Origin of the sequence: Thorsellia kenyensis, assembly GCF_042432445.1 — a bacterium.
GTDB lineage: Bacteria > Pseudomonadota > Gammaproteobacteria > Enterobacterales > Thorselliaceae > Thorsellia > Thorsellia kenyensis.
In genome coordinates this window covers 1-57,671 of sequence record NZ_JBHLXE010000111.1, presented here as the reverse complement: position 1 = coordinate 57,671, position 57,671 = coordinate 1, and the positions used below count along the sequence as shown (strand labels likewise).

The 57,671-nt window shown below is 35.0% G+C and carries 43 protein-coding genes (1 of these 43 running past the window's edge); 24 read left to right on the top strand and 19 right to left on the bottom strand.

From position 1 onward, the window contains the following. A protein-coding gene (locus tag ACFFIT_RS12975) for a catalase (RefSeq protein ID WP_385878313.1) crosses the window boundary here: on the bottom strand, nucleotides 1–1,366 show its 5' portion. The gene continues 95 nt to the left of window position 1, outside the view; the window shows 1,366 of its 1,461 coding nt (coding positions 1–1,366); the start codon lies at nucleotides 1,364–1,366; its stop codon lies beyond the left edge, outside the window. A 581-nt stretch (nucleotides 1,367–1,947) separates the two neighbouring features. Between ACFFIT_RS12975 and mobH the strand changes: the two genes are divergently transcribed. The 3 genes from mobH to ACFFIT_RS12960 all read left to right on the top strand — a co-directional run bounded on the left by mobH (nucleotide 1,948) and on the right by ACFFIT_RS12960 (nucleotide 6,243). Next, nucleotides 1,948–3,678, top strand: a complete 1,731-nt coding sequence (gene mobH / locus ACFFIT_RS12970) for a MobH family relaxase (protein ID WP_385878311.1) — start codon at nucleotides 1,948–1,950, stop codon at nucleotides 3,676–3,678. A gap of 4 nt (nucleotides 3,679–3,682) precedes the next feature. Beyond that, nucleotides 3,683–5,515 carry a conjugative transfer system coupling protein TraD gene (gene traD / locus ACFFIT_RS12965; RefSeq protein ID WP_446697458.1) on the top strand — a complete coding sequence of 611 codons (1,833 nt, stop codon included), beginning with the start codon at nucleotides 3,683–3,685 and terminating at the stop codon, nucleotides 5,513–5,515. Nucleotides 5,516–5,610: 95 nt separating this feature from the next. After that, entirely contained in the window at nucleotides 5,611–6,243 is a 633-nt protein-coding gene (locus ACFFIT_RS12960; protein ID WP_385878308.1) for an IncC plasmid conjugative DNA transfer DtrJ family protein, read from the top strand. A gap of 128 nt (nucleotides 6,244–6,371) precedes the next feature. Here the strand turns inward: ACFFIT_RS12960 and ACFFIT_RS12955 are convergent, their stop codons facing one another. The 11 genes from ACFFIT_RS12955 to ACFFIT_RS12905 all read right to left on the bottom strand — a co-directional run bounded on the left by ACFFIT_RS12955 (nucleotide 6,372) and on the right by ACFFIT_RS12905 (nucleotide 21,789). Then, nucleotides 6,372–7,499, bottom strand: a complete 1,128-nt coding sequence (locus ACFFIT_RS12955) for an ABC transporter ATP-binding protein (RefSeq protein ID WP_385878306.1) — start codon at nucleotides 7,497–7,499, stop codon at nucleotides 6,372–6,374. A gap of 3 nt (nucleotides 7,500–7,502) precedes the next feature. After that, on the bottom strand, nucleotides 7,503–9,803 hold the full coding sequence (locus ACFFIT_RS12950) for a glycoside hydrolase family 2 protein (RefSeq protein WP_385878304.1): 2,301 nt from the start codon (nucleotides 9,801–9,803) through the stop codon (nucleotides 7,503–7,505). Between the two features lie 70 nt (nucleotides 9,804–9,873). Continuing rightward, nucleotides 9,874–10,701, bottom strand: a complete 828-nt coding sequence (locus ACFFIT_RS12945) for a carbohydrate ABC transporter permease (protein ID WP_385878302.1) — start codon at nucleotides 10,699–10,701, stop codon at nucleotides 9,874–9,876. Between the two features lie 2 nt (nucleotides 10,702–10,703). Beyond that, a complete protein-coding gene (locus tag ACFFIT_RS12940; RefSeq protein ID WP_385878300.1) occupies nucleotides 10,704–11,591 on the bottom strand; it encodes a carbohydrate ABC transporter permease in 888 nt (295 codons plus the stop codon). A gap of 110 nt (nucleotides 11,592–11,701) precedes the next feature. Further along, nucleotides 11,702–12,976, bottom strand: coding sequence for an ABC transporter substrate-binding protein (locus ACFFIT_RS12935; protein ID WP_385878298.1), 1,275 nt, complete (start codon nucleotides 12,974–12,976; stop codon nucleotides 11,702–11,704). A gap of 58 nt (nucleotides 12,977–13,034) precedes the next feature. After that, complete coding sequence (locus tag ACFFIT_RS12930; protein WP_385878296.1) at nucleotides 13,035–15,335, bottom strand: alpha-galactosidase; 2,301 nt, start codon at nucleotides 15,333–15,335, stop codon at nucleotides 13,035–13,037. Nucleotides 15,336–15,542: 207 nt separating this feature from the next. Further along, a complete protein-coding gene (locus tag ACFFIT_RS12925) occupies nucleotides 15,543–16,577 on the bottom strand; it encodes a galactose-1-epimerase (RefSeq protein WP_385878294.1) in 1,035 nt (344 codons plus the stop codon). Nucleotides 16,578–16,892: 315 nt separating this feature from the next. Beyond that, nucleotides 16,893–18,107 carry a galactokinase gene (galK, locus tag ACFFIT_RS12920; RefSeq protein WP_385878292.1) on the bottom strand — a complete coding sequence of 405 codons (1,215 nt, stop codon included), beginning with the start codon at nucleotides 18,105–18,107 and terminating at the stop codon, nucleotides 16,893–16,895. 84 nt (nucleotides 18,108–18,191) lie between these two features. Further along, the gene (locus ACFFIT_RS12915; RefSeq protein ID WP_385878290.1) at nucleotides 18,192–19,253 is read right to left on the bottom strand and encodes a UDP-glucose--hexose-1-phosphate uridylyltransferase; all 1,062 of its coding nucleotides are present in this window, start codon (nucleotides 19,251–19,253) and stop codon (nucleotides 18,192–18,194) included. Nucleotides 19,254–19,394: 141 nt separating this feature from the next. Then, complete coding sequence (gene galE / locus ACFFIT_RS12910) at nucleotides 19,395–20,411, bottom strand: UDP-glucose 4-epimerase GalE (protein ID WP_385878288.1); 1,017 nt, start codon at nucleotides 20,409–20,411, stop codon at nucleotides 19,395–19,397. 214 nt (nucleotides 20,412–20,625) lie between these two features. Continuing rightward, a complete protein-coding gene (locus ACFFIT_RS12905) occupies nucleotides 20,626–21,789 on the bottom strand; it encodes a LacI family DNA-binding transcriptional regulator (RefSeq protein WP_385878286.1) in 1,164 nt (387 codons plus the stop codon). A gap of 917 nt (nucleotides 21,790–22,706) precedes the next feature. Between ACFFIT_RS12905 and ACFFIT_RS12900 the strand changes: the two genes are divergently transcribed. After that, nucleotides 22,707–24,686: a BCCT family transporter gene (locus ACFFIT_RS12900; protein ID WP_385878284.1), complete on the top strand. Its 1,980-nt coding sequence runs from the start codon at nucleotides 22,707–22,709 to the stop codon at nucleotides 24,684–24,686. 300 nt (nucleotides 24,687–24,986) lie between these two features. Here the strand turns inward: ACFFIT_RS12900 and ACFFIT_RS12895 are convergent, their stop codons facing one another. Further along, nucleotides 24,987–26,249 carry a NupC/NupG family nucleoside CNT transporter gene (locus ACFFIT_RS12895; RefSeq protein WP_385878282.1) on the bottom strand — a complete coding sequence of 421 codons (1,263 nt, stop codon included), beginning with the start codon at nucleotides 26,247–26,249 and terminating at the stop codon, nucleotides 24,987–24,989. A 1,011-nt stretch (nucleotides 26,250–27,260) separates the two neighbouring features. After that, nucleotides 27,261–27,833, bottom strand: coding sequence for a hypothetical protein (locus tag ACFFIT_RS12890; RefSeq protein ID WP_385878280.1), 573 nt, complete (start codon nucleotides 27,831–27,833; stop codon nucleotides 27,261–27,263). A gap of 122 nt (nucleotides 27,834–27,955) precedes the next feature. On the opposite strand from ACFFIT_RS12890, the gene traL reads away from it, so the two are divergent. From traL to traN, 11 genes are all read left to right on the top strand, one after another. Continuing rightward, entirely contained in the window at nucleotides 27,956–28,243 is a 288-nt protein-coding gene (gene traL, locus ACFFIT_RS12885; protein ID WP_385878279.1) for a type IV conjugative transfer system protein TraL, read from the top strand. Continuing rightward, a complete protein-coding gene (locus tag ACFFIT_RS12880; protein ID WP_385878277.1) occupies nucleotides 28,240–28,803 on the top strand; it encodes a TraE/TraK family type IV conjugative transfer system protein in 564 nt (187 codons plus the stop codon). The genes traL and ACFFIT_RS12880 overlap by 4 nt, the downstream gene beginning before the upstream one ends. Nucleotides 28,804–28,811: 8 nt before the next feature. Next, nucleotides 28,812–30,173 (top strand): hypothetical protein, encoded by a 1,362-nt coding sequence (locus ACFFIT_RS12875; protein ID WP_385878275.1) that lies wholly within the window; start codon nucleotides 28,812–28,814, stop codon nucleotides 30,171–30,173. Nucleotides 30,174–30,245: 72 nt separating this feature from the next. Next, nucleotides 30,246–31,637 carry a TraB/VirB10 family protein gene (locus tag ACFFIT_RS12870; RefSeq protein ID WP_385878273.1) on the top strand — a complete coding sequence of 464 codons (1,392 nt, stop codon included), beginning with the start codon at nucleotides 30,246–30,248 and terminating at the stop codon, nucleotides 31,635–31,637. 105 nt (nucleotides 31,638–31,742) lie between these two features. Then, nucleotides 31,743–32,075, top strand: a complete 333-nt coding sequence (locus ACFFIT_RS12865) for a hypothetical protein (protein ID WP_385878271.1) — start codon at nucleotides 31,743–31,745, stop codon at nucleotides 32,073–32,075. 48 nt (nucleotides 32,076–32,123) lie between these two features. Next, nucleotides 32,124–32,585, top strand: coding sequence for a TraA family conjugative transfer protein (traA, locus tag ACFFIT_RS12860; RefSeq protein ID WP_446697457.1), 462 nt, complete (start codon nucleotides 32,124–32,126; stop codon nucleotides 32,583–32,585). 153 nt (nucleotides 32,586–32,738) lie between these two features. Continuing rightward, a complete protein-coding gene (traC, locus tag ACFFIT_RS12855; protein ID WP_385878269.1) occupies nucleotides 32,739–35,117 on the top strand; it encodes a type IV secretion system protein TraC in 2,379 nt (792 codons plus the stop codon). A 30-nt stretch (nucleotides 35,118–35,147) separates the two neighbouring features. Then, nucleotides 35,148–35,651, top strand: coding sequence for a signal peptidase I (gene lepB, locus ACFFIT_RS12850; RefSeq protein WP_385878267.1), 504 nt, complete (start codon nucleotides 35,148–35,150; stop codon nucleotides 35,649–35,651). Nucleotides 35,652–35,656: 5 nt separating this feature from the next. Beyond that, nucleotides 35,657–36,778, top strand: coding sequence for a TrbC family F-type conjugative pilus assembly protein (locus tag ACFFIT_RS12845; protein ID WP_385878265.1), 1,122 nt, complete (start codon nucleotides 35,657–35,659; stop codon nucleotides 36,776–36,778). Nucleotides 36,779–36,848: 70 nt separating this feature from the next. Next, nucleotides 36,849–37,901: a TraU family protein gene (locus ACFFIT_RS12840; protein WP_446697456.1), complete on the top strand. Its 1,053-nt coding sequence runs from the start codon at nucleotides 36,849–36,851 to the stop codon at nucleotides 37,899–37,901. After that, nucleotides 37,901–40,765, top strand: coding sequence for a conjugal transfer protein TraN (gene traN / locus ACFFIT_RS12835; protein WP_385878263.1), 2,865 nt, complete (start codon nucleotides 37,901–37,903; stop codon nucleotides 40,763–40,765). The genes ACFFIT_RS12840 and traN overlap by 1 nt, the downstream gene beginning before the upstream one ends. Nucleotides 40,766–40,917: 152 nt before the next feature. Here traN and ACFFIT_RS12830 read toward each other — a convergent pair whose 3' ends face one another. After that, entirely contained in the window at nucleotides 40,918–41,562 is a 645-nt protein-coding gene (locus ACFFIT_RS12830; RefSeq protein WP_385878261.1) for a LysE family translocator, read from the bottom strand. A gap of 121 nt (nucleotides 41,563–41,683) precedes the next feature. Then, entirely contained in the window at nucleotides 41,684–42,775 is a 1,092-nt protein-coding gene (locus tag ACFFIT_RS12825; protein WP_385878260.1) for a hypothetical protein, read from the bottom strand. A gap of 612 nt (nucleotides 42,776–43,387) precedes the next feature. Between ACFFIT_RS12825 and ACFFIT_RS12820 the strand changes: the two genes are divergently transcribed. From ACFFIT_RS12820 to ACFFIT_RS12800, 5 genes are all read left to right on the top strand, one after another. Next, on the top strand, nucleotides 43,388–44,491 hold the full coding sequence (locus ACFFIT_RS12820) for a toprim domain-containing protein (protein ID WP_385878258.1): 1,104 nt from the start codon (nucleotides 43,388–43,390) through the stop codon (nucleotides 44,489–44,491). Nucleotides 44,492–44,690: 199 nt separating this feature from the next. Next, nucleotides 44,691–45,629: a conjugal transfer protein TraF gene (gene traF / locus ACFFIT_RS12815; RefSeq protein ID WP_385878256.1), complete on the top strand. Its 939-nt coding sequence runs from the start codon at nucleotides 44,691–44,693 to the stop codon at nucleotides 45,627–45,629. A gap of 180 nt (nucleotides 45,630–45,809) precedes the next feature. Next, nucleotides 45,810–47,156 (top strand): conjugal transfer protein TraH, encoded by a 1,347-nt coding sequence (locus ACFFIT_RS12810; RefSeq protein WP_385878346.1) that lies wholly within the window; start codon nucleotides 45,810–45,812, stop codon nucleotides 47,154–47,156. 11 nt (nucleotides 47,157–47,167) lie between these two features. Then, nucleotides 47,168–50,599 (top strand): conjugal transfer protein TraG N-terminal domain-containing protein, encoded by a 3,432-nt coding sequence (locus tag ACFFIT_RS12805; RefSeq protein WP_385878254.1) that lies wholly within the window; start codon nucleotides 47,168–47,170, stop codon nucleotides 50,597–50,599. Nucleotides 50,600–50,907: 308 nt separating this feature from the next. After that, nucleotides 50,908–51,132: a DUF2798 domain-containing protein gene (locus ACFFIT_RS12800; RefSeq protein WP_385878252.1), complete on the top strand. Its 225-nt coding sequence runs from the start codon at nucleotides 50,908–50,910 to the stop codon at nucleotides 51,130–51,132. Nucleotides 51,133–51,186: 54 nt separating this feature from the next. Here ACFFIT_RS12800 and ACFFIT_RS12795 read toward each other — a convergent pair whose 3' ends face one another. From ACFFIT_RS12795 to ACFFIT_RS12785, 3 genes are all read right to left on the bottom strand, one after another. Then, complete coding sequence (locus ACFFIT_RS12795; RefSeq protein WP_385878250.1) at nucleotides 51,187–51,741, bottom strand: FlhC family transcriptional regulator; 555 nt, start codon at nucleotides 51,739–51,741, stop codon at nucleotides 51,187–51,189. A 19-nt stretch (nucleotides 51,742–51,760) separates the two neighbouring features. Next, nucleotides 51,761–52,033, bottom strand: coding sequence for a hypothetical protein (locus ACFFIT_RS12790; protein ID WP_385878248.1), 273 nt, complete (start codon nucleotides 52,031–52,033; stop codon nucleotides 51,761–51,763). A gap of 71 nt (nucleotides 52,034–52,104) precedes the next feature. Next, nucleotides 52,105–52,383, bottom strand: coding sequence for a hypothetical protein (locus tag ACFFIT_RS12785; RefSeq protein WP_385878247.1), 279 nt, complete (start codon nucleotides 52,381–52,383; stop codon nucleotides 52,105–52,107). Nucleotides 52,384–53,067: 684 nt separating this feature from the next. On the opposite strand from ACFFIT_RS12785, the gene ACFFIT_RS12780 reads away from it, so the two are divergent. The 4 genes from ACFFIT_RS12780 to mobI (ACFFIT_RS12765) all read left to right on the top strand — a co-directional run bounded on the left by ACFFIT_RS12780 (nucleotide 53,068) and on the right by mobI (ACFFIT_RS12765) (nucleotide 57,585). After that, a complete protein-coding gene (locus tag ACFFIT_RS12780) occupies nucleotides 53,068–54,735 on the top strand; it encodes a MotA/TolQ/ExbB proton channel family protein (RefSeq protein WP_385878245.1) in 1,668 nt (555 codons plus the stop codon). Nucleotides 54,736–54,746: 11 nt separating this feature from the next. Next, nucleotides 54,747–55,457, top strand: a complete 711-nt coding sequence (locus ACFFIT_RS12775; protein ID WP_385878243.1) for an OmpA family protein — start codon at nucleotides 54,747–54,749, stop codon at nucleotides 55,455–55,457. A gap of 1,085 nt (nucleotides 55,458–56,542) precedes the next feature. Next, on the top strand, nucleotides 56,543–57,052 hold the full coding sequence (gene mobI / locus ACFFIT_RS12770; protein ID WP_385878242.1) for a conjugative transfer protein MobI(A/C): 510 nt from the start codon (nucleotides 56,543–56,545) through the stop codon (nucleotides 57,050–57,052). A 29-nt stretch (nucleotides 57,053–57,081) separates the two neighbouring features. Then, nucleotides 57,082–57,585 carry a conjugative transfer protein MobI(A/C) gene (gene mobI / locus ACFFIT_RS12765; RefSeq protein WP_385878240.1) on the top strand — a complete coding sequence of 168 codons (504 nt, stop codon included), beginning with the start codon at nucleotides 57,082–57,084 and terminating at the stop codon, nucleotides 57,583–57,585. The last annotated feature ends 86 nt before the right edge of the window (nucleotides 57,586–57,671 follow it).

Genomic DNA, 57,671 nt, shown 5'->3' with positions numbered 1-57,671 from the left:
GCATCGCTGCAGCTATATTTTGGAACAAACGAGATTTTTCTTCTTGAGAAAAGAGTTCAAATAAAGCTCTTGGCTGAGTAAAATCATCATTCCCTTCTCTGTGATTATATCTATCGGCATCACCAGAAATTTTTAGAGGGGGTTCTTTAAACTGAGCTGACTCAGTGGCACCACCGAAAGAATTAGGCTCATAATAAGCATTTTCATTACCAGTTAATTCCGCCGCTTTATGGCCAAAGAAATTCATTGAACCATCAGCATGGTAGTGATGAACGGGACATTTAGGCGCATTAACAGGAAGCGCTTCATAATGTGTACCTAAACGATAACGATGTGCATCCGCATAACTGAAAATCCTAGCTTGGAGCATTTTATCTGGTGAGAAACCGATACCTGGTACAACATTACTTGGCGAAAATGCTGCCTGTTCAATTTGAGCAAAATAATTTTGAGGGTTTTTATTCAATTCCACCACACCAACTTTGATAAGTGGATATTCACTGTGTGGCCAAACTTTGGTTAAATCAAATGGATTATAAGAGAGTTTCTCAACATCCATTTCTGGCATTACTTGAACAAACATGTTCCATTTTGGATAGTTACCCTCAGCTATGGCACCAAAGAGATCTTCTTGATAACTTTCGCGAGTTTTACCAATTACTGCTTCAGCTTCAGTATTAGTTAATGTTTTATGGCCTTGTTGAGTTTTAAAATGGAATTTCACCCAGAATCTTTCACCTTTTGCATTCCAGAAACTGTAAGTATGCGAGCCGTAACCATTCATAAAACGAGGACTAACAGGAATCCCTCTATCACTCATAAGAATTGTAATTTGATGCAATGACTCAGGGGATAAACTCCAAAAATCCCATGCTGCTGTTGCACTTCTTAAATGAGTTACTGGGTGGCGTTTTTGTGTATGTATAAAATCAGGAAATTTTAGCGGATCACGAATGAAAAACACGGGTGTATTGTTCCCAACAACATCCCAGTTACCTTCTTCTGTATAAAATTTAAGAGCGAAACCTCTGACGTCTCTTTCTGCATCCGCTGCACCTAATTCACCAGCAACCGTAGAAAACCTAGCAAGCATATCTACTTGTTGCCCCACTTTAGAGAAAACCTTTGCACAGCTGTATTGGCTGATATCTTCAGTGATTGTCAGTGTTCCAAATGCCCCCCAGCCTTTGGCATGAACAACTCGCTCAGGAATACGTTCACGATTTTGATGCGCTAGTTTTTCAATTAATTGCCAATCTTGCATTAGAACTGGACCATTAGCACCTGCAGTTAAACTATTTTGATTATCTGCAATAGGGGCACCTGCAGTTGTAGTCATTACTGGGCATTGAAGTTCTTTTTTCATAAATTCTCCTTGAGTATATTAAGTGTTAATTAGGAATTCCATTTAGTATGAGTAATTAAAACAACCCATGATTTAGTTGTTGTAAAAAACTGTACATAAAGTAACAGAAACTTAAATAACAAGCCAATCAATAATAGTAATGCATGTGATAGATCAAACCTTTTATTTTGAAGATAACCTCCCAAGACTATAATCTTTGGATGTATTCTAAAAAGAGGCAGTAAAACTAATTCTACACCAGAAAATCGCTAGAAAAGTGAATTTTTCTGAGAGCATTTACTCTCTTTTTTATTGCAAAATAATGAACAATGACACTTAAAAAATAGTCTCAGTCAAACACTAATTAAATATAACGATTTCATTGAATATATAACTAACTGCGTTTTAAATTGTTCCGCAAGATAAAAATTTTCAATTTAAAGTAAAAGTAAAAAGTAAAAGTAAAAGTAAAAGTAAAAGTAAAAGTAAAAATAAAAATAAAAGTAAAAATAAAATTTCAAATCAAGGAAGTAAAAAGCTAACAGCTATTTGAATTTTACTATTAGCTGAATTCAGTCAGATAACAAGGATGGTACAATAAAATGGACATAAAAAGAGATAGCAAATCATTAATTACTAAAGAGTTGATATTTTTTAATTCAAACGAATATATTGTAAATAAACTCCCCCAAAATATATCTCAAGAGGTAAGTATTCTAATTTCCAGGATAAAAACATTACTCTGCCTCAGTGAACATGAATATATCGAATTAATCATACCCACACTGAATAGATTCTATGCATATAGTTACTTTGTTCCTGCTTCACAAATGCATCATCATGCCTACCAAGGGGGGCTGTTAACACATAGTCTTGAAGTCGGATTATTTTTACTAATTTTGACCGAAGATGAAATACTGGTATCGGATGGTGCTCCAGAGAGAAGAAAAAAGTTAGAAAAAAAATGGAGAGTTGCGCTTTTTGTAGCAGGACTAAGTCATGATTTTGGTAAACTTTTTACCGATATGACAATTAAAATAGCTAATACCTCAGAAGTTTGGGAGCCGTTTAAAGAAAGTTTTCAGGAGTGGTCCACGCCATTTGTTACAGCTGATATTCAAATTGAATGGGCCAAAGGTAGATTTAAAGTGCATGAATCGCTGGCAGCCTTTTCATGTTCATTCTTATTAACCCAACCTCTGCTTATGTGGCTTTGTGAGTATGGAACTGAGATTCTTATTGAATTGTATGACGGCATTTCCTTGCAAAATAAGCAGCATAAGTTAACCGATTGGATCCTTCGTGCGGATCAAAAAAGTGTTGAAACGCATTTTAAAACATCAGCAAATAAATCCCAACTCTACACCACTAAACCATGTAAAAACACATTAATACAATGTGTCGAACAAATAATTAGTTCATTAATTGTAGATGAAATATGGACTGTCAACCAAAGGGGGGCAAGATTTTGGTATCAAATAGAGAGTAACAGTGAATGTTTGTATCTTGTTTGGGGGCATGCGTGCCAAGAGCTTTTAGAAAAGTTGCAGATCAATTACATCGTTGAGGGATATTCGCAAGAGTCTCTTTTTGATGTATTGAATCAATCTGGTTTTTTTGAAAAACAACAGGACAGCTCGGTATTCATAAAATTGTCACCGAGTTGTTTAAGCCAAGGGAACAAAAAAATTTTTTTAAATATGGTTCAAATAAAAAATCCGACTAAGTTCATTAGTGAGTTAAAAAGAGGCGAACCTATTAATACCATTGAATTTGAAAGGGGAGGTACAGGAAAAGTACTTGATAGCATCTGCAGTGATAAACAAAATTTAGTAACTCATGCTGCTACATCTTGTGAAGAACAGCAGCAAAATCTGCTTCATAAAAATAAATTAAACACTGCAGTTAATACAGGGTATGTCAATATATCAAATTTTCCTGATCTTAATAATACGCTTTTTGAACCAACGACATCACCATATGTCAGCAATACTAAACTATGCCATTCACAACACAAAGCACCTTCTTTACTCAACGAAATAAAAAAGCAGGAGCAGGGAAAAATAAAAGTGACATCAAAAAGTTTTTTTCAACAGACAATTCATCTGCTTTTAAATGAATTTTCAAACTTTCTTGAAATAAATGAATTAGGAGTATCCTTTAATCTATATGAGCTTCGAGAAGCATTCAGTGTTAAAGGATATGATGAGAATTTACTCATTAAATCTTTTATCCATCATCGAAAATGTGAATTAAGCTCAGAAGGAAATGCATTTATTTCACTCTCGCATAAAGATCGTATAGCTATCAGTAAGATGTATGAAAAAGAGTAAATGGATGCAAAAAAAATATGCTAGCTATCAAAATGTTTACCGACCAATTTATGAACATGCATCAATTTGGTTATGGGCTATCTTTATTTTCAATACGATAGGTTATGTTAAATACTATGCATTACCATTCATCTATGCAATGATTGTTTCTCTGCTGGCACTTCTTTATATTATATATCAATTTAGGCAAGGCATTCAGTTGAGTCAATTTCAACCACAAGGGGAAGGGCATTCTCTTACCTTTATGAATGTAGATGCGTTAAGTGAATTGATGACAAAGCATGACGATCTCCTTTGGTTAGGAGAAGGCTTTGAGTGGACAGCAGAGCATACTCAACGTTTGATTGATTTTCAACGTATGCATTCTAAAATTTCTAAATCAAGTCAAAAAAGTATTGAAAAAGAGAGCAGTACATTCGGTGCACACTGGCTACATGGATTGGATGCTAAACAGACTTATCTATTTCAGCCCCTTTTGCATACTGAGGGACATACCCTAATTGTTGGAACCACTGGTGCTGGAAAAACTCGTTGCTTTGATACATTGATCACTCAGGCTATTTTGCGAAATGAAGCGGTTATAATTATCGATCCTAAAGGAGACAAAGCTTTATGTAACAATGCAAAAAGGGCTTGTGAACATATCTGTGCTGCTGAACGATTTATCTACTTTCATCCTGGCTTCCCTGAGCACTCTGTCAAAATCAATCCGCTGCGAAATTTTAATCGAGGCACCGAGATAGCAAGTCGTATTGCTGCGCTCATTCCATCAGAAACTGGGGCCGATCCCTTTAAAGCATTTGGTCAAATGGCACTGAATAACATTGTGCAGGGATTACTCATCATAGGGCAAAGACCTAGCCTTAAAACACTTCGTTATTATCTAGAAAGTGGTCCTGAAGAATTAGTTGTCAAAGCGGTATATGCCTATGCTAAAAAAAATATCATACAATTTAATGAAGTATTTACAGAGATAAAAGTTAAGGCCAATAACCAAAAAATGAAAATGGCACATTATTTATATGAATACTATTTTTCAGAAGTACAACCTCATTATCCTAATAGCGATTTGGAAGGATTATTAAGTATGTTCAAGCATGATAGAACACATTACTCAAAGATGGTGGCCTCTTTAATGCCAGTATTAAATATGTTGACTTCAAGTGAGTTAGGTCCCTTACTTTCCCCTAAATCTACCCTGGAGCATATTGATGATAAAATTACTGATTTTGCTAAAATTATCCAAACGAATAGTGTGGCTTATATCGGCTTAGATTCACTGACAGATGCGATGGTGGGTAGTGCGATAGGTTCTTTATTATTATCCGATCTTACTGCGGTTGCAGGGGATAGATATAATTATGGAATTGAAAATCTCCCTGTAAATATTTTTATTGATGAAGCGGCTGAAGTTATAAACGATCCCTTTATTCAATTATTAAATAAAGGACGTGGTGCAAAAATGCGTTGTGTCGTAGCAACACAGACATTTGCAGACTTCGCGGCGAGAACAGGAAGTGAAGCTAAGGCACTTCAGGTTCTTGGTAATATCAATAATTTTCTTATCTTCAGAATTATGGATGCAAAAACTCAGCAATATGTCGCTGATAATTTTCCTATGGTAAGGATCAATACAATTATTAATGATATTGGGACAAATAATCATGCTGAAGAACTACTACTTGCTAGTGGTTCAGCAGGAAAGAGACTTCAGGAAGAAGAAGTGACACTTTTTCCTAAAGATTTACTTGGTCAGTTACCCAACCTTGAGTATATCGCTATGGTATCTGGGGGAAAAATTTTAAAGGGCAGATTACCTATTTTAACCACTCATTAACTGTTTAACTAAATAATGAAACGCTATTGAATAACTAACAACTACCTTGACAAGTTCCGAAAACGAAAAAAAACAATTAAATAGAATAAAATTAAGTGAACAAAATTTTCCTCATCATATTACTATCCCTGTCTTTGCTTGTGCTTTGCCTATTAATTCTCGGATTATCTACCGAACAATCTCTCACATTGCACATAAATGAACATCAAATAAATATTAAAAATGTACTAGGGGATACAACCTGTCAGCGGATACTGCAAAAGACAAACAGCGATTACCAAAAATTAGTCATTCATTCAGGATTAAAAAAACATGTACAGCATTTTTTTATCCCAAGTGGAGATGAAAAAATGCATTCTAAGGGATTAGAAACCTTAGGAAACAGCTATTTTAATTGGATGAATCAGCGTATTGAACTTTTGAGTAAACTGTGGTTTTTGGTTTTATTTAAAAAAAATGTATTGACGCTGTTTTTACCGTGGTTGTGTGTGTATTATGTTGCTTTGAGTATTGAAGGAGAGCTAATAAGACGCAAGAAAAGCTACGAATTTGCTTTGCCTAGTGCACTGCGTTTTGGTTTTGCCATAAAAGCTATTATTGCTGCGAGTTGGCTTTTACTTTATGTCTTAATATTACCGTATGCATGGACATTATTTTTGTTACTATTGTTGTCACTTATCGTAGGATTTTTTTCTATGTTACTTTTTGCTAATGCCAACTATCGATAGAAGAAGAGTTGGCCCCTGGTTTTATTGATTCTGGAAAGATTTGGTATTGTCATAATCTCTAAAATCGATCCTCCCCCAGCGGAGGATTGATTTTAGAACATGTTAAACTGCGTTAATTTTTAATCTATTTAGTTATTGGGTGAAATCCGTAAACCCTCTTTATTAAATAAATGGCAATCACTTAACGCAAACATGACGTTAATTTTTTGAAACATACCCACATGATGATCGCCATTCATTTGTACTTTAAATCCTTCAACATCACCTATTCGTCCAAATAGGTATGTGGCACTGCCAAGACGTTCACTAACTTCACTATCAAAAACAAGAGTATGGTGAGTATCAGGAACTACCGTATCATCACTAAAAAGTTGGATGTGTTCAGGTCTTATTCCTAATTTGACATTATCTCCAATTGAGACTTTTTCTAAATAATTGATAGGCAATACGATAGTCTGCTTGTTAGCTAATTCAACCGTAACATAGGCTTTGTCACCATTTTCATAGTTATTTGATTTGATAACACCCGGAATAAAATTCATTTTAGGCGATCCAATGAATCCTGCAACAAATTCATTGATGGGTCTATGATATAAATCAAGTGGCGAGCCTACTTGTTCTATATTGCCAGCTCTAAGAACTACGATTTTATCTGCTAACGTCATTGCCTCGACTTGATCATGTGTCACGTAAATCATAGTGTTCTGTAACTCATAATGTAGTTTAGCAATCTGTAAGCGCATATCAACACGCAGTTCAGCATCAAGATTAGATAATGGTTCATCAAATAAGAAAACCTTAGGTTCACGTACTATCGCTCTTCCTATGGCAACACGTTGCCTTTGTCCTCCGGACAGATCTTTTGGTTTTCTTTTAAGTAAATGTTCCATTTGAAGAGTTTTTGCGGCGGCATTAACTCTGGCTTGGATAACAGATTTATCAACGCCATTCATTTTCAAGCCAAATCCCATATTTTCTTCTACCGTCATATGAGGGTAAAGTGCATAGGATTGAAAAACCATCGCCACACCACGATTAGCAGGATCTACATGGTTAACTAATTGATTGTCAATCCATAACTCTCCCTCTGTAATCTCTTCAAGTCCGGCAATCATTCTTAATAAGGTTGATTTACCGCACCCAGAGGGGCCTACAAATACAGTAAATTCACCACTTTTGATTTCAAGATCTATACCGTGAATGGTCTGGGTTTTATCATACCGTTTAATTAATTTTTTAATTGAAATATCAGCCATGAGTTATTCCTCAGTTAAAGTAATGCTTAACGTCACTGCGTCAAAACGGTTACTAGTGACTTTAATTGATACAGGGCCTGGCGTATTGCCAGCTTCTAGCCAAAAGCCTACCGCGCCGCCTTTAAGAATAAGTTGAGTAGGACCAATTACTTTTGCATCACCTTGAACATCTATCGTAATAAAATCATCGATAAACCATAAAATGTTATCGGCTTGATCAAATGCATTTACTATGACACGTGTTTGTGCCCTTTGTTTTACAGGTAAGGAGTCATAATCGCTAGCGATGGTTAAATGGCTTGCAACTGGATTTTCAGGCATATGCACTGTTTTAACACATTGCCCATTGAGATAGCCACGCATAGTGACGCTCGACCATTTCATCCCCCAAAGACCAAACTCTTCAGCTGAAATAATAGAATCATCTACAATCATAGGTGGGTGAGGAAGATTGGGATAACGATTATTAGAAGGATAGACTGTTTTAATTGTATGATCGCCTACTTGAAATTCAACCTTATCCAGGTTAGTTAAAATCATCGTTGGTAAAACAAGGCATTCAGGGCGTTCCCCACGAGCCCATACGGTAACAGGTTGTAGAACAATTTCTTCCTCAGGTTCACACTGGCTTTTATAGGCATAGGCGGCAAATTTAGGGATCCTAAACATATCAGTGATGCCGTGGTAACAAATTCTATCACCTGCACCAAAATCTTTGTGAGTATTATAATCAAATAAACACCAACCAATGCCTCCAGATATAGACTCATCGGCATAATAGGCATTCATTACACGAAGATGGCGCGTGACATGCTCAACTTGATGTAACTCAGGATCGAAACGTTTAGTCGGGAACATATGACCATTAAACTCAGTGACCATATAAGGTACTTTTCTGTCGAGGCCGGTTACTACTTGTTGGGTACGTAATGCAAGTTCTCCACCATTTAAAACAAAGTCATTCATAGTATAGACATCTTCTAATAGTTCACTGTTTGGTATGCAGCGTACGCCTCCAGTCTGACGGCTAATGTCTAAAGATTTTGCCATAGCATTGGTTTTTTCATAAAAAGATCTATTATCAGGAGATTCATTGATACGAACTCCCCAGAGAATGATACTTGCATGGTTCCAATCTCTTTCAATCATTCGTTTAACACTATCAATCGTTACCGCCTGCCAGGCTTCATCACCTATATGTTGCCATCCAGGGATTTCTTCAAAAACCAGTAGACCTAACTCATCACATCTTTCTAAAAAGCTTTTCGCTTGAGGGTAATGTGACGTTCTTACTAAGTTAAATTTCAGTTCTTTTTTAACTAAATCAGCATCCATACGCTGAGCGTGATCACCCATTGCATAGCCTACATAAGGGTATGATTGGTGCCTATTGATCCCACGGATTTTTAGTTTTCTCCCATTGAGTAAAAAGCCATTCTCAGTAAATTTAACTTGCCTAAAGCCGATTTTATGGGTAAAAACATCTTGGCTTGTTTGATTAGCAATGCTTACGTCTAGTGTATAAAGAACAGGGTTGTTAACATCCCAAAGTTCAATGAGATTAAGATCATCAATAACAAAGGTTGACTCTGTTTGTGATACATTTTGTTCTAGGGTAATAGTCACTGTTTTACTTGAAACAATGACATTATTTTTATCCTTAAGCGTAGCAATTAGGGTAACGGGCGTTTTAGATTCACTGTGGGCATTATCCACACTTTCAATAAATGCAGTGATTTCAAGCTGCGCGGTTTTAGACGTGGTTTGTTGACCTTGTGCATCGTCAGCTAAGATATGTGTTGGAATCGCTCTGATGTTTTTGAGACGAATTTCATCTTTAGTTTTTAACCAAACGTGGCGGTAGATACCCGCATAAGTTAAATAGTCAATTTGACCGCCAAAAGGAGGGATATTCGGGTTTTCAGAGCCATCAATGATGACTGTCAGAACGCCATCTTTTTCTTTAAGATAAGGGGTAATATTGACTTCAAAAGGAGTATAACCATCTTTATGTTCACAAATAAGAGTTCCATTAAGGTATACGTGGGAATTTGCCATTGCACCATCAAATTGGATCCAAACTTGTTTGTTTTCAAAAGATTGCTCCCAATGAATGACTTTTTGATAAGTGAACGGTTTTTGATAACAGGTTTCATCAAAATAGTTATAAGGTAAATCTACGGCATTATGTGGGAGCGTTACATTTTGGCTCGCTGATAATTTATCTTCAGGTACAGAAGTATAACTTCCCTCAATAAAAATCCAATCATTATTATAGTTGTATGTAGCATTTGAATGAGTCATTAGAGTGCCTCTATTATTAAATATATAGAATTATGGGTAAATATTGCTTTTATAAATCAAAGTACATGCTTTATTTCACTGAACCTACCATCCCTGCCACAAATTGTTTTTGCATAGCAAAAAAGACCAATAATGTAGGTAAGGTAGTCACTAAAGTGCCTATCATTATTACGCCAAAATCAGGGACGTAAGCAGAGGATAAAGAAGATAACATTAGATTTAACGTTTTAGTTTCAGAAGACTGAAGAACAATTAAAGGCCACAGGTAGTTATTCCAGTTAGCCATGAATGTGATGATAAATGCCGCCGCATAGGTTGAACGCATGGATGGAAAAAAGACATAGACAAAAATTTTCCACTCTTTAACACCGTCGACTCTAGCCGCATCAATTAACTCTTTAGGAAATTGTTTTGCACATTGTCTAAAATAAAAAATGATGTAAACAGAGGCAATGCTTGGCAAGATAACGGCTAGATGGGTATTTAACAGATTAAACTTTGCCATCATTTGAAAAAGTGGGATCATAAGCGCCGCAAAAGGAACCATCATGGTTAGCAGGATGACATTAAAAACGCGATCGCGTAGTTTTGATTTGTAAATTTCAAACCCATAGCCAGCGAGAGAAGCGACAATTAATGTAAGAATGGTACCTAATAAAGAGATTTTAGCACTATTGAAAAACATCAATCCCAAATCAGCGGATTCATTGAGTCTAGAAAAATTATTTATAAATTCCGATCCAAATGTTAATTTGCCTTTAGTGACATCGGTTGAGGTGTTGGTACTGCTTACTACTAACCAGTAGAATGGAAAAACCGAAACAAATGCCATAAAAGAGAGAAAAACATACATTAATATACGATAAAATCTATCAGAAAAACGAGGAGTCTTATTCATCTTTATTTATCCTTAGCCACTTTAAACTGTATAAACGCAAACAGCGCAGAAAATATCACAATGACGTACGATACTGTAGCTGCATAACCAAAATTAGGCACAAATTTAAAGGACAAGTTATAGATATACATGGATAACGTTAGGGTTGCATTAGACGGGCCACCTTGAGTAATATTCATCGCTTCATCAAATAGTTGAAGTGTCCCTATGGTTGACATAATGGAAGTAAATAAAATGACTGGTTTGAGTAAAGGAATCGTAATTCTAAAGAAAGCCTGAATCGGGGTGACTCCTTCAAGTCTAGCTGCTTCATAAATAGACTTATCTATATTTTGCATAGCAGCTAAATAAAAAATCATATTATAGCCTGTCCAGCGCCATGTGATGGCAACGATAATGGTGACTTTCGCCCAAAAAGGGTCGGTTAACCATGGGATAGGTGAGTCAATGATACCGAGCGATAAAAGTGTGGAGTTAACAATCCCATCATAGCTCAGCATACTTTTAAATACGATAGAATAAGCGACTAATGAAGTGACACAGGGTAAAAAAATTGCCAGTCTAAACCAACTGCGGCCCATGAGTTTTGAAGAATTCAAACACGATGCTGTGGCAAGAGATATCAAGATCATGATAGGCACTTGAATAATTAAAAAAATAAAGGTATTGGTCAATGCCGTTAAAAAGACCTTGTCATTTAAGAGACGAGAAAAATTTCCTAAACCGACGAATTTAGTAACAACCCCTTTCCCAGATTGAGTGGATAGCCACAAAGAATTGATAATAGGGTAAAGCATAAATATGGCAATCAGCCCAAGGGCGATGGACACAAAAAGCCAACCATTAATGTCATAAAATTTATGAAAACTTTTACGTTGAGTAGCTTGCATAGTTACCTTCTTTGGGTTGCATATTGATGCAACATAAAGTGTTTAAAACATCCACTGGCTAAACTAATGGCTTAACGTTTGTTATTCGTTAAGCCATGAATTATTAAAAACTATTGAATTTGATACTGTAAAGAAGTTTCGAGTTCTTCAATTAATTGATCTAGTGTCATTTGGTCATTAAAGTAAGCAGGCATAAGCGCTTTTAGTGCTTCATCCGCTTCATAAGTATAGAGACCATAGTTTATGCTAGGAATTTGGCCAAACCAGTTAGCAAAATCTTGATAGATAGTTTGTCCACCAAAAAACTCAATCGGTTTTTTATAAGCTTCAGACTGACTTGCTGGGATAAATGTTCCTACAGCTCCACGTTCGGTAAGAATTTTGTCATAGAAGCTGACGTCTTTACCAAATGTTTCATTTAAAAATTCAATGGCTTTATCTTTATTAGGGCTAGCAGAAAAAACGTACCAGCTCGAGCCACCAATATTTGAGTAATGCGTAGCGTTATCAACGCCAGTTAACTTGGGTAAAGGAGCTACAGCCCATTTTCCAGCTTGATCTTTGGTACTTTCTACCGTCGGAGTTATCCATACGCCTGCGTTAATAATACTAGTGGAATCTCCAGAGGTGAATACACTTACCCAATCTGACCATCCTAAAGCAGGTCTAACAATTCCCGCTTTATGCATCTCTTTTTGTAACTCAAGAGCACGTTTGAAGGCGGTATTATTTTTAAGGTTTAATTCTCCGTTATCATCGAAATACCAGCTACCTGCCGAGTGCATCATAATACGTACTAATCCTGCTTCAGCTGGCTCCATTCCCATCATAAATTTTCCCGTTTTTTCTTTAACGGTTTTGCCTATTTCGATATAACGATCCCAAGTAATATTTTGCAGATCTTCTTTTTTAAAACCTGCTTGTTCAATATAATCAGTGCGATAATATAGACCGGTTACACCTGTATCAAAAGGGAGTCCATAAGTTTTATCATCGACAGTCATCATTTTTATTTTGTAAGGGGCAAATTGACTGTAATCGACTTTGCCATTCATAGGTTCAAATGCGCCTGGATAGGAAGTTAAAAACTTTTGTGCATTATAGTCTTCTATTAAAACGATATCAGGTAGCGTATCGCTCATCCCTGAGGCTAGCATTGCCTGCATTTTTTGTTCCACATCTGCTTTAGCAAAATCTTCTATTTTGATTTCTACATCAGGGTTTTTCGCTTGGTAAATTTCTTTTGCAGTTTGCATAATCGCAATATTAAAATTAGGATCCCAAGCCCAAACAGTCAGGCTATCAGATTTTGCAAACACACTTAATGAGCATAAACTAAGTGAGGCACTTAAAAGACTGAGAGTATATTTTACGTTTTTTTTCATCGTTTATTCCCTTTTGTTGGTACGTGATTCTAGGTTCAGTTTCACGTAAGGATTGTGCTTATTGCTTAGTTAATTTAAGCAACATAGCGGTTTGTGGATCTAAAATAGGTAAAGCAAGTCCTATGTTGGCAATCATCTCACCGTTTAGCCAAATAGGTGAATGGATTTGTTTCGCCATCTGAATTGAAGTGTGTGATTTGAAGTCATAAGTCCCCATAGAGGGTAGTAAATGCTTTAACCACTCAGGCCATTTCTTCATCAAATGACCACAGTTTGCTGGGATATCTAAGCACTCTATTTTGTATCGACTGTTTTCCTCTAAAAATGGCAATTTAACAACGGGTGGCGTTGAAAAACTGGGCATGGCCATTTGTGCAATAGAGATAATGGTTTGAGTATCATCACTGACCGCATGGATAATTTGGCTTTTATCTATGGAATCTAGACGAAACGCTTTACCTTTATGAAGTAAAGGTCTTAATTCTTTGTGCAGTGTAAGATAATGAGTTAATTCATCTAATTCGGAACTTGGGGTTTTAAGCGGATCGAACTCAATTCCCATATGACCAAATAAGGCAGTAATCGCTCTGAAATTGACAGTATGTTGTCGATAAGTCGAATGGCTTATGGATGCTCCAATATGAGTCCCTAAAATTTCTGGTGGGAAAAAATAGCTGAGATTTCGTTGAATAGATTGTCTTTCAAATGCATCATTGCAGTCAGATGCCCAGAATCTTTGGGTTCTTTTTAATATCTCATAATCCATTCTTCCGCCACCAGAAGCACAAGACTCAATTTCAACATTTGGGTGCTTCTTTTTAAGCTTATCAATTAAGCGATAGACCTGATGGGTTTGTTTACTGTAGGCTGCGGTAAAGTTGTGAGAAGCTTGCACTAAATCTCTGTTCATATCCCATTTTAGATAATTGATAGGATATTCACTTAGTAGTGTATCTAAGCGTTCAAAAACATAGTCAAAACAATCTTCTAGCTGTAAGTTCAGCACATATTGATATCTACCCGTAGGCTGAATATACCCAGGGGTTTCAAGCAACCATTCTGGATGGTTTTTAAAGAGTAATGACTCCTTGCTTATCATTTCAGGTTCTACCCAAAGCCCAAATTGCATACCCAAAGCATGCACTTTTTCTATAATGGGAGTGAGTCCTTCAGGATATTTATTTTTATCAACATACCAGTCCCCTAATGCACGTTTGTCATCGCTTCGCCCAATAAACCAACCATCATCAATAATAAAACGTTCAATACCCACTTCACTGGCTTTTTCTGCCATAGATAAAATATATTTGGGGTCGTGGTCAAAATAGATGCCTTCCCAAGTATTTAAATGGATTGGTCTAACAGGGAGATCTTGAGCAAATTTCACTAAATTGTTTCTGATGAACGCATGAAAATTTTGGGACATCCCATTAAAACCCTGTTGGCTATAAGAGGCATATAAAGTAGGTACATGATATGTATCATTGTTTTGTAATATAATTTCTCCTGGCATTAAAAGCTCATTCGCTTGAACAAATCTTTTAGCATCAGTCTCGACATGAACATTAAATTGATGGTTTCCGCTCCATGCCAAATGAAAGCCTATTGCATCTCCATGAAATTCATTTGTTTCACGTTTGCTAATGATGACACCAGGAAAATATTCTAACGAGGTTTTGCCTCTGCGATTTTCTTGAATAATACTTTTTCTTTCTATGGGTTGTACCAGTTTTTGCATCTCTTGACACCAGCGACCATGAAAAGAGGTAAGTACAGACTCCTCGTCGAAAAAGGGTAGGGTATGAGCCAGTTTATTCAACGTGTAGGGGCTTTGGCTTAAATTCTTTAAGCTGAGATTTTTTTCCACAATATCTTCTTTTGTATGGAGCTTAAGTTCGATTGTTAATTCAAGTTCACATATATTATCGATAAGTATGCACTGTAATTTCTCCACATCCTTATGTGAACTCACTTCACATTGAATTAAATTAAATAAAGGCGCCCAGTGTTTGCCTTCTTTGTGTCCTTCAACACCTGGGCTACTAAATAGTCCTGAAGCCGACTCTGGACATAAACTCAACGGAATAAAATCGTCAAGTCCACCTTGAGGTACTGGTTTTGATAATGCAGCTAGCATATTTAAAACTAAAGAGACTTCATCGTTTAGCGTGTTTCGTTCTTCATCATGAGGTAATTCAATACACGAAGAGTTGAGATTTTTAATTCTTTTGCCCCAATAAATCAGAGTTGGCATACGCTCACATAAAATCAACAGACTCAGGTTTGAACTTTTTAAGTGAATGACCTTTGCTGCACTTTCTTTAATGTTAGTTTTTATCAATTGATTGAACGTTGTCATGATGGGTAACTCTTCAATGTTAGTGAAAACAAATATAGATGAATATTTATAATTTAGTATAAAACTTATTTACATGAATGTCTGTTATGTTACTTGATAATATTGTTTTTAGGTATTTATTAAATTAAAAGTGTGTTCTTATTCACATTGTTATCGCAAACATTTGTTGTTGATAACTGTCTCAACTCTTATTGGGTTATCAGGCAATTACTGCGAAAAAGTTAATTGATAAATTGTCTTGTGTTCATAAGCTGAATTTGCTTTTAAAAAACCATTTTTTCCTACCCATTCAGGGTGGTTGGGCCCGTCAGGAAAATATTGTGGTTCAATCGCTACGCCGTGACTTCTAGGATACATTCCAAAAGGTCCTTCTGCATTCGTCATAAAATCAGCTGTATATAATTGAATTGAAGGTTTGGTCGTGAACAGTTTTAAACTGACATCTTTATCTGGACTAATAAGAACTACATCAGCTTTACCACTTTGATTAGCTGTTTTTTCCAGAATAAAGGCAGTGTCATAAGGACGTTTGAATTGGGATAGGGTGGTTAAATCTGCATCCGTGTTTTTGCAGTTGACTATCCTGCCTGTTGGAATATTTGATTCTGATAGCTCAAGATAATTATTTGAATTTAAATAAATAAAGTGATCGAAAATAGAATGTTCTGACTCTATACCTGATAAGTTAAAGTAGGCATGATTCGTCAAATTTAAAAACGTATCTTCACTACTTAATCCTTTATAAGTAAGGGAAATCGAATCATCGTCTGACAATTCATAAATGACCTCAATGGCAATAGGTTTAGCGAATCCATCAATCAGACTTTGAGTTTTAAAATGGACTGATTGCTTTGAGATATGTGCTATTTCAAAACGGAGTTTATCTAGTCCTATTTGTCCCCCATGAAGTGCATTCTCTCCCTCATTGGCTAATAAAGAGTAGTGCTTGCCATTAAGATGATAGCAGGCGTTTGCGATTCGATTAGCATAAGGTCCAACAGTCACTCCCAAATAGGCAGTTTGTTTTTTATGTGCGGATAGATTCTTAGCAAAAAGAATAATATCTCTAAAAGATTCATTTAGAGTATTTTTAAGAGGTAATTGACATCTTAGCCATGTTGCACCAATGTCCATTAAGGTAATAGAAACATTATTCTTGTTTGTTAGTTTGACTAAATTGATTGGTTTGCCATCCTCATAGAGTGAATCAGCAAAGTGTTCATAAAAACTGTCATGAGTCATATAATATATCTTATCCATTAGGTGTAATTATTTCAGATGCAGATCTAATTTATCAATTAAATGCTCAATGTATATTAAATAACAAAAAAATCAGGAAACATTATTTAATCGCTACAAATGTAACGATAAATGTTACTTAGTCAATTGCAAAAGACTCGTTCTTAGCTTGTTCCTAATTTATAGTCAAGGCTAAAATCTAAACAATTCATTCTGTTAGGGATACCGATTAATTAGGGGGTATCTCACAGTAAAACAAAATGGAGAGCGGAACTTGTCAAGATACTTAACTTACACAAAAAAACATGCTTGAGTTATTTACACTCGTATGTCCAATAATCCGGCACCGCTCGCACTTTGACACAGGTAAAATGAGGCAATAAGCCCCGTCTCTTTTTGATAATTTTTTTCTACTGTCTCAATAACAGGTTTTATGAGTTCCTGAGGAATTAAGGCAACAACACAGCCTCCAAATCCTCCACCTGTCATTCTTACACCACCTTGGTCTTGAATGACCTCATGACATAAAGACACAATTAAATCAATTTCTGGTACGGTGATTTCAAAGTCCTCTTTCATTGATTGATGAGAGGCTTGCATTAAATTAGATAAAGTGGCTAAATCGTGTGTTTTTAAAGCAATGGTGGCATCAAGGGTCCTTTGATTTTCGGTGATCACATGCAGAGCCCTTTTAAAACTGATTGTATCAAGTTTATCTTTCGAATGCATAAGCCTATCGATGTTTATGTCTCTTAAGGAAGAGACACCTAGTGTTTTGGCTACCTGCTCACAAGATTGACGCCTTAAATTGTATTCACTATCAACAAGGCCTCTTTTTTTATTTGAGTTAATAATTAAAATGTTCAAGTTTTTAGGAAGGGCAATGGCTTCTATTGCGAGGCTACGACAATCTAATAGCATGGCATGATTTAATTCACCTGCTGCAACAACCATCTGATCCATTATTCCACAATTACAGCCGACAAAATTATTTTCAGCGGCTTGTCCTATAATCGCAAGTTCCTTTTCAGAAAGGTTAAGAGCATTAAGTTGATTTACCGTTTGAGCAATCGCGATTTCAAGTGATGCGGAAGAACTTAAGCCAGCGCCTTGAGGGACATTGCCACTCACAACGATATTCATCCCTTTAATTGAGGGGTGAGATTTTATGATTTCCGCCAAAACCCCTCTGATATAGTTTGACCACATCATTTCGGGTGAAGAGTTAAAAGAAAGGGGTTTATCAAGTTCGATAATATCTTTTTGATTATTATAATCTAATGCAACTACATGTACTTGGCTATCATCTCTTAGTGAAACTGCAACAAGTGTATGGTAGTTAATAGCGCAAGGTAATACAAATCCTTCATTATAATCCGTATGCTCACCAATCAGATTGACCCTACCTGGCGATTGAACAAAATGTTGGGCTGGCATTTTAAACAATTCACTAAAGGCTAAATTGACTTTGCTAATTAATGACTTGTCTACACCATTATAAGCTGTGTTTGTTAAATTTTCTGTTGTACTCATCGTTTTTACCTTCATATCGATGTAATCAATTACTCAATTAAATCGCCTCAATTTGAAGACGAAGTTTATGTTTAACTATTTGAATTAATCAAATAGATAGTGTTTTTCAGATAAATCACGCAATTTGTGCGCAGCTTGTTCTGGTGTAAGATCTCTTTGTGCTTCTGCGAGCATTTCATAGCCGACCATGAATTTTTTTACCGAAGCACTTCTTAATAGAGGTGGATAAAAATGTGCGTGTAACTGCCAGTGCTCAATAGAACGGTTGTCCTTAAAATAGGGCGCAAAATGCCAACCCATTGAATAAGGGAAGGATGTCTCAAATAAATTATCGTATTTTACTGTCAAAGATTTTAATATTTTAGCCAAGTGATGAGATTGCCTGTGCGTCATCTCTTCTAAACGAAAGAGAGGTTGTTTAGGTAATAATAGGGTTTCAAAAGGCCATGAAGCCCAGTAGGGGGTAACAACTATCCAGTCTTCATTTTCAACGACAACACGTTCTTTAAGACTCGATTCTAAAAGTGCGTAGTCTAACAGTAAATTTGAGCCATTTTCATCATGATATTTTTTTAAAGCTACGTTTTCTTTATGCAATTCATTAGGCAAAAAATCATTGGCCCAAATTTGCCCATGTGGATGAGGCTGGGAGCAACCCATTGCTTCCCCTTTATTTTCAAATATTTGAACCCATAAATAGTCTTGGCTTAAAAGTTTAAGTTCTGATTGCCAAGTCGTAATGACATTCTCTATTTCTTCAATACTTAGTGCTGGCATCGGACAATTATGTTTTGGAGAAAAACAGATTACTTTACTGATCCCACGTGCATTTTGCGCTTTTAAAAGGCGATTTTGTAATGAACTATCTGTGTCATCTGAGACTGGCAAAGAGGGGGTTTGTGGTAATAACGCAGAGAAATCATTTTGAAAGACGTAAGTTCCAGTATAGTCGGGATTCTTATCACCAGAAATTCTTTCATTGCCTGGGCATAAGAAACACCCTTTATCATATTCAGGGAGAGATTCTGTAGGTTGTTTTTCATTTTGGCCAGACCAAGGGCGTTTTGAACGATGAGGAGAAACGAGGACCCATTGTTCGAGTAGAGGATTGTAACGTCTATGAGAATGTTCTTTGAAATCAAACATGAGATTCTCCAAAATCTGAATTGATGTGGATAAAATAAAATTAGGAAAAAATAAGTTTTAAAAAAGCTATACGTATCTAAAACATCATTAGGAACATACACTGTAACTTGTTAGGGATCATGGTATGCCACCAATGATTAATTATTCATCATAGCCATTGGGATTATTAGACTGCCAATGCCATGTATCTTTAACCATGTCTTCAAGGTCAAGTTCAGCCTGCCAATTTAAAAGTTTTTTTGCCTTACTGTTATTGGCATAGTAGCTGTCTATATCTCCAGCTCGTCTTTCTGTAATTACGTAAGGTATATCCACTTTGTTGTGCTCTTTGAACGCTTCTACCACCTCAAGAACAGATAAACCGTTACCAGTGCCTAGATTAAATGCTGTAGTTCCTTTAGATGTACTGATATACTTAACAGCTGATAGATGGCCTTTGGCAAGATCTACCACATGCAAATAATCTCTGACACCCGTGCCATCTTTTGTTTCATAATCATTTCCATAAACGGACAGTTTATCTCTTTTACCCACAGCTACTTGTGATATAAACGGCATCAAATTATTAGGTATGCCTTGTGGATCTTCACCAATTAAACCGCTTTGGTGTGCACCTACAGGATTAAAATAGCGAAGTATGATGAATTTCCAATGGGGGTTAGAGGCACTTGTATCTTCTAAAACACGTTCAACCATATATTTTGAAGTAGCATAAGGATTGGTTGTTTGGCCTGTAGGTGCAGATTCTTCTATTGGGACAGTATCAGGAATTCCATAGACAGTAGCAGACGAGCTAAAAATTAATTGATAAACGTTATGATGCTGCATGACTCTGAGTAAAGTTAACGTTCCATTAACGTTAACATCATAATATTTTAATGGTTGCTGTACCGACTCACCTACTGCCTTTAGACCTGCAAAATGAATGACACAATTAAATTGGTATTTTTCGAAGAGTGAAGATAAAGCGGATTCATCACGAATATCTCCTTCTACAAATGTGATTTCTTTTCCTGTGATAGTTTTAATTCTGTCGATGACTTGTTTTTTGGCGTTAGATAGATTGTCAAACACAATAGGATGATATCCTGCATTTATTAACTCAATGCATGTGTGGCTACCTATATATCCTAAACCACCAGTAACTAAAATATTCATATGTGCTCCTAAATTAGATTTGTTTTCGTAAACAAAAGTAGTTTTAATGATAACGTATTTGTTTAAAAAAAAGAACTTTTATATCAATAAATTTGGTTTAAATCACAATGTTTTCGAAAACAATATAGTATGTTTTAAAACATATATATTGTTTAGTTGATTAAAGCAAAAATTTGCTCATCTGACTCAATCATAGAACTGCTGCAAAGGAGTCTTACTCTGGTAAATTCATTACTATATTATGTAATTGTTTGATTTGATCGATAAGTTGCTCTTTACTTGCAGATCTTTCAGTGGTTTTTGGATTAATTGAACTTTCCCTTACAATCAGTTCAACAGCGATAGATTCTTTAATAAAATTCGAGGTATTTGATTTTTTTGACTTGAGAGATTCACTCAATCCATTTGTTGTATTTTGAGGGTGTTGAATCCACTCCTTGAATTGAATTTTTTCTTCTATTAATTTAATCAATTGAAGAACAGAAGCGTGGCCAATCCCTTCAAAATTTTGTTTGATCGTACTGAGCGGGGGGGTAAAAAAAATACTGTCTTGGGTATCATCAAATCCCATAATACTTATTTTTTTAGGAACAGAAAATCCACTTTCATTCAGTGCACATAGCGCGCCTAAGGCCATTTGATCATTTGCACAGAGTATGGCATCAAAATCAATTTTACTGGCAATCGCTTGTTTTATAGATAGATAGCCAGAGGGTGTTTTCCAATCACCTTGGAAAATTTTAACAATATGAACCTCGGCTTGCTTTAAACAATTTATCCACGCCTCTAGCCTAATTTTGGAGGCAGTTGATGCTGCATCTCCAGTAATTAATAAAAAACGTTTTCTATTTTGTGCTATCAAATGTTCTGCTGCCAATAAAGCTCCTTGATGGTTTTCATTATATATCATATTAACCTGTGCATCTGGTGATGCCTCTATAAATATAATCGGTGTATTAGGATATTGAGATTGAATTAATTCAGCAGTTTTGGCATCTAACGGGATATTGATAACAATACCATCTACTTTTTGAGAGAGGAGTTCATGTATGCTCTGTTTGACACTCTCAAAGTTAATGGATTCACTTATTGAAAAAGCCGTCGCATATCCGACTTTTTTAGCGGTTTTTCTAATTCCATTGGTGGTGAGTGCAACACCGTGCAAGGAAAAATCAAGTGAAATAATGCCTATGACATTAGATTGATTACGGCTTAAAATTTGTGCATTTTTGTTTGGAATGTAGCCAAGCGCTTTAATCGCTTGATTGACAGACTCTCTAGTTGCATCAGTAACACTAGGCGAACCATTGATGACTCTAGAGACAGTTTGAGTTGATACGCCAGCGAGTTTTGCAACATCTTTAAACGTTATCGCCATAAATCATCCTTTTTAAATAGTTTGTCTTCAATAAATAGAAAGTATGCTTGGTTTGAAGAGACTTATCTTGTCTATTTTTGTTCCCAACGTATTAAATAACGTCATTCGTCATTTTGACAAGCAAGAAGAAATCTAATATTAATCGTTCAAAATGAAATATTAAAAAAGATCCCGACCCAAAAAACAAAAAACAAAAAACAAAAAAAACATGAGTTTAAATTACTCAGTTTAGTGTAATTGAATAGTTCAAATTTAATCAGTATTTTCCACTAATAAAATTAAAATGATCTCAATGATTCTAGCAGGCTTTAGCTATTTTTCTAGTATCTGTTTCTCGGGAAATTAAAATATTCACTAGTATCAAAAATATAGTCTAATCAACCAATCAATTTGTATCAAGTTATCTCAAAACATAAAAATAAATTAAACTGACAAAAAAATACAAATCTTTTCATTTATATTTTCTTGTTTAGACTTAGTATGACTCAAATAGACCATTTATCTTATATAAGTAATTGTTTTTAATTTTAATTTAAATGAGATGCAAATTTCTCAAACTGCAGAGTAAAATGTTCTGATAAGCTTAAATGTAATCTTTGAAACTGCATTTAAATTTGTCAAGTACCTTTTTTTAAAGATATATGCTATTAATAAAAAAGAGTTATTTAAAAAGGAATTTTTTAAAGCGTTTTTCAACTAATGCAATGGATCGCAATTACATTTCTTATTACCTCGTTTTTGATTGCAAGTCCTCATGAAAGAAGCAATAAAATGCAAAGGTACTCTTCCTTTTTATTCATTTATTGCCGTTTATAAAAATTTTTGACTTAGTCCTTTGAATCTAATCTTTAATATCCTTACAAAAGTGTATTAAGTAAGTTACATTTAATTATTATCAATTTAGGAGTCTATTTATAATGAGTGAACAACTAACGCCAACTAAACCTTCATTGTTGAAAGTTAATTGGCAGGTATTTATTAGCGCAATTACCATTATATTTTTACTGGTTGGAATGAGTTTTTGGCAACCAGAAAAAATGAAAAATACATTTGAAGATCTTCAATCTTGGTTAATTAGTGATGTTGGTTGGTTTTATGTATTTACTGTTGCTGTGATATTTTTTACGACCATAGTACTTGGAATTAGTCGTTTAGGTGATATCAAGTTAGGGCTTGATCATGAAAGCCCTGATTATGGGAATTTCACGTGGTTTGCAATGCTCTTTTCAACAGGGATGGGGATTGGCCTAATGTTCTTTGGTGTTGCGGAGCCACTAATGCATTTTGTCTCACCACCTCTAGGAGAGGGAGGACAAATTACAGATGCCCAAGAAGCGCTTAAATTAACCTATTTCCACTGGGGACTCCATGGTTGGGCTATTTATGCTATGGTTGCGATAATACTCGCTTTTTTTAGTTTTAGACATGGGCTGCCACTAAGTTTACGTTCTGCACTTTATCCCTTAATAAAAGATAAAATTTATGGACCTATAGGTAATGCAATTGATACATTTGCGCTATTAGGCACAGTATTTGGGGTGGCAACCTCGCTTGGATTTGGTGTATTACAGATCAACAGCGGATTAAATTATTTATTTGATATTCCTGTAGATAGAACTGTGCAGATTATACTTATCATTTTTGCTACAAGCCTAGCTACTCTATCTGTTACAACAGGTCTAGATAAAGGGATCAAAATTTTATCACAAACGAATTTATTCTTTGCCATTATATTGATGATATTGATACTGCTGCTTGGTCCTACCATTTATTTGTTGAAAGCCTTTTTACAAAATGCAGGCGCTTATTTTTCAGACATTGTTTATAAAAGTTTCAACCTGTATGCTTATCAGCCGACTGACTGGATAGGTGGATGGACACTTTTCTACTGGGGCTGGTGGTTATCATGGTCCCCATTTGTAGGATTATTTATCGCTAGAATTTCTAAGGGCAGAAGTATTCGTGAGTTTGTTTTTGGTGTTTTATTTGTTCCAGCAGGCTTTACGTTTTTATGGATGACAGTATTTGGAAATTCAGCAATTAATATTGTTCAATCTGATGCATTATCAAACTTAGCTGAAATAGCTAAAACAAATACGCCGATTGTATTGTTTGAATTTTTACAATATTACCCTATGTCCACATTTCTTTCATTTTTATCTCTGGTATTGATTATTGTATTTTTTGTGACATCTGCTGATTCAGGCGCTTTAGTTATCGATATGCTAGCATCAGGAGGAAAAACAGATACACCAGCCTATCAGAGAGCATTTTGGTCTATTACCGTGGGTATTATAGCAATAGCATTATTGCTAGCGGGTGGCTTAGCTGCATTACAAGCAGCTACTGTGGCTAGTGCATTTCCCTTTACGTTTATTTTATTGATATCTATGTGGGGACTGGTAAAAGCTCTGAGGATTGATCATACGAAGAAAATGATAGCTCAGCAATCATTAAATACATCAGGGAATATTTCATCTACCAATATGAACTGGCAAAAAAGAATGCGTAATTTAATGATTTACCCAAGACGTACTCATATAGAAAGATTTCTGAATGAAGTGCTTAAGTTAAGTTTTGATACGGTATGTGAAGAATTCACTCGTCAAGGGGTGGCAACGACAATAGAATCAGGTGAGGAAAATAGCCTTAAATTAACGGTCTCTCATGGCAGTGAAATTGATTTTGTTTATGAAGTGAAACCAATAGCCTATCTCAAGCCAGATTTTGCATCGACAGAGGATGACAGTGAGAATGCTAAATATTTCCGAGCGGAAGTCTTTTTAAAAGAGGGTGGACAAAATTATGACATCATGGGGTGGACTAGTCAGGACGTCATTAATGATATTGTAGAACAATATGAAAGACATCTTCATTTTCTGCATGTATTGAGATAAAGTCAGTCTATCCATTTTTGTTCGACAAGATCTTAAAGTATGGGTGATTATTATCAGATAATCACCCATACTTACATTAGAAATGTCTATTTTGAGCAAACGAGTTTTAATCAATTGCTCTGAACTAAGTTAGGAAAGCGTAAATATTAATTGCTCAATGAAAAGCTAAGGAGTGTTTGGAATTTAGCTCTTAGTTAAAATTCATTTCTAAAAGCAGAGATATCCAAAGCGTTTTCTTATTAAGCTATAAAATAAGGAACTCTTTGGATATTAATATTAACTGAAGGCTTTATAAGCTAATTAAAATGAGAGGAATAACCCTGCAATTGTCGCAGCCATCAGATTTGATAAAGTACCTGCAATAATTGCTTTAACACCCATCTTAGCGATAGTAGAACGTTTTGATGGGATCAAACTGCCCAAGCCACCAAGTAAAATAGCAATAGATGAGAAATTTGCAAATCCGCAGAGAGCAAATGAAATAATTGCTGTTGTCTTTTCTGTCATCACAATACCAGTAGTTGGAACAACTGATGCATTTTCACCCACATATTCTACAAATGAAAGATAAGCTACAAATTCATTGAGAACTAGCTTTTGACCTATAAAGCTACCTGCAAGTTGCGCTTCATCCCAAGGAACACCTATCAAAAATGCAAGAGGAGAAAAAAGCCATCCTAGGATAAGTTCTAAACTCAAACCATCATAGTTAAACCAGCCACCAATGCCACCTAAAAGGCCATTTACTAGGGCAATTAAGCCAACAAAAGCAAGTAACATAGCGCCAACATTTGCAGCCAATTTTAGGCCCATTGCTGCGCCGCCAGCAGCAGCATCAATTACGTTAGCAGGTTTTTCTTCACCGCCAGAAATGTCATCATTACTCAGTTCTTGAATTTTTTCAGTTTCAGGTTTAATAAGTTTAGCGAATAACAAACCACCTGGTGCAGCCATAAAAGAAGCAGCAACAAGATACTCTAAGGGAACACCCATCGAAGCGTATCCAGCGAGAACACCACCAGCAACCGAAGCCAGACCACCGCACATAATTGCAAATAATTCAGAATCAGTCATACGTGATAGGTAGGGTTTTACAACTAAAGGGGCTTCTGTTTGACCAACAAAAATATTGGCTGAAGCAGACATAGATTCCGCTTTAGATGTCCCTAATGCTTTTTGAAGACCACCACCTAAAATTTTTATTACCCACTGCATAATGCCAATGTGATATAAAACGGCGATTAAAGCAGAGAAAAAGATTAATGTGGGTAGGACTTGGAAGGCAAAGATAAAACCAAAGCTATTCACATTTGAAATCAGACCTGAGAATAAAAATTCCGATCCACTTTTACCATAATCAATAACATTTTGTACGCCGGCCGAAAAACCAGCAAGTAAATCCCTTCCCCAAGGGACATATAATATAAATCCCCCGAATAAAAATTGAATTGCGAAAGCACCTATTACGGTTTGATATTTAATTGCTTTTCGGTTATCACAAAATAATAGAGCAATGCTAATTAGTACTGCCATACCAACCAAGCTCATCAGAATAGATGTCATAATTAGATTCCTTGTTAAGTAGCAATAAATGCCAATAATGAGTATTACAATTTTCAATGCTCTTTTAAAGCAGGCTTTAATAATTCAAAAAATGATTTGTTAAATACTTAAACTGTTTGTAATTGATACAAGACCGTTTAAACCATCATAGCAAATTACAATTTTAATTGAATATATCTTAGGGATTATAGAGTATTGATCTAAATTCTCAAAATTGAATTAATTTTAGAATTTGATCTCATTCTAACAAATTTGTTTGTTTGGTTGCTTTTATTTGTTGTTAATTGTGATTAACTTAACAAATTTGCTGTCTGTATTTTAATATGTTATGGAATAATATGAATTTTCAATAATTAACTGGGGTTTATGTGAGAATATTCACATATATGTGGGTAAATATTCAGAATAATTGAAAGTTGCAAAAATAATCATTCAAATCAAAATCTGGTTAGGGGGTAAATAGAATTAAAAAGAAGTAAAAAATTGGTAGAAAGTGAAAGTAACGAAATAAGTACTGCGTCAAGAGATTACTCTGAGTGCTTTTGTTAACTTTTATTGTGAAAAGGTTGCTTCTCCTATTGGATAAGCAAGAAAATAGAACGAACTTAGAGTAGCTGATTAATATAGATGTTACTTATGAATGGCAATTTTAAATTACTTATCTACACTATTTGTTTGCCGTACTTCAGGAATTTAGTTAAGTATCATTTTAGTTATTTGATAACAAACAGGTGTGCGCCCTTTCCCCCATTGATAGGGATGACTTACCTTCTTATGGTTTATTACTTATTTTTTTCAATAAGTTGACTAAGTCATGATTAAGATATTTATTGTTATTCCACTTAAGGTAAGTGAATAGAAGAGAACTACATCCTTTTAGTATTTAAAAGCTCTAACTTTAGAGGAAGTAGACTTGTTAACACTGCGAGTAGACGGGTATTGATTAAATTATTCCCTATGATTTTTAAGTCAAATATGTTTTTATCTTGTTACCGCAATCCATTCGTTTTATTAATTTAATCGATAAATTTTATATTGTGGTTTTGATATAAGGTAATCATTACCTGGATAAAAAGTTTGTTGTTTAAAATCTGATATCCATATTTTCCCATCGAACATAGCAGAATGACCATGGATATCTCCCTTCGGAGGCTGTATTACTGCGATATCGCCCGCAATCAATTGACTGTCTTTAGGTATTTCTTTAAATCCTTTATTCATTAGGCTTTCTCCTAAATATTTTGCACTAGGGACTGCTTCAATATGAATACCACCTTGCGCTAGAGCCAGTCTAACGGCTTTTGCACATTCACCTGTACTTTTCGGTTGTGCATTCGCTTTTAAATAATTAATAGATCCTTGTAAATCCCAGTTTTTATTATAAATCACGGTTGAAAACTTTGAGTTTTTAGATATTTTGTCGGATTTCGTCAACAAAAGATTTTTATCATTTTGAGAAGGTGATAACCCAAAATTCATGGATGATTGAGTTGTTTTAGAGGATGTAAGAGAGTCATTAAACGCAAAAGCAGTGGTTTGAACTAAACACAAAACGCCAATAGAAACATGCTTGATTAAATCCATTGTTACTCCATAGAGGACTCTAAGTGGGTTGATGTCAAAATAATAACTAATTGTATAGTTTTCTCATCCCAAGTGACAGCAAATTTATGTCATATTTTGTCATTTTAAGGAGGGATTTTCAAATGACACTGCAGCTAATTGAAATACCAAGTTATATAGATGAGCCACCTCATTTTTTACTGTGGAGTGCGGATGAAATGGCACCTATTTTATTAGGTTTAGTATTAGGCATATTTATCGAGCAAGCATTTGTGCTAACAGCACTTGGACTAGTGTTTACAAAATTGTATAGGCGATTTCGAAACGGTAAACCCGATGGGTATTTGTTGCATTATATGTATTGGAAAGGAGTTTTGCCTTTAAATGCTAAATCAATTCCAAATCCATTTGTGAGGAGTTACTATCCATGAGATATGATCTCTTTACTAAGAAGTATTTAGGAGTAATTGAAGAGAATAAAATATTTAAAATAGTATTGATTTTAGAACTCATCATTATCCTTTTTCTAACAATTCAAAACTTTCATCAAAAAAGCATAGTGACTTTTATTCCCCCGACACTTAATGAACAAGCGAATATTGAAAAATATTCGGCGTCTTCGGAGTATTTAACCTCTTTAGCTTTGTACTTCTCAGGACTCGTCGGAAACGTTACCCCTGGTAATGTGTCTCTTATTGAATCAGCATTATCCCCCATGTTATCTCCTGGCATTTACCAGCATGTCATGGATGTTCTTCATATGCAATCGCAACAGATAAAGAATGATCGTGTGACGTTAAGTTTTGGGCCTAGGCAAGTAGAGCATGATGTAGAAAATGGAAAAATTTACGTTACTGGTTATTCGATTGTTTCAGGTATAGCAGGGGAATCAAGTCGGGAGCTAAGAACATATGAATTTGAAATTAAGATCCAAAATTTTATGCCTATCGTTATGTGGATGAGCACATATCAAGGTCAACCTCGTAAATAAGGATATTTATGAAAAACAACAAACGACAATTAAATTTTGATAACACAAATTTTCTCGATTTTTTTTATGTTAAGAAAAAAATGAATCAATTAATTTGGAAATATAAGCGTTTACAGAGTAAACCTCAACTGTTAGCTCTTTTATTTAAAAGAGCACAACGACTTATATCCTTTCACATTAGAACTATTATTATCATGTTTCTTTTTTTTGCCTATTCTGCATTTATATGGGCTGATAGTGATAGCACAGTAGATTATAAAAAGGAACCGATTAATTTCTCTCATCAATTAGTTGATATAAATAACAAAGAGCTATTCACTTTTTCTCAGCACATGATAGAAAATATTTTACTTATTATTCAAACTCCGACACTCCATGTGTCTTTAGACAAAAATATTGTAGCGGCAGAATTGAATTTAAATAGCATTAAAAAGGCGCCAGATAAATATAGTGAAAAAAACTTTCATTCAGCACAAGAGACAGAAATTAAATTAGGACAAAGGCTTGACGAGAAAAAAAGTATTTTAGCTAGCGAAGATTTAAAAGAGAAAACCCATAATATTGAATATCTTATAGATTCACAAATGAATTCAAAAAATGATCTGACAAATCTAAAGGAAAGCGAAAACATATCGACATCGCTTTCTTCTAACCTTAAATCTAATGAATCATTAAAGCAAAAAGAAATTATTCAAATAGAAGAGGGGGTTAATCATCTCATTCCAATTGCTGTGAATCATCTTAATCGATTCATAACCCCGTTTAAAAATCCTCAGGTTAAAACCAGTAGTACTGTGCCAATTGAGGTAGATGGTCCTGTGATATACGTCTTAACTGAACAAGCAGGCCCTATTTCATTGTTTATTTCTGAAAAAGATGATCCTTTATATGCCATGTCACTCACATTGATCTCTAAGAGAATTCCACCAAGGGAAGTAACCCTTATCTCGAATTTTAATCGAGATAAAATTACACAAGAGCTTATGTCTACACTCTATGATTTTGAAGATTCTTTTAAACAAAACCACAGAGAGCATATGTCTTCGAGAACTAATGAAATAAAGGAAATCATGCGATCTATTTTTAATAAAAAAATACCTAATGGATTTAAGGTGAACAACAACGTTAGTTCTAAAATTCTGCCTAAATGTGAACAAAAAGACGTACACATTGATTTTTCCAAAGGATTAGTTCTAGAAAATGAAAATAAGCTAGTGTTTATAGGTCCAATAAGTATACGAGGAAACTCTTCTGTACATTTAAATTACGATGGGTGTCAGTATAGTAAATTAATGGCTCTGGCCTTTTATCCTAAAACCTATCTCGAAAAAAAAGAACAAACATTAGCAATATTGATAGCCGAAAAATAGCAGTTTTTAAGGTGAAGTCACCGCTAGGGTTAAATACAAGCAATTCGTCATTTTCAAATTTGAGAGCCTTATATGAAAGCAATATGGGAAAAAATTCCCTCAGACTATAAAAGATTAATAGTGATCACTTTAACTATCATTTTTGTGGCAGGAATAATCTATTTATTAACACCGACACAAGAAATTGAGAAAAAGAAAAAAAGGGAGGAATCTATTACTCATCTTTTAACCGATATAAATACAAGAGATATTAATATGAATAATTTATCTGCAAAATTAAAACAATTTGAACTGAATGCTCAAAGATTAGAAAAGCAAGTTGAACAGTTACAGCAGCAATTAAAAAATTCTTCTTTGAATGAAGATGATTACTTTAATGCACCAGTTCATAGTTCTTTTGATTCAACTTCATTTTTAGGAATGCCAACTAATGTAGAAGTTCCAATTATTCAAGAAAATCGTCGCTCACTGATAACCAATAACAGCAAAATATCATCAACACCTGAAGAACTTAATGATTCAGAGGTTCACTTAAATTTTTTTTCATCAACATCCATAGGAGAAGGAAATAGTCACCCAAACGATACAAGCAAGGAAGAGCAAGAGTTTTTGTTAGACGATTCAAATTTAGATGAGCTTTATTCAGATCATCATGCTATGAATGAAGGATTTTTGGCTTCATTTGCTCTAAATGAAGCCTCATCTCCCGAGTATCAATCTTCATTTGATGTTAAATCGCCTCAAAATGGTCATTCTTTTAAACCTTTTGAACCATCAAATTCTAGTGAGATTTTACAAATAAGGACATTTGTTGAAGACAAGAACTTGCCTGAAATTCCAAAATTAAAATTGGTGGCAGGCTCCATCTTATCAGGAACATTAATTACAGGAATGGATGCGCCTACTCATGATTTAGCAAGAAAAGAGCCTTTTCCAGCCCTACTAAGAATTGAAAAAGAGGCGATTATGCCGAATCATCATTTCAGTGATATTAGATTCTGCTTTTTAGTTATGGGTGGGTATGGTGATTTGAGTTCAGAACGAGCGTACCTTAGAGCTGAAACCTTGTCGTGTATTTTCGAAGATGATCGTGTAGTAGAAACCCCTTTGGAAGCTTATGCAGTGGGTGAGGATGGGAAGACAGGTATAAGAGGAAGATTAGTTTCAAAGCAAGGTCAGTTAGTTGCAAAGTCTTTGATGGCAGGGTTTTTACAAGGATTGGCTGGTGCCTTTGATGTTAATCCAGTACCCACTATCCAGACCAGTGATATTGGGACCAAACCAATCTATCAGAATATGATGAGCCAAGAAGCATTAGAAGGTGCGGCGCTTAAGGGAAGTGCAAAGGCATTAGATAGAGTTGCAAAATTTTATCTGGATATGGCACAAAATATGTTTCCCGTCATAGAAATAGATGCCTCTAGACAAATAGAAATGATTGTTACTCGAGGCACTACATTCTAGTTCGTTTTAGCTAATCAGATGCCAATTTAAAACTTACAATCCAACGAATAACTAAACGAATAACTAAACGAATAACTAAACGAGAAATTAAATTGGGAGGGGAAAATGAGGAAAACCATAACTTTGCTATTAACAAAATTACATCAAATTTTTATATATTTACTAGGGGTTGTTTGCTTAATCACTTTAGTTGGCTGTGCACAGTTCGGCATAGGCGAAACAGAGTATGGATGCCAAGGTATGCCAAGTGGAGTGAAATGTTTATCCGCTAGTGAAGTATATGCTTTGGCGGAATCTAGAAATAGAGAGGTCAATAAATCTTCTTTAATAAAACCCTATGACAATTCGGAAAATAGACTAGCCCGGATTTGGATTGCCCAATGGCAAGATGAGGAAGGGAATATTTTTGAGGGTCATTTTATACACTTGAGCAGATAATCTGTATGGATAATTTGCTTAAGCAATCTAAGCTAATGGAGTAACACAATGCTTAATTTTAACTATGGATACATAAAAAGGAATGCCATGAAAAATAAAAACAACACAAAAATGCCAAAAGCAATAGAAACCGATTGTAAATTTTATTTGAACTATCACGCATTTAAAGAGGGAAAAAGTCAATTGATTCTGTTGTTCATTTGTTTTTTTTGTTTTAGCCAAGATATTTTTGCAGGCTCTGGCGGTGATGCATTTAGTGATGTGTGGGACACGCTAAAAGAGTGGACGCAAGGCACACTGGGCCGAATTATTGCAGGTGCTATGGTTCTTGTAGGAATTGTTGGTGGTATCGCTCGGCAAAGTTTGATGGCTTTTGCTTTGGGAATTGGCGGTGGAATGGGACTTTATAATACTCCGACAGTTGTGGAAAGTGTTATGTCAGCAACTTTACCCCAAGACATTGAAATAGAAAAGCAAGCTATGCTCCAATTAATGTCTTATCTCAATTAGCTTTTTAATCAGTAATAGGGATAGATGCTCTTTTTGTGGCAAGAAAAGAACATCTATCTTTAATAACTATCAATACTTTTAACATCTTAAATTCACCTCGTGTCAATGGATATTTTAATTGATTAAATTAGTCTTATCTTTTAAAGGAGTCGTATGAAGATAATCAAAAATAAGCAACATCGGTTAGCTGATAAATTAAGTGTGCTTGCATATGAGAGTGATGCAAAAATATTTTTTCTTGATGATGGGCATTTAGGCTTTGGTTTTATTTGTGAACCATTGCCATATCCCCAAGAACACATTGCTTCACGATTGAATGTTTTAATGAATTTTGATTGGCCAAAAGACAGCTTATTACAAATGAGTTTAATCGCTAATCCAAACATCTATAAGGCCCTCATTGAGTTTAAAAGTTTAAGAATTCTAAAAAAAATTCCTAGTTGTGTTGTTCCTATGAGAAAAAAAGTTGAATTCTTTGAAACGAATACGCAAAGAAAAAAGAATCAAGGATTCTTACCTGCGATTCGTGATTTTATGTTGGTCATTACTTGCAAAATCCCACTAGAAAGCGCTTTTCCAACACAAGAAAAAATCGATTCTTTAAAACCTCTGCAACAAAGCGTTGTTCAATCCCTAAAGACCATTGGGTTTCATTTTGAGATTATGAATTCGCAAGGGTATGTTTCAATTATGTCAGATTTGATAAATTTAAATCAATCAGTAAAACAGCCTCAAAGTTTAGATATCGATAAAACGCTTAATCAACAAATTCTCCATTGGGATTGCGCACTTCATATTAATCACAATGTAATTAATTTAAGTGAGAAAGTTATCAAAACACTCTCATTTAAAAGGTTACCTAGTCGTTTTTATTTTGGCCATGCTGCTCACTATGCTGCAGATAAAATGACAGGTGATAGGGGCCTTGGGGGGCATTTTTATATAACAGCAACGATTCACTTCCCAGATCTAGAAAACCAGCTTTCACGATTAGAAACAAAACGCCAATGGTCTATTAATCAGGCGTATGGACCTATGGTTAAATTTGTGCCTATGCTTGGGGAGAAAAAAAGGGGATTTGATATTCTGTTTGAGGCTATTGCGAAAGGGGATAGGCCGGTGAAATTTATGCTCACACTAATATTGATTTCTGACTCTTTAGAAGATTCTATAGCCGATGTCTCGAATGCTAAAACTTTTTATAAAGAACTAGGATTTGAAATTATGGAGGATAAATATTTTCATTTCCCCATATGGTTAAATTCACTCCCATTTGGAGCGGATAGAAGAGCAATAAATGATTTGTTTCGTTACAAAACGCTAGCTTCCTCTCAAGCAGCTGCGTTGCTTCCCATATTCAGTGATTGGAAAGGCACAGGAACCCCCGTGTTAGAACTTATCTCGAGAACAGGACAACTAATGCCTATATCATTATTTGATTCTACCAGTAATTATAATTGTTGTATTGCGGCTCAATCTGGGGCTGGAAAGTCTTTTCTGGTCAACGAACTGATAGCCTCCTATTTATCCATAGGAGGGCAATGCTGGGTCATCGATGTGGGACGCTCGTATGAAAAATTGTGCGAATTTTATCAAGGGGATTTTTTAGCTTTTGGCCAAACTCATCAGATGAATTTTAATCCTTTTGCGCAAGTCCAAAATTATGCTGAAGAATCTGACATGCTAGTGACTTTGATCAGCTCTATGGCAGCCCCTCAATCCGCTCTGAGTGATTTGCAAATAGCAGAACTCAAGCGTGCTATGCATACACTATTTGAAGAGCAAAATACGCAAATGACTATTGACGATTTGGCTATTTTACTTAAAAAACATCAAGATAAAAGAGTGGTTGATATAGGAATCCAACTTTATCCGTTTACTTCCCAAGGTGAATACGGGCGATTTTTTCATGCAAAGAATACCACTAAACTTAATGGGCAGTTAACTGTATTGGAACTAGAAGAACTAAAAGGACGAAAAAATCTTCAACAGGTCATTCTGCTAAGTCTCATTTATCAAATTCAGCAGGAGATGTATTTAGGGGATAGAGATAAGCCTAAAATATTGTTCATTGATGAAGCATGGGATTTGCTGAGTGAAGGGGATATAGCCAAATTTATTGAAACTGGGTACCGAAGATTTAGAAAATATGGAGGGGCAGCGGTTACTATCACGCAGTCAATTAACGATCTTTATCAACACCCTACGGGTAAAGCCATTGCGGAAAATTCAGCAAATATGTTTTTACTAGGCCAAAAAGCTGAAACTATCGATCAGCTTAAGCTTTCTAATCGTTTACCCCTTAATTCTTCTGGTTATGAATTATTGAAAACACTTCATACGATACCTGGTAAGTATGCAGAAATTTTTTTGATAACACCAAGTGGTATTGGTATTGGTCGACTTATTGTGGATGATTTTCACAGATTACTCTATTCCACAAAAGCTGAAGATGTTCATGCTATAAAACAGTTAACCGATGAGGGGCTAAATACCAATGAAGCCATTCTTAGTTTGCTTGAAAAAAGATAAGTTAAGAGAGGGAATTTGAGAAGGTTTTATTTGGATGTATTTATATCAAAACGCCAGTATGTTCTTCAAATCATACTTTTGGTGATGATAATTTTTAGTGTTGGACACGTCTTTTTTGCAAGATTTCGTTTGGGTTTAGATACCCAGGATATACCCTGTTTACCCAATCACAGGCTTTACCTCATCGATACCTACGATAAAGTACCTCAAAACACTCACCTATATGCATTTTATGCTAAAAATTTAATGCCAATTTATCCTGATAGGACACTATTATTGAAAAGAGTAGTAGGTTCAGAGGGGCAGCGTGTTCAAATTACCAATGAATCAGTTTTTATCGATAAAAAGAAAATTTCGCAGGGTTTTTTATTAGCCAAGCAATTAAATTTAAATGGAGATGATTTTACAAAAGAATTTGAGATTTCGACAAATAATTATTGGTTTACAGGGGATATCGCGGAAAGTTTTGATTCTAGATATTTTGGTACAGTCGATGGCGATTTAATTTATGGGAGGGCATACCCTCTATGGTAGTAAAAATGAAAATAGGTCTTTTGATGGCTTTACATGTCATTGTTGTTTTATGCTTCTCCAGTTTGTTTTTTGTTATGGGCAAAGCACCAGAGGAAAATAGACAGGCAGATAATCTAGGGCTTAGAACAGATAACAAGACAAGCCAAGTAGGCATAAATGAATGTGATTTTGAGCAGAATATTAACTATAAAATTATGATTTCAAAAAATTTATCCTTAAACATGCTCAAGCAATTGATGCAAGAAGCCTTGCAATATGATGCTCAACTGATCATAAGAGGGATAACCCAGGACAGTACGTTAAGTGAGACCGTTAATTTTTGGCATGGTTTATTTATAAATATGAAAGAAATACCTAATTTAATCATCTCGCCACAGCTGTTTACGCAAAATACTATTGTCTCGGTCCCTGCTTTAGTCGCATTTTATGCAAATAAACCTATTGCAAAAGTGACTGGTATTTCCAACATTGGATGGCTAAAAGACAAATTGAATGCTTCCTTTGGTTTAAATCATCAACATACTCTACAAGAAAACTGTGAAGCCTTTTTTGATGGAAGAGTGCTTGATTTTGGCCATCAAGGATCTACAGTTGAAATAAGCGAAATAGATATGCTTGATCTGATTTTGGCAAAAATATCAACAATCGATTGGTCATTAAAACAAGAAAATGCGGTTTATCGTTATTGGCACTCTCTGCCTTCTTTTGCTTTAGAGAAAGCAAGTGAATGTAAAATTAAGCAGATTGATGCAACTGTCAAAATAAGTCAGCCTCTATTTAATCATTTAGGTGAAGTCATCATTCCTGCTGGAACTAGACTCAATCCTTTCGATTATATTCCGTTCACGCAACAAATCATTGTTTTTAATGGGACTCATGATGACGAGGTTCAGATGATACAAAACTATCTTAGAGATCATCAACACAATGTAACTTTGATTACTTCAACAATATCTCAAACAAATCCTAGAGATCAATTTCAAACACTGCAAAAGCGTTTCGAACAACCTCTTTTTTTACTGAATGACACATTAATAACCCGATTTTCTATTACACACACGCCCAGTGTAATTTCGGGGCATAATTCTTTTTTTGTCGTCAAAGAGGGGTGTTTAGACAAAAGCTAAAAGCAGATCTCACATAAGTCAATTTAATTTCAATATAAATTAATTTACTGATGACTCACAAGGAGGTGATATGAATCGTTATAGTATGGTTAAATTTAAAAATGTGGCGCGCAAATATAGAAAATTATGGGCATTTCTTTGTTTATGCATAGGTGATGCTTATGCTGAATCTTCACTTGACTGTCCTAATGCTTCACTTTTTTCTCAAAGATTGCTTAGCGATATTTGCTGGTCTTGTTTGTTTCCATTAAACATAGGCGGCATAAATTTATCAAGTTTAGATTTACCTCAAGGGGCTTCTAGAAAGAGTTTATGCCTGTGCGACGACCCTCTAGGCTTACCTAAACCAGGGATCGTCACTGGTATGTGGCAACCAGTGCATCTAATTGAATTGGTTAGGAAGCCAGGTTGTTCTCCTGTGCTAGGTGGTATGACACTTCCGTTAGGTTCAAAACTCTCACAAGGTTCTCATGGTGAGGGTAATTTTGATATAGGAGATTTGGCTTTTTTTCATTATCATTATTACTCATTTCCCATCATGGCTATGCTAGATATGTTCATCTCTCCCCAATGCGCAAGAGACAGTTACCTTGATTTTGATTTAATGTTTGCCTCTGAGCTAGATCCTACTTGGTTAAATGATGAATTGGCATTTTTTGCGCATCCTGAATCCATTCTATTCGCTAACCCCCAAGCGGTCACAGCGTGCGTATCAGATGCTATATCCTCCTCATCGGGTAAGCCAATTGATACACTATTTTGGTGTGCTGGTAGTTTTGGCCATCTTTATCCATTATCTGGTCACACGCTTGCAATGGGCTCTTTTGCACAAAAAACCAGCCATCTCGCCACACGATCATTGGCTATTTCTCATCGTCGTGGTTTTGCTAAAAAAACAATGGGTGACAAGGCACTCTGCGGGCCTGTAACAGAACTTATGTTACCTAAAAGCCAGTATAAGATGAGTATGTTTTTTCCTCTGCCAGAATCCACCTCATCTCATCAGATAGGTGAATCTACAATCAACTGGGGAGAGTGGCGAAGTATTCCTGGTGCAGGAGAAGATGCCGTTTATCTTCTTTGGTGTTGGCAAGATTGCTGCAACACGGGAGGCGGCTTTTAATGACCCCTTTTCTGCGTTGCAAAGTCATTGAACGATTTAATATTTTGACTCTCTGTTTTCTCATGAACATCGTTCCTTTTTTGAGTCATGCGAACAATAGACAGTCTGGATTTGAAGGACAAAAATTCGCTCAGGAATTACTTGAATCAGTTGAATTGCCAAGATTTGTTGAGCCGTCACAACCTGGCCTTGGCATTGATATTATGCTTTTTGATGAAAAATTAGTGATTGACGAATCTTTTTTTGATCCTTTGAATGAGATAGTGGAGGAAGATACTGATTTATCAACATTTTATGATGATGAAACGAAATTGATACAAAATAGTGAACAAAAACTTAAGCAAATGACAAATAGTAATAGTCTGTCTGCAGAAGCATTTCAACAGTTTCAAACGATTGATAACAGAGCTAGACCAGATTTGAGCTTAGATCCCATGTTTAGATTAAGCCAATTACTTTTATCAACCTCAAATTTATCGTTTAGTGATGAGTTTGACGAGTGTACCTCCGAATCCTCTGTACCATTATTTAAACAATGTGATAGATATGCGCATGGGACTCAGTCATGTGAACTTAGGCACGACTACGAAGCTGGTATTATTGAACATATTGAAGGTCCACTAAATATATCTTCTTGTGCTGAGGGATGCATATATGTGTGGATAGGGGAGGTAGGTGATAATTATTGGCGAGGAAATTGTACTATTTTTGAAGAATTTATCCGTCTTAGAATTATCAATCCAAAGGCTATTGATAAGGTAATCCTGGAATATGCTAAATGGGATGACTATATGCAAATATGGATTGATGATTATAAGATTTGGTCTGGACCTAATGATTTATTTCCCCCTGAAACACAAGGCGCATGTGAGCTCAGTACTAATTGGGAATGGACACTGAATCAAGATTTAACATCTTTATTTACTTCAGTAGAAGCAAACAAAGAAATTGCTATAAAAATGCGTACTTCAGTTACTGGTTTAGGGGAAGGATATGCCAGAATAAAAATACAGTACAATCCGAGTAAAATACTGGTTAAAGATGAATGGTACCCTGAATCTTGCCTACAAAAAGTAGAATTATTTAAAAGTCAATTTTCAGAGTATGGAGTGAGTTGTATTGATTTGCCAGATGTAACAAATAAATGCTCAGTGATAAATGGGTTACTTGTTTGTGAAAAAGACTTCTCACCACCTTTAATAGAAGGCATATCTCCATTTTGTCGATTAATCAGGGTCACAGCGAATGAAGAAACCTACCAAGATAGTGAAGGAACTCTATGCCATACATTGGAAAGTAATCCAGCTTGTGGTTTTTACTCTTCACAATGTAGTGAGTACAATCGCACATCAGGTCAATGCCAAAAATTTCAAGATATTTATGAATGCTCAAATAAAACTCCACCTCAAGCCTGTACTATTTCCTCTTTATTCCCGAGTGATTTTGCAGATTGTGAGGTCATTGAAAGTTACTTTAAGGAAAATGAAATAAAAACCATCAATAATTATTTTACCTGTGAAAAAATTAGCGAAAGTGTCGAAAATGGCACCACAAAAACCAGCGATATTTTTTATAAAAAAAGTCATGACAGTTGTGAGATATTTGAAAAGAATCCTCAATGCCACCTATCGAAAAGCATGTGTTTAGACGAAAAAACAGAGTCTTTAGAGTCTGGGAGTTGCCGCAATTTAGAAATGACATTTAATTGCCCTGAAGACATCCTTGTGTCAAATGTTAAAAGGGATAGGAAGTATCATTGTGATGGTCCAATAGAATGCTTAGGACATGAGTGCATGGAACCTATAGTACAAATAGATGCAAATTTTAATCAGGCATTGGCTCAATTGAATTTAGCACAAGATATGGGAAATGATTTGACGTGTGATGATGATGGAATATCTCAAAATATTGAATGTGAACTATTTAAAGGCGAAGCCAGTTCTTGTCTTAAATCGATAGGGAATATTGTTAATTGTTGTGATAGGCCTAAGTGTGTTTCGCTAGGAGACTATGTTGAGTTGGCATTTGCAATGAATAATTTGAATTCCCAATTGAATGTATTTGATGTGGATAACGCTTTTTATGGCACATGGCAGAGTCTAAAACAGCCTATTGAAGAGTCCTGGTCTCATCTTTTAGGCCCATTGAGTTCAAGGTGGGATGCTCTTATAGGTGCATCGCCAAGTGAATTAGGCACCACAGGGGCTGTGGAAGCTGCCTCAAGTGTTTTACAATCCTTAACCAATTCAACGGCAAAATGGGTTGGTGAGACTCTAGGAGCGCAAGCTCAGACTGCTTTATTCAGCAATGTAGGAGGTACGCTCAGTGCAGAAGGTGTTATGGTTGGTGGAAATTTTTACTTAGGACAAATAGCTGGAACCCTCCTAAGTGGTGTGATGACGGTTTATACCATTTATAGTGTGACTCTATTATTGTTAAATATGATTTGGCCTTGCGAGGCCGCGGAATTTGAATTAGGCGTGAAAAGAGAGCTAAAAAGTTGTCATTCAGTAGGTTCTTTTTGCAAAAAAAGTCTTTTTGGTAAATGTCTTGAGAAAGTAGAATCCTATTGTTGTTTTTCTTCACCTCTTGCTAGGATATTTCAAGAACAGGCCAGAACACAGCTTAACTTAACTTTTGGAGAGCCTAGAGCCCCTATGTGTGAGGGCCTCAGCCTAGAGCAATTAGACGAGGTAAATATGGAAAATATTAACTTAGATGAGTGGATAGCCATATTAGGTATAAGTGGCAGGCTAGAGGCGCTTGATGCTATAGATATTGATTCAATGACACAGGGAAAGTACTTAACTGATGAACTAAAAAGGACAAATGTTTTAGAGAGATTAAATGAACGAATTAAATAAGTGCAACAAATCACCTGGGTTATAAAAATCAAAATTGAGCAGTTTTTTTACTACTGCGTTATAAAAATAAAATTTTAATCAACATGCTTAATCTTTCATTGTATTGACGCAAGAGTTTAATTTTTTTATAAGTTCTTGCGCACGTATTTGTATTAAGAAAATGAGCCGCTTAAAAGTACCCACATATTGTGATAATTAAAATAAAAACTTATTATGGATACTCCTAACAGTAAAATTCCTGAACCTAGTTCTATTAGCTGTTTCACTTTAAGAGTTTGCTTTTGCATGAAAATAGCACATGCGTAGAGTACTAGAAAATCCAAAATTATCCAAGTGAAGGAGAGTATTGTTATACTTTTTGAAAAACTGTCAGTGATTAAAATAAATTGAGGAAAGAACGAAATGAAAAAAATAATATCTTTTGGATTGGCTATAGCCACAAGGAAACCAGAAAAGAAACCGCCCGTTGTTTTACTTTTTAGCGCATCATTTTGACTTATAGCTATCTTTGCATAAAAGTAGCCACGAGTGATCTGTATACCCAAATAGAAAATAAAAAGGCTACCTAAAAAACTCAAAATAGTCATTACGCTATCACTGATTGTCATCATGCCCGCAATTGTTAAAGCCGCTAGGGATATATAAACTAATGAGGCGAAGTTAGTGCCAAAGAGTGTACTGATGACTTTTTTCTTATTTTTTGAAGCAACATTAATTACTAATGCCATTACTGGCCCCGGTGTTATAATCAATAAGATAATACTTATTATATAAGTAAAGAGAATTGTTAAATCCATCTGATCCCTTAAGTTAATCATTGTAATCGTTAAGATGGCTAGATATTTAATTTTTATAGGGCCATCAGTATTTAGAGTTTAATTACTTGCGTTGCATTCTTAGCATACGCAAGTTGACTAATTATTCAATCGTAACAAGCCCTGGATTTTGTTGAATCACTGATAATGGCAAGACTGCCCATTCTGGTGAACCACAAGCGTTTAAAACAAAAGGATAAGTAGGTGAAATATGAAGCCCTTTATTAGTTAAATACCAACCAGAATGTGAATCAATATTCCAAGTATTAATATCCATATAATTACACTCAGGTTGTGATTGCATCTCATTAGGAGCAATTTGCAATAATTGTGACATTAACCATGGAGCCACTTGTTGGTTTTCAGGAAGGGTAATAATATCTTCAATAGAAAGTAATCTCGCTGAGGGAATATGAATGGTATAGTGATTATCTAAGTAAGCAGGATGAGCTGTACCGGGGTAGAATATGTTACCTAGCACTGAAAAGCTCAGTAGATTCTCTCTAGCAAAATTAGGATTGAATAAAATATCTGTCGATGCACCTTCATAGAAGGCTAAATTAAATCTCCGAAATTCCTCTTCAAGAAATTTATTTACTTTTTGTACTTGCGTAAAGGTTTGATTGGCTTTTAAATTAAAAAACTCTAGTTTTGATTTTTTGTCTTGCATCCAAATCAATTCCATCGAGGAGAAGTCTGTAAAAGGCGCCGATTTTTTTTCTGAAAAAGTTATGCTTTCCTGCCTTAAAATATCATAAATAGTATATTCAGAATTTCTATCTAACCCATATGAATCATTAGGATTAATACTATTGCCATCAATTTCCCGCAAATTAATAGGTAGTGATTTTGAATTTAATTCATCGTACCAATAACCCCCTGGACAAAAAAATCCACACTCTTTATTAAGAAATAGGAAGATACCTTGCCTTTTTTCTTCATTTTCAATTAAGTGAATTTTCGCTTTATCATAATATCCACTCAAGGGGATATCTACCCCATATTTTTTATAAAAATACCTGCCACTTATCTGTCCATCATAAATATTTAATTCCATCACAATTGGAATATTTTTTATGGTTCCGACATAAGTTTCCGCCTGTGAAGTCTGAGAATAAAAAAACAAACTGAATAGAATCGTCAAAAAGTTAATGAGGAGTCTAATTTTTTTTTCGGTTAACGCTGGTGCTTTCATGTGCACTCCTAAATTTAAATCATAGTAATTAAAACAATAAAAAATGAATAGTAAATAGTAAAAAAGAAAATTAATAAAATTAACTAAAAAAATCTGAAGTTTATTCAGTATTAGCTCTTTTTAACTGAACTATTTAAAGGCCTAGAAAGTGATTTTTTACGCATTTTGCTTATCCCAAAAGATATTGATTCTTTTATATCATATCGACACTTTGATTACTCTAAAAAGTTAAATTTTTGTGTCTATGCACTCAGATTTTGAAATGATTTAACTGTGTTAAGTCATTTCTAGAGTAAAAATGAAGAACTATCTTCGAGCTTCAATCAGCATGAGCCTGATTGATTAGGATAATCATAACTTATCATTAAGCAATTGATTTTTCCTCTGAATCAGAAATGTGGTGTTCTTGACCGACATCATACTGATTCAACCATGTCGTATTTCAACACTATGCTCTCACTAAGAGTTTTACATTGAAGTCATGGAAATTATTTTTTATCCATGACGTCAATGCGGAGGTTGAAATAAAGCCTGCTATTTGTAGTTTATGGGTATTTATTAATTTGAGGATTGAGTTTATTTGCCTAACTTGAGTTTTTTTAGGAGGTAACAATGTCACAATTTATTGATGTCCAAGAACTTAAAAAGCGAGCTGCAGGTCGCTGGGAAATGATTTTGAGTGCGTTAGCACCGGAATTAACTCCTGCATTAACTCGAATAGGTAGGCATGTGCCTTGTCCTATTCATGGTGGAAAAGATGGTTTTCGTTTTTTTAAAGATGATATTTTTGTTGGTGCTAGTGTGTGTAATACGTGCGGGTATTTTTATAATGCCATCGCTTTGTTAGGTCGATTAAAAGGATGGGATTTTAAAACATGCCTTAACGAAATTGACGCTTTGATTCAAAGTCCAAGTAAAAATACCACTTATTTATCTCACCATTTAAACACAGGGATAAAGACGCGTGCTTGGCATATACTCAGTTCAAACGATATGATGAAGGAAAAACAAAAACAGCAAAGAATTGAATCTGTATGGTCTCAATCAATTTCATTAGCAGAAACGAGTTCAGCTTTAGCTAGGACTTATCTTGAATCAAGAGGTTTAGTACTAAAAGATTGGCGTATTTTGGATAAAACACTTCGTTTTCATCGAGGTCTATCCTATTTTAATAAAAGTGGAATAGTAATTGATAAATTACCTTGTCTTTTAGGATCGATTAATAATGATAGCCAAAAGATAACATTATTAAGAATTTTTCTAAGTGCTAATGGGACTAAAGCGGATGTTGATGCGCCTAAGAAAATGATGCCTTATGCTAAATTTTTGTCCCTAGAGGCTGCGGCGATAAGATTGATTACGCCGAATAGCTGCCATGACTTGCTGTGTGTCGCAGAGGGAATAGAGACTGCATTGTCCATATATGTTGCAACTGAGCTGCCTGTATGGTCATGCGTCAATGCCCAGCAATTAGCTTCTTTTGTTCCTCCTAAAAACATAAAGAAGTTACTTATTTGGGCAGATCTTGATCAAAGTGGTACGGGATTAAAAGTTGCAGAAAAGCTTAAACAAAGAATGATGAAGCAGCATATTAAAACAATTATTTTGCTTCCACCCTATGAGTTAATAAACCAGCAAAAGGGCATAGATTGGAACGATGTGTTAATAAAAGAAGGGAAAATATTTTTTAATACACTTTTACAACTATCAAGATGATCTTTTAATGCCATTTAAAAAGCCACTAGTGATTGTGCTATGTGGCTTTTATTTTGAAAAAAGAGTACTAACAGATTTTATCGCGGTTTGGCGACAGTCCATTAAAACAACGCAGACGCTAAAGCTAAAGCAATTTAACAAAATTATTTATCCATAAATTTTATTGGCTTGCTTAATAACATGTAGGGGAGGCTTTTTCGTGTATTTATATTCAATTTTATTTATTGCTATCTCCATTCTTTTAAAAAATGATGGGCCATTAGCAAATGGTATTGGGCAAAGTCAATTAACATCAAGTCTACCCAGAGGTTATACAAATGAGAAAGAGAACGAAATTAATCCAAGGTTTTTCGAAAACCATCAGCAGGGATGGTTTTGGTATAAAGAGCAACTTGTTATTGATGAAGAAATGGACTCAGTGAATTCTGATAATAGAATGAATGCTAATTTAACAAATGAAGCTCTTGAGTTAACGGATGTCCAATTTTCGAATGAATGGTTTAGGGATAATCTACCAAAATTTTTAGATGCTGCTATTGATGTCCCCACCTTCGATAACATTAAAACGTATCTCTTTTTGCAAAAAAAAATGATGGATAAAAGTGAAACATTCGCAACTCTTTCTCAGCAAGTCGTCATGCAACATCCTGAATTAGATGAGAGAAATAGAAGACCTCTTGCCCCTTTTGCATCAAAGGCATTAGATAAAATAGCACAAGATAATAAAGAAAAATTACTTATCGAATTGAGTAAAAAAACAGGGATTTATTTTTTTTATCGTTCTGATTGTCCTTATTGCCATATACAAGCTCCTATTTTAAAAGCATTAAAGGAGAAATTTGAGTTGACCATTTTAGCCATCGCGTTAGACGGACGCCCTCTACCAGATAATTTATTTTCAGAATTTATCATAGATAAAGGCCAAGCTATGGCGTTGAATGTTACTAGTGTACCTTCTCTATTTTTAAAGGGAGAGGACAAACTGATCCCATTGTCTCAAGGTGTATTAAGTTATACAGAATTGATTGACCATATTTTGCTGATTGCATTGAGTGTGAATTTAATTACACAAGAGGAGTATGAGGCAACAAGAGCACTTAATTTACCAGTTTCACAAAGCATTCTACATGCCAATTAAGCACCAATATATTAATCAGACTTACCACTCGTCAGTGGAAAAAAGAGGTAATTTAATATGATAAAAAGGAATTTATTTATGCCTATTTCCATAGCATTTTTGGGAGGACAAAATAAAAATAACTCATTTAAGACTTTAACTTATCGGCTCAAATATTTATCAGTAATACTGATACTATTAATGTGCCTAGGCAATTTTTCCCTGTCAGTTCATGGCAGTATGCAAAGCGAAATGGAAAGACTGTTAGGTTCTATGACTAATACAACTCAACCAGGGGTTTATGAAACTCAACGAAGAGGAGTAATAAGTGGCGGCAGTATTGTTGTAAGAAATAAAATCATGGATGAATCACTACTCTCTTTTGTTCCCCCTTCTATGGAGGCTGGATGTGCTGGCTTAGATATGTATGCAGGGAGCCTCTCTTTTATAAATGCCGATCAATTTATTCAGTTGCTTCGTTCAGTGGCTTCAAATGCAAAGGGATATGCATTCCAGCTGGCCTTAAGTTCTATGTGTGAAAAATGTAGTCAGCATATCGAAACTCTTCAAAAAAAGGTGCAACAACTCAATGAATATTTTGGTAATTCCTGTCAACTAGCGCAAGGAGTGGTTAATGATTCTCTGAGTGCATTGCAGGCAAAAGGGCAGAATGAAGCAAGTTTGATGGGGATGATAAGTGGGAGCGGGGATATTTTTACCAATTGGTCGACTTCTCAAGGTAAGAGCCCTTATGAAAACCTTCTTGATATTGCGCCTAAAGAAGTTAAGGCATTCATTCAAGGGAATTTGGTTTGGAGGGCATTAAAAAAGCATGCTGTTGACGAGTGGTTTATAACAGGGGATGAAAAGTTACTGGAATCCATAATGTCTTTGACAGGATCCTTGATTGTAGGCGAGCTAGTTCAAGACAAGTTAGACAAAGGACAAAGTTTTTCTATGACTAAACTTCCAGGTCAATTAATCACGCTTGAAGATTTGCTGCTTGGTGGAGAAGTTCAACAGTATGCTTGTGATGACCATATTGAAAATGGATGTTTAAATCCACAGTTAGTCAAAATGTCACTCATTGGCCTTTCACAAAGGGTAGCTGAAATGTTACTTGGTAATGGTGAATCGTACGGAATAATTACAAAGTATGCTAAAAATCTAGGGTCATTAAACGAAGAAGAGATTGCACTCTTATCTATAATGCCAGGCCATATAGGCTCAATGGTAAGAACACTTAGTGCATTAAATGAGAGTGCAGCAAGGGGGTTTAGTGCAAGAGCAGCGCCATTTATTGCCTTAGATATGGCCAGAATTATGGTTGACAGTATGCTAAAAACAGTCCTATATACGTTGTCAATCGATGATCATAGCCATAGCTTAATCATGCGACAAGAACTGAACAATATAAGAGAAGATGTTAATCGGCAATATCAAGCGTTAATTATAAGATATGGCTCAGAGCAAGAAATAATCGCTCACTATAATCAACTCTTACAATTATTGCAAAGATCTAATTATTTAGACTTGAGTCATCAATAGGTTGTCCGATTATGTGGGAAGTCGATTCGATTGGTGACGGTGCTTTTTTGGCCAAAATTTTACAAGCCGTAGCCCTCGTAACACAACTCAGTGACTTTATGACGCTGGGAAAAATAGGGCTAGTTATAGGGGTGCTATTATTAGGTTTTCAGGCGATTTTGAATATTAATAGTGGAATAGATTTTAAACAATTATTTGTTGCATGGTTAGTGTTTTCTTTAACATTTGGTGCCAGAACAACGGTGATTATTAATGATAAGTATACAGCAGAGGCGAGGGTAATTGATAACGTACCTATGGGAGTAGGTGCAGCAGGCGCTATTATTTCTAAAGTGGGGGGAGGGCTTACAAAATTATTTGAACAAGCTTTTGCAACCCCCGCTATGACTGATTACGGCTTTGCTTCTACCTTAGAGGCACTAGCAAAAGTAAGACAACAATTTATGAATAATCAAGTCTTAGCAAAGCTTGGTCAAATGGATGGAACAGAGATGTTAGATTCATGGAAAAACTACATTAAAGAGTGCACACTTATAGGAATTGATATTGGACAGATAGATAAACACTATCTGCAAAGCCATCCGGATGTCATTGAAGCATTAAGATTTGAATCCTCTGTCTATGGCACATTAATTTATGTCAAAGGAAAAGAATTAGCTCTGGATTGTCAGCAAGCCTACCATGAACTAAAAAATATGACCCAATCTCAATTTATCCCAAGACTCAGAGAATTACTTAATGTTGCTAACAGAGGAAGTGTAACAGAATCACAAGAAAGAATACTGCGGGAGGCACTCAATCAATTGGGGCAAGACAGCACCTCCTTGCAAATGTATATTGCTGGTGCAGTATTGTTACCAATATATGAGGACGCTGTTGTAGAGAAATATCAAGATGAACAAGCATTTAACGCCGCTGCTATGGTCAATTTGGCCATATTGCAACGCAATACTCAGTGGTCTGCAGAGCAAACACTTTTCTTAAATATAGTCCGCCCGATGATGACTTTTTTTGAGGGTTTTATCTTTGCAATCACACCTATTATGGGGTTTGTTCTATGTCTTGGGGTAATAGGCCTTAAAATGGTGGGTAAATATTTGCTGATTTTGTTATGGATTCAATTATGGCTGCCCCTACTCGCGATTATAAATTTATATATTCATTCCAGTATTAATCAACAGATGTCCCAATTATCTACAATAAACGGTTTGCAAGTTTCTTCATTTACAGGATTGCAGCACTTAGATGGTTTATTACAAACCTGGCTTTCTACTGGCGGTATGTTGGCATCAAGTGTTCCTGCTATTTCGTTAATGCTTGTTTATGGAACATCAATATCAGCCACACATTTGGCAGGGAGACTTCAGTCTAGCGATACTCTCAACGAAAAAATGATTGCACCTGATCTGAATCAAATATCCCCTGTTGCTTCTCATGCTTCTTTATATCAAGCCAGCGAATTGAGTGGCATGGCTAAAACAGGGAGTGCCCAGCTGTTGAGTCAGTTTACATCTGACAGTGGAATCAATTATATTGAATCGGCCGCCAAAGAAGATAGTATTCAAGCAACAACAAGGTTTTCAGAGCAACTTGGGCACTCTGTGAGTCAAAATATAGGTGAATCTCTCTCTTATCAATCGTTAAGTTCCTTTGGCGAGTCAATGAGTAATGCTTATGGTAGGAGTCATGGTATTGTCCAAGAAATAGCGCAAGATATGAGTAAAAGATATGGTTTTGGACAGGAAAGTCAGGCTGCAGTCCAAGGATTGGTCAGTGGGGTGCTAGCAGGGGGGATTTCTATAGGTCAGGGTGGCGTTAAAAATAGCGCTTTAGGTAACAGTGAAAAAGTTAATCCTTTATCGTTAGTGACTAAAAACAAATTAGGATTTAATGTAAATGGAGATATTTCTTCCAAGGCAACTTCTACCACCAGCGCACAACAGAATCAATCAAGTCAATCATTCACCTCTGACTTGCAAAAACTATCAGAAAATGAGGCATTAAGAGCAGAGTACTTAAATACGCTCAGCCAAGATCTGATCCAACAATCCTCTGAAGGTGTCACTTCCAGTTTTGCAACTAATCAACAAAACATCTTATTAAAGGCTGCAGAGCGTATGAACTCAGCATCCAACAAATATAGTTCGATTAAACAAGCTAATCATGCATTTAAATCGCAAAAACACACAGATGGGCTAACATTAAGTAAACAAGCCATGAATAATACAGCGTTAATTAGCTATTTAGATGGTTACATGAATGAACATCCTCAAGCCGCGAATCGTATGCGAGAACTACTACCCATTTACCAAAATCTCCTTACCGATGATGAACAGGCCTATTTTGCAGCCTCTTTTGAAGCGTTATCTCAATCAACAAATTCACACATTGGTGAACGCAATAATGATAAAAATGCAGCGCATCAGCTTATGGCTTTAGCTACGCATTCACCCATACCTGCATTTGAAGACCAAAATTATCATGGCACTAAAGAAGTTAGGCAATTTGATGCGATGGCACAAAAAGCAGAATCCCAATTAAAGACTATTCAATCACCTTTTAATCAAGCGTTTTTGGAGGAAAAAAAAGAAGAATTCTCACAAAAAAGAGAGGCATTTCAAAATAATTCAATCAACAACGATAATCAACATAAAGATAATTCCCGTCAATTTTATCAAGAACAAGATAGTCAATTCCAAGAAAAAAAAACAAAAATGTGGGAGACTGAAATAAATAATCCTGCTTTATCGTCACAAAATGCAGCTCGATTTTTTAACGTAATCCAGGACATGAAAAAAACGCCCTCAAATTATGCAAAAGCATTGATGAATGCGTCGACTTATGTAGCTGAGGATTATAAAAAATATCGAGATAGGGCTCTTAATGAACCTTCAGAACGTGGTTTTTTGCACAGAGCATCCGTAGCAACAGAAGCGAGTTTTAATGGATTTAAAGCAGCTTATAATGCAGGTAAAGAGTTCAAAAATCCATTAGCAGCGTACAAAAACTCATTCAATCAGGATTCTTCTAATCTTGAGAGTATTGGCTTTGGCGCAAAAACTGAGGCGATAATTGCCGGAGTTAAAGGGGCTGTCATGGAAAATAAAATGAATGAATATTTGGATAAATATCGAGAAGATTTTAAACTTGAGGCTTATCAAGAGGGCATAAATATGGGACTATCGCCTATACAAAGTAAAATCTTTGCTTATTCCTTTACGGAAAGTCTGGCAAATCGATTGTTGCTCTCAGATGATAACTTGATGAAAAAGGAGGAAATACAAAATTTGCGTCAACAGCTTATTGAAGAGAGAGGGGCTTATGATGGAGCTTCCATTCAAAAAGTAGATGATGAAATAAGTAGGCTATTTAATGCCTCATTGGCTGGAGATTTTGCTAAAAATGAGCTAATTCCTCTAAGGGCATTGAATTCCAAAGATTGATGTAAAAAATAGAATAAAAAAAGGTGAATGAGCCTCAGACGTATATTATCTTAGATGTAATTCAAATTGATTTCTGCTAATATCCGCACATTGTCAATGCTTGAATATAAAAGGCCAGTTTACTGACGTTTTATGCGTCTTTTGTCAAAGAACCCTGCGAGAAAGAACAATTAGCGATCATCTTTATTTATAGATTAAGACAACCTTCGTATCTTTCTATACGTGTATTTATAAAAACACATCACTATATGTAAATTCAACTGGTGGAATTTAATACTGACAAACAATAAAAATTAAAGGAGTTTTTGATGAATAAGCAGCTACTAACAAGGCTTGTGTTTAGTTTTTTAATGTCAATGTGTATGGCATTTTTTATGAGTGGCTGGGTGACTTTTGTAAATATTGGCTTTGAAAGTCATTATTTTAAAACATGGATGAGATCTTTTATGTTCGCTTGGCCTGCGGCTTTCACCATCGTAATTATTTTAGCCCCATTTATACATAAAATTACCGCTAAAATAGTAGGTAACTAAGCCCAATTGTTATTATTGTTTGCTGAATTGAGCTTAGTTTATGTCGGCTGTGCTTTATTCAGCCAATTTTAATCTCCTTTTTCTTTTGCGTTTTTTTATCCTTCCTAACTCTATTTTAATCAGATAACACAGTTGGCATTGCAATTTTAAATTTTGATTGTTTGACTCAATATAAGTACATCCCTTAGGACAAACTCTCAATTTAATTTCTTTGGATATAAGACCGCGGCAAAGTTGCCATGCATGATTCAGTGAGATAGATTGCCATAAGTTATCCTTATCTAATTGACTTCGATAGAAACAGTCAGAATAAATATCATAAGCTTTGATGAGCGCATCAATGTCTACTTCTTTAAATATGTTATTTCCGATGGAAATATAATTTTTTAATATTATAGATGCTTGAATCATCACTCGGGTATTTTTTAATATCCCATTCACTTCTTTTAAGGGACCAGACCTTGATGCAGTTAAAAAAAGTTTTTTATGCATTTCCCTTACAAAAGAGGGAGGAAGCTCTGAGCATTTAGAAACGATGCTGACTGATAAGCCTAATCTTAACAGTGTTAATGCTTCAAAGCGTTTTTCATAAACTTGAATTTTTGTCATCCTTGATGCCTTGTTTTTTCTAATTGTTTAAAATGAATTGTTGTTCTGGTAAATAGGGACTCTTTAAAAACAAATTATTGAGTTGTATGAGATTGAGTTCCCAAGAAAAGATGGTTTTTTCGCTTAGACACAAAAGATTAAGCTCTTCTGTAGTTAAAGATACAATTATCTTTAGAAGTTCAGGCTCAATAAGTAACTGTTTGCAGGCTTTATTGAAATCTAGGTTTCCTAATTTTTTTATAAGCCAAATATAGTGGTAGTTAAGCTCAAAGATGATTTGGTTGTTATCCATAGTGACTCCATATTAAAGAATAGTTAACTGTAAAATGAGTTAAGCATTTAAGCTTGTTAGTGAAAATATTTTTATTTTCCAAGGATCTGTTCAAGGCGAAATAAGGAGCAATCGGGGTGGATAAGCCTCCTTTTAACTTGCTTTGGGTCAAGATCACATGAAATAAAAATCATATCTTCTTGCTCTAGTAATTGTATCCAATCTAACAAAGAGAGATTCTTTATTGCGGTGGCAAATTCTCTAGTGAGTTTAAACCTGATGATGCATTCTTCTAAATTGCTATCAGCCACTATCTTCATCGACAGTAATAAGTGGTGATTGAATTTGAGGATATGAGGATTCCTATACATAAAATTTTCCTTTAAAAATTGATAATTATAGATTCAGAACGGTTAATATCTTGTAGGATTATCCTTCAAGATAGGTTGTATAATTATCGTTCATAATTTGATTCGTAAGGTTAATTTATTGCCAGCAAAACGAAAAAAACACGTAAAGAAATGTCGTTTATGAAGTATAGAGAAAACCTGAAGTTAAACGTATAGCCTAAGCTCGAGCCCAAAGTCAAAGTCAAACTCAAAAACAAAAGCCAGTGACGTCACTTTTTATTCAAAGTGGCTTTATTGCAGCAGTGTCTTTAATACAGTCACCTATAAAAATGTTTCAAGGCTGAAACATTTTCAGGGTTTACCCATGATAGAGATGAATTCATTTCATTTAAAACAAACTTCTCTTGGATAAGTTTGTCGATATACACCTCAAATTAATGGGGGGAAGCATCCGGGTGGAGCGCCTGTAGAGCCTTAATTATCAGGCGGTGAATGATTTTTAATGATAAGCGCGGATGTCAAAGTAATTTTAAAGCGACCGTTGATTTTTAATTTTTGGCGTATGAAATGCCCCGTGCGAGTGTTATAATGCCAATTAACAAATTGCAATAAATGCCTCGCTTAGGTGTAAAACTTACCACTTTAATAGGTTAATTGCATTTATAGTCTAGCATAATCATCAGTCGCATCAGTAGAGAAAATGCCATGGCAATAATCTTGAATTTAATTTTAGAAAACAGTATTAACTTATCCTTCTTTCTTGTAATGACCTTTATTTTTATTTTTTCTTTCCTCTGTTTGATAAGAAAAAAATTATCAGGTTTTGTTGATTATACCCCGTCACTATTGACATCTATTGGTATTTTTGGAACGTTTCTTGGGATTTTTTTCGGTTTATTAGAATTTGACCCAGAAACCATTGATGAAAGTATTGAAACTTTGCTTTCGGGTCTAAAAACTGCGTTTGTCACCAGTTTAATAGGCTTAATTTTATCGATGGTATTTAAGACGTTAGTGACTTTTTTCGAAGGCAAAACAGATGATGATTTGACGACAGTTACTCAAGAAGACATTACACCTGCCCATATTTATGAAATTTTAAAGTCACAAAGCACATCGTTAAAAAAAATAGAAACTTCATTTCAAGATGAGCAAGGACGTTCATTGATTGGAGAGATTGCTAAATTACGAGAAGAGAATCATAAATTCCAAACAAGTCAAACTCAGCGATATGAAAAATTTGAGCAAGCTTTATGGCTAAAATTAGATGAATTTATCAATATTTTATCAAAATCAGCAACTGAAACGATTATTGAAGCATTAAAATCAGTTATTGAAGATTTTAACCAAAATCTTACCGATCAGTTTGGTGCTAATTTTAAAAAATTAAATGAAGCAGTTTTTAAATTGGTAGATTGGCAGGATAATCACTTAGATGAAATGAACCGTTTAATTGAGTTACATAAGCAAAACTCTTTAAGTGCAGGCCACATGTCAAAAACATCTGAGAAAGTGGTTGAGTCAATGCAAAAGGTGTTTGGGATATCAAAATCCTTGGAAGAAGTTTTGCATGTTAATCAACATCAAATTAATGAGCTAAATAGGCATCTAGCAGCATTTGCTTTGATGCGTGAAAAAGCCGTTGAAGCAGTGCCTATCATTCAGAGTAAAATAGAGGAAGTGACATCGCAACTTGCAAACGGCGCTAGTCAACTAAACCAATCATTAACTCAAAGTGCAAACCACTTAACTGAATCTAATAAGGTAATCGCCGAAAGTTTAATGCAGGCAAGTCAAAGCGCTAAAAATGTTCATATCCATTTTGATAGAAGAATGCATGAGATGGTTGATAAATTCAGCGACTCAGTTAAAAATGTGATGGAAACTTTTTCAACTTCTCAGAATGAAATGACAGATTCTATTTTAGATAATACCGATCTGATTTTAAATCGTATCAACGATCAAACAAAGCATAATGTGGATAGAACCACTGAAGCGATGAATGTTCAATTTATGACATTTGAAAAAATAATGAATGATGTATTGAAAGAGTTGCATAATACACATAAATCGGTATTAGAAAGTTTTGAAGGTAACCAAAATAGTATCAGTGATGCATTATTGATTCATACACTTAATATGCAAAATCAGGTGGAAGAACAAGTCAAAAAAGTAATAGAAGTTACGCTTGAAGCAATTAATATGCAAATTGAATCTTTTGATGAATCAACTAAAGCCTTTATCAATAAATTTGAATCATCGCTTGAAGTAGTGCTTCAAGACATCGCGGCTACACAAATTACTATGGGCGATGTATTAATTACCCAAACAGAAAAAGTATTAGGGCATTTGAAAGATAATCAATCTCATTAAAATAACATATCATGAAAAAAATTTTCGGCGAACATAAAACTAAAAAAAAACAGGATGCATCAGAACAATGGATCAGTGTATCTGATTTAATGACAGGGTTAATGGTGGTATTTTTATTTATTAGTATTGCATTAATGCGCCATGCGCTTATTGAACGTGATAAAATAAAATCCATCGCAGTAGCATATCAACAGAATCAAGTTGCCATATATGATGCACTTTTACTGGAGTTCTCTAAAGAATTGAATGCATGGAATGCCCAGATAGATAAGGACACTTTAGCGTTTGAATTTAAATCTCCAGACATTTTATTTTCTAAAGGCTCATATGAGTTATCTGAAAGTTTTCAAACTATGCTTAGGGATTTCTTTCCACGCTATATGGCAGTATTGGATAAATTTAAAGAGTCAATAAAAGAAGTTCGTATTGAGGGGCACACCAGTAGTCAATGGGGAGAAATGACCAGTGTGGATGAAGCCTACTTTTACAATATGGAATTATCACAGGCAAGGACCCGATCTGTACTCTCATATATTCAATCATTAGAATCGTTAGAAGGCCAAAAGGATTGGATAAGAAGCCACGTTGCTGCAGTTGGGTTATCATCTAGTAAGCCCATTGTTGATGAAGAGGGCAAAGAAGATTCTGACAAATCTAGACGCGTTACTTTTCGTGTTATTACAAACGCTGATATTCAAATAAGTAAAATTATTCAAGAATAAACTAGCGTAACAGTTTTGGAACGGTATAAGGTTAGTACTTTTTCATAGTTCATTCACACAGTACACATCAATAGGCCGCTTTTATCACTAATTCTCCCTCCCCCTAACGCATCGGAATAATCCCCACAATGTGAATACATTTCAATAAATTAACAAATGGATCTGAAAAACACTCGCTAATTTTATTTCAGCTGGAAAAAGTATCTATCTACTAAATTAATTGTTCAATATAGATGTGCTATACAGTTAAACAAATTATGAATATATCATATGCTGATCAAACAGTGGTTCTTAAATTGACAGCGCAAAATTTGAGTGAAAAAGGGAAAATGAATATTACAATCTAAAGCAGAATTTTACTTTTTACTCTTTCTTACCTTTAAAAGTCTTAAAAAACAGTGTTTTTTAATTCAAAAGGTTATTCCTACTCTAGCGTAATTTATTGCGCCTTTATCTCGTCACTTACTATCATACTTTTTAAACACTGCAGATAGGGTTGATTTAGTCCCTACCTTTTCTCACCGACATTCGTTCTGCTAACCACTATCTTGACAAGCTCCGAATACTATAAGCTCATTAATCATTCACATTACAAGGCTCAAAGCTTGAAGACCTCAATTGGTTTCTTAAGTTCAGAAAATTAACAAAAGAAAATTAACAAAAGAAAATGAATTTAGAAAAATGAACTCTAGAGAATAAATCAAAAATCAAGTCTGATTACTCTATCCAATAGAAATTATGATGCAGGTTCTGACATTATTTAAAACCCACACAATCGTTTCTTAATAATACTCAATCCTGCAACTTGAAGGATTTTCAGTTAGGCTAAGAAAGAGGAAAGGTTTTCCTTAAAATACATAAAATCAAATAAATTAAGCTATACTCCTTAATATTAAATCCTATTATTGATAGTGAAATAAGAAAATCTTGGCTGCGCTTTTGATGCAATATGAATGACTGTTTTCTGTATATCGATGCATAGCCAAAGATTGTGATACTATTTTCAACAAAGTTATGCCTATTTGCTCACTTTGAATCATTTTAGAATAGTATTTGTTTAAGTAAGAGTAACAATAAGGAGAGTTATGAAATCACAGGAAGATTCTCAATGGGAAATTGCACTAAAGCGCGCCATTAGCGTCAGTGAATTTAACCGTCAAATACAAGCTAAAAAAAATGACCTTCACGATATTATCAATCAACGAATTAAGGAGCAAATGGATTGGTTAAGAGAAGAAGCTCAGAATTTAACTGCTGAGTATAACTCTTTAAATGAAATCATTAGAAAAAATAAAACTATGCATGAATGGGGTACATTAACGATTGTAATACGCGAAAATAAACACAGTTTTGCCATTGAATGGTACCAAAATAATTTTATGAAAATTAATGGTCAATGGCGAGTATTTAAGAAACGAATGAAATTTAATAAAAAGGATTTACGCTTTAGTTTTAAAAAAGCGAATCGACCTAAGACATGGGAGGTGAGGGAGGCTTTAGATCTTGAAAATAGATTTTCGGTATTACGTAATCAAATAAACAGGCTAATTGCAATAAATCGATTAACATTAGCAAGTAAACAAGTAAACAAGTAAGATATTGATATGTTAACAAGGATTGTAAGATGCCCCAATTAAAGGATGAATGTCTATTTGAAAACTCTAAGGAAAAAGTATTTAAAGACAAAATGCGAGGTTATGAGCGCTTATTTCTTGAAGAACTCAATGTACGTATAGATGATGAAATAAAATGGCTTCTGAGTCAAGCGAACTATTTAGTCAATGATCATCTTATTTTAAGATACAGCTCACTAAAAAGTGACCAACACGATAGCAATATTCAAAGCAATGAGGTCATGCTTTTCGTTAAAATAGCGATTAAGAAAAAAGGATTTACTATAGAATGGTTTTTACAATATTTTTCAGTTAAGGAAATCAAAAAAAAAGCTTTAATTATCCCCTTGAAAATGAATAAAAAAAAGATGAGCTATTCTTTTGGCCTAACAAGTGGGGTACCAGCTTGGGAAAGAGAGCATGCCACATTCATAGAAGAAAAATTTTGTTTGATTCGCAAAAGATTGAATGTTTTATTGAAAATTCACCAACAGCTTATTCAAAAGGCAAATTAACTCAGCTACGAATTAATGAATCGTGGATTCGTATAATAAGTGCATACCCGCTGTCAGTCGCATGGGATTAATTGAGGGTCGAAAAG

Excerpts from the sequence above, each read along its gene's own strand:
- mobH (WP_385878311.1), top strand. The coding sequence starts at position 1,948 with ATGGACATAAAAAGAGATAGCAAATCATTAATTACTAAAGAGTTGATA.
- traD (WP_446697458.1), top strand. The coding sequence starts at position 3,683 with ATGCAAAAAAAATATGCTAGCTATCAAAATGTTTACCGACCAATTTAT.
- ACFFIT_RS12955 (WP_385878306.1), bottom strand. The coding sequence starts at position 7,499 with ATGGCTGATATTTCAATTAAAAAATTAATTAAACGGTATGATAAAACC.
- ACFFIT_RS12950 (WP_385878304.1), bottom strand. The coding sequence starts at position 9,803 with ATGACTCATTCAAATGCTACATACAACTATAATAATGATTGGATTTTT.
- ACFFIT_RS12945 (WP_385878302.1), bottom strand. The coding sequence starts at position 10,701 with ATGAATAAGACTCCTCGTTTTTCTGATAGATTTTATCGTATATTAATG.
- ACFFIT_RS12940 (WP_385878300.1), bottom strand. The coding sequence starts at position 11,591 with ATGCAAGCTACTCAACGTAAAAGTTTTCATAAATTTTATGACATTAAT.
- ACFFIT_RS12935 (WP_385878298.1), bottom strand. The coding sequence starts at position 12,976 with ATGAAAAAAAACGTAAAATATACTCTCAGTCTTTTAAGTGCCTCACTT.
- ACFFIT_RS12930 (WP_385878296.1), bottom strand. The coding sequence starts at position 15,335 with ATGACAACGTTCAATCAATTGATAAAAACTAACATTAAAGAAAGTGCA.
- ACFFIT_RS12925 (WP_385878294.1), bottom strand. The coding sequence starts at position 16,577 with ATGACTCATGACAGTTTTTATGAACACTTTGCTGATTCACTCTATGAG.
- galK (WP_385878292.1), bottom strand. The coding sequence starts at position 18,107 with ATGAGTACAACAGAAAATTTAACAAACACAGCTTATAATGGTGTAGAC.
- ACFFIT_RS12915 (WP_385878290.1), bottom strand. The coding sequence starts at position 19,253 with ATGTTTGATTTCAAAGAACATTCTCATAGACGTTACAATCCTCTACTC.
- galE (WP_385878288.1), bottom strand. The coding sequence starts at position 20,411 with ATGAATATTTTAGTTACTGGTGGTTTAGGATATATAGGTAGCCACACA.
- ACFFIT_RS12905 (WP_385878286.1), bottom strand. The coding sequence starts at position 21,789 with ATGGCGATAACGTTTAAAGATGTTGCAAAACTCGCTGGCGTATCAACT.
- ACFFIT_RS12900 (WP_385878284.1), top strand. The coding sequence starts at position 22,707 with ATGAGTGAACAACTAACGCCAACTAAACCTTCATTGTTGAAAGTTAAT.
- ACFFIT_RS12895 (WP_385878282.1), bottom strand. The coding sequence starts at position 26,249 with ATGACATCTATTCTGATGAGCTTGGTTGGTATGGCAGTACTAATTAGC.
- ACFFIT_RS12890 (WP_385878280.1), bottom strand. The coding sequence starts at position 27,833 with ATGGATTTAATCAAGCATGTTTCTATTGGCGTTTTGTGTTTAGTTCAA.
- traL (WP_385878279.1), top strand. The coding sequence starts at position 27,956 with ATGACACTGCAGCTAATTGAAATACCAAGTTATATAGATGAGCCACCT.
- ACFFIT_RS12880 (WP_385878277.1), top strand. The coding sequence starts at position 28,240 with ATGAGATATGATCTCTTTACTAAGAAGTATTTAGGAGTAATTGAAGAG.
- ACFFIT_RS12875 (WP_385878275.1), top strand. The coding sequence starts at position 28,812 with ATGAAAAACAACAAACGACAATTAAATTTTGATAACACAAATTTTCTC.
- ACFFIT_RS12870 (WP_385878273.1), top strand. The coding sequence starts at position 30,246 with ATGAAAGCAATATGGGAAAAAATTCCCTCAGACTATAAAAGATTAATA.
- ACFFIT_RS12865 (WP_385878271.1), top strand. The coding sequence starts at position 31,743 with ATGAGGAAAACCATAACTTTGCTATTAACAAAATTACATCAAATTTTT.
- traA (WP_446697457.1), top strand. The coding sequence starts at position 32,124 with ATGCTTAATTTTAACTATGGATACATAAAAAGGAATGCCATGAAAAAT.
- traC (WP_385878269.1), top strand. The coding sequence starts at position 32,739 with ATGAAGATAATCAAAAATAAGCAACATCGGTTAGCTGATAAATTAAGT.
- ACFFIT_RS12845 (WP_385878265.1), top strand. The coding sequence starts at position 35,657 with ATGAAAATAGGTCTTTTGATGGCTTTACATGTCATTGTTGTTTTATGC.
- ACFFIT_RS12840 (WP_446697456.1), top strand. The coding sequence starts at position 36,849 with ATGAATCGTTATAGTATGGTTAAATTTAAAAATGTGGCGCGCAAATAT.
- traN (WP_385878263.1), top strand. The coding sequence starts at position 37,901 with ATGACCCCTTTTCTGCGTTGCAAAGTCATTGAACGATTTAATATTTTG.
- ACFFIT_RS12830 (WP_385878261.1), bottom strand. The coding sequence starts at position 41,562 with ATGGATTTAACAATTCTCTTTACTTATATAATAAGTATTATCTTATTG.
- ACFFIT_RS12825 (WP_385878260.1), bottom strand. The coding sequence starts at position 42,775 with ATGAAAGCACCAGCGTTAACCGAAAAAAAAATTAGACTCCTCATTAAC.
- ACFFIT_RS12820 (WP_385878258.1), top strand. The coding sequence starts at position 43,388 with ATGTCACAATTTATTGATGTCCAAGAACTTAAAAAGCGAGCTGCAGGT.
- ACFFIT_RS12810 (WP_385878346.1), top strand. The coding sequence starts at position 45,810 with ATGTGCCTAGGCAATTTTTCCCTGTCAGTTCATGGCAGTATGCAAAGC.
- ACFFIT_RS12805 (WP_385878254.1), top strand. The coding sequence starts at position 47,168 with ATGTGGGAAGTCGATTCGATTGGTGACGGTGCTTTTTTGGCCAAAATT.
- ACFFIT_RS12800 (WP_385878252.1), top strand. The coding sequence starts at position 50,908 with ATGAATAAGCAGCTACTAACAAGGCTTGTGTTTAGTTTTTTAATGTCA.
- ACFFIT_RS12795 (WP_385878250.1), bottom strand. The coding sequence starts at position 51,741 with ATGACAAAAATTCAAGTTTATGAAAAACGCTTTGAAGCATTAACACTG.
- ACFFIT_RS12790 (WP_385878248.1), bottom strand. The coding sequence starts at position 52,033 with ATGGATAACAACCAAATCATCTTTGAGCTTAACTACCACTATATTTGG.
- ACFFIT_RS12785 (WP_385878247.1), bottom strand. The coding sequence starts at position 52,383 with ATGTATAGGAATCCTCATATCCTCAAATTCAATCACCACTTATTACTG.
- ACFFIT_RS12780 (WP_385878245.1), top strand. The coding sequence starts at position 53,068 with ATGGCAATAATCTTGAATTTAATTTTAGAAAACAGTATTAACTTATCC.
- ACFFIT_RS12775 (WP_385878243.1), top strand. The coding sequence starts at position 54,747 with ATGAAAAAAATTTTCGGCGAACATAAAACTAAAAAAAAACAGGATGCA.
- mobI (WP_385878242.1), top strand. The coding sequence starts at position 56,543 with ATGAAATCACAGGAAGATTCTCAATGGGAAATTGCACTAAAGCGCGCC.
- mobI (WP_385878240.1), top strand. The coding sequence starts at position 57,082 with ATGCCCCAATTAAAGGATGAATGTCTATTTGAAAACTCTAAGGAAAAA.